Annotated in this window: 50 protein-coding genes and 1 pseudogene (2 of these 51 cut by a window edge); 15 read left to right on the top strand and 36 right to left on the bottom strand. The window is 59.9% G+C overall.

Annotated elements, in window-relative coordinates:
• Both BDB13_RS17270 and BDB13_RS17265 read left to right on the top strand, forming a co-directional pair.
• Positions 1–689: the 3' portion of a hypothetical protein gene (locus BDB13_RS17270; protein ID WP_094272717.1), read on the top strand. Its footprint begins 349 nt before the window's first position; 689 of the gene's 1,038 nt are visible here — the last part of the coding sequence; its start codon lies beyond the left edge, outside the window; the stop codon is at positions 687–689.
• On the top strand, positions 686–1,903 hold the full coding sequence (locus tag BDB13_RS17265; RefSeq protein ID WP_094272716.1) for a hypothetical protein: 1,218 nt from the start codon (positions 686–688) through the stop codon (positions 1,901–1,903). The genes BDB13_RS17270 and BDB13_RS17265 overlap by 4 nt, the downstream gene beginning before the upstream one ends.
• Here BDB13_RS17265 and BDB13_RS17260 read toward each other — a convergent pair.
• Both BDB13_RS17260 and BDB13_RS17255 read right to left on the bottom strand, forming a co-directional pair.
• Positions 1,875–2,555, bottom strand: coding sequence for an anti-sigma factor (locus BDB13_RS17260; RefSeq protein WP_254922846.1), 681 nt, complete (start codon positions 2,553–2,555; stop codon positions 1,875–1,877). The two genes, BDB13_RS17265 and BDB13_RS17260, sit on opposite strands and share 29 nt — an antisense overlap.
• Complete coding sequence (locus BDB13_RS17255; RefSeq protein ID WP_094272714.1) at positions 2,545–3,090, bottom strand: sigma-70 family RNA polymerase sigma factor; 546 nt, start codon at positions 3,088–3,090, stop codon at positions 2,545–2,547. The genes BDB13_RS17260 and BDB13_RS17255 overlap by 11 nt, the downstream gene beginning before the upstream one ends.
• A 210-nt stretch (positions 3,091–3,300) precedes the next feature.
• On the opposite strand from BDB13_RS17255, the gene BDB13_RS17250 reads away from it, so the two are divergent.
• On the top strand, positions 3,301–3,819 hold the full coding sequence (locus tag BDB13_RS17250; protein WP_094272713.1) for a COG4315 family predicted lipoprotein: 519 nt from the start codon (positions 3,301–3,303) through the stop codon (positions 3,817–3,819).
• A gap of 180 nt (positions 3,820–3,999) precedes the next feature.
• On the opposite strand, the gene BDB13_RS17245 is transcribed toward BDB13_RS17250, so the two are convergent.
• The 7 genes from BDB13_RS17245 to BDB13_RS17205 form a co-directional block, all read right to left on the bottom strand.
• Positions 4,000–5,091, bottom strand: a complete 1,092-nt coding sequence (locus tag BDB13_RS17245; protein ID WP_094272712.1) for an ABC transporter substrate-binding protein — start codon at positions 5,089–5,091, stop codon at positions 4,000–4,002.
• 834 nt (positions 5,092–5,925) lie between these two features.
• Positions 5,926–6,681 carry an SDR family NAD(P)-dependent oxidoreductase gene (locus tag BDB13_RS17230; RefSeq protein ID WP_094272709.1) on the bottom strand — a complete coding sequence of 252 codons (756 nt, stop codon included), beginning with the start codon at positions 6,679–6,681 and terminating at the stop codon, positions 5,926–5,928.
• Between the two features lie 21 nt (positions 6,682–6,702).
• Positions 6,703–8,493, bottom strand: coding sequence for a helix-turn-helix domain-containing protein (locus BDB13_RS17225; protein WP_094272708.1), 1,791 nt, complete (start codon positions 8,491–8,493; stop codon positions 6,703–6,705).
• Between the two features lie 42 nt (positions 8,494–8,535).
• Positions 8,536–9,420 carry an ABC transporter permease gene (locus tag BDB13_RS17220; protein WP_094272707.1) on the bottom strand — a complete coding sequence of 295 codons (885 nt, stop codon included), beginning with the start codon at positions 9,418–9,420 and terminating at the stop codon, positions 8,536–8,538.
• Between the two features lie 11 nt (positions 9,421–9,431).
• A complete protein-coding gene (locus BDB13_RS17215; protein ID WP_176459602.1) occupies positions 9,432–10,337 on the bottom strand; it encodes an ABC transporter ATP-binding protein in 906 nt (301 codons plus the stop codon).
• Positions 10,338–10,412: 75 nt separating this feature from the next.
• Complete coding sequence (locus BDB13_RS17210) at positions 10,413–11,384, bottom strand: ABC transporter substrate-binding protein (protein WP_141210646.1); 972 nt, start codon at positions 11,382–11,384, stop codon at positions 10,413–10,415.
• 73 nt (positions 11,385–11,457) lie between these two features.
• Complete coding sequence (locus BDB13_RS17205) at positions 11,458–13,317, bottom strand: helix-turn-helix domain-containing protein (protein ID WP_094272704.1); 1,860 nt, start codon at positions 13,315–13,317, stop codon at positions 11,458–11,460.
• Positions 13,318–14,044: 727 nt separating this feature from the next.
• Here BDB13_RS17205 and ribB point away from each other — a divergent pair.
• Positions 14,045–15,379, top strand: a complete 1,335-nt coding sequence (gene ribB / locus BDB13_RS17200; RefSeq protein WP_441347201.1) for a 3,4-dihydroxy-2-butanone-4-phosphate synthase — start codon at positions 14,045–14,047, stop codon at positions 15,377–15,379.
• A 190-nt stretch (positions 15,380–15,569) separates the two neighbouring features.
• Here ribB and BDB13_RS32965 read toward each other — a convergent pair.
• Positions 15,570–16,193, bottom strand: a pseudogene (locus BDB13_RS32965) (hypothetical protein); the annotation flags it as partial.
• Between the two features lie 49 nt (positions 16,194–16,242).
• On the opposite strand from BDB13_RS32965, the gene BDB13_RS33585 reads away from it, so the two are divergent.
• Together BDB13_RS33585 and BDB13_RS33580 are read left to right on the top strand one after the other, a co-directional pair.
• A complete protein-coding gene (locus tag BDB13_RS33585) occupies positions 16,243–17,127 on the top strand; it encodes a hypothetical protein (protein WP_369597451.1) in 885 nt (294 codons plus the stop codon).
• On the top strand, positions 17,103–17,342 hold the full coding sequence (locus BDB13_RS33580; RefSeq protein WP_369597450.1) for a zinc ribbon domain-containing protein: 240 nt from the start codon (positions 17,103–17,105) through the stop codon (positions 17,340–17,342). The genes BDB13_RS33585 and BDB13_RS33580 overlap by 25 nt, the downstream gene beginning before the upstream one ends.
• A 252-nt stretch (positions 17,343–17,594) precedes the next feature.
• On the opposite strand, the gene BDB13_RS17185 is transcribed toward BDB13_RS33580, so the two are convergent.
• The 9 genes from BDB13_RS17185 to BDB13_RS17150 all read right to left on the bottom strand — a co-directional run bounded on the left by BDB13_RS17185 (position 17,595) and on the right by BDB13_RS17150 (position 24,505).
• On the bottom strand, positions 17,595–18,104 hold the full coding sequence (locus BDB13_RS17185) for a riboflavin kinase (RefSeq protein ID WP_094272702.1): 510 nt from the start codon (positions 18,102–18,104) through the stop codon (positions 17,595–17,597).
• A 38-nt stretch (positions 18,105–18,142) separates the two neighbouring features.
• Positions 18,143–19,714 carry a long-chain-fatty-acid--CoA ligase gene (locus tag BDB13_RS17180; protein ID WP_094272701.1) on the bottom strand — a complete coding sequence of 524 codons (1,572 nt, stop codon included), beginning with the start codon at positions 19,712–19,714 and terminating at the stop codon, positions 18,143–18,145.
• A gap of 39 nt (positions 19,715–19,753) precedes the next feature.
• Entirely contained in the window at positions 19,754–19,930 is a 177-nt protein-coding gene (locus BDB13_RS32120; protein ID WP_176459601.1) for a hypothetical protein, read from the bottom strand.
• A 63-nt stretch (positions 19,931–19,993) separates the two neighbouring features.
• The gene (locus BDB13_RS17175) at positions 19,994–20,524 is read right to left on the bottom strand and encodes a flavin reductase family protein (RefSeq protein ID WP_094272700.1); all 531 of its coding nucleotides are present in this window, start codon (positions 20,522–20,524) and stop codon (positions 19,994–19,996) included.
• Between the two features lie 98 nt (positions 20,525–20,622).
• A complete protein-coding gene (locus BDB13_RS17170) occupies positions 20,623–21,177 on the bottom strand; it encodes a type II 3-dehydroquinate dehydratase (RefSeq protein ID WP_094272699.1) in 555 nt (184 codons plus the stop codon).
• Positions 21,178–21,245: 68 nt separating this feature from the next.
• Positions 21,246–22,184, bottom strand: a complete 939-nt coding sequence (locus tag BDB13_RS17165) for a fumarylacetoacetate hydrolase family protein (protein WP_217902132.1) — start codon at positions 22,182–22,184, stop codon at positions 21,246–21,248.
• 52 nt (positions 22,185–22,236) lie between these two features.
• A complete protein-coding gene (locus BDB13_RS17160) occupies positions 22,237–23,481 on the bottom strand; it encodes an LLM class flavin-dependent oxidoreductase (protein WP_094272698.1) in 1,245 nt (414 codons plus the stop codon).
• Positions 23,482–23,790: 309 nt separating this feature from the next.
• Positions 23,791–24,168 (bottom strand): SHOCT domain-containing protein, encoded by a 378-nt coding sequence (locus tag BDB13_RS17155; RefSeq protein ID WP_094272697.1) that lies wholly within the window; start codon positions 24,166–24,168, stop codon positions 23,791–23,793.
• Between the two features lie 124 nt (positions 24,169–24,292).
• Entirely contained in the window at positions 24,293–24,505 is a 213-nt protein-coding gene (locus BDB13_RS17150; RefSeq protein WP_094272696.1) for a three-helix bundle dimerization domain-containing protein, read from the bottom strand.
• A 168-nt stretch (positions 24,506–24,673) separates the two neighbouring features.
• Between BDB13_RS17150 and ppk2 the strand changes: the two genes are divergently transcribed.
• The 4 genes from ppk2 to BDB13_RS17130 are packed head-to-tail and all read left to right on the top strand — an operon-like array spanning position 24,674 to position 30,368.
• The gene (gene ppk2 / locus BDB13_RS17145) at positions 24,674–25,525 is read left to right on the top strand and encodes a polyphosphate kinase 2 (RefSeq protein WP_094272695.1); all 852 of its coding nucleotides are present in this window, start codon (positions 24,674–24,676) and stop codon (positions 25,523–25,525) included.
• 30 nt (positions 25,526–25,555) lie between these two features.
• Positions 25,556–28,336: a cation-translocating P-type ATPase gene (locus tag BDB13_RS17140; RefSeq protein ID WP_094272694.1), complete on the top strand. Its 2,781-nt coding sequence runs from the start codon at positions 25,556–25,558 to the stop codon at positions 28,334–28,336.
• 49 nt (positions 28,337–28,385) lie between these two features.
• The gene (locus BDB13_RS17135; RefSeq protein ID WP_094272693.1) at positions 28,386–30,092 is read left to right on the top strand and encodes a SulP family inorganic anion transporter; all 1,707 of its coding nucleotides are present in this window, start codon (positions 28,386–28,388) and stop codon (positions 30,090–30,092) included.
• 27 nt (positions 30,093–30,119) lie between these two features.
• On the top strand, positions 30,120–30,368 hold the full coding sequence (locus BDB13_RS17130) for a PLDc N-terminal domain-containing protein (RefSeq protein ID WP_094272692.1): 249 nt from the start codon (positions 30,120–30,122) through the stop codon (positions 30,366–30,368).
• On the opposite strand, the gene BDB13_RS17125 is transcribed toward BDB13_RS17130, so the two are convergent.
• Complete coding sequence (locus BDB13_RS17125; RefSeq protein ID WP_094272691.1) at positions 30,355–30,699, bottom strand: zinc ribbon domain-containing protein YjdM; 345 nt, start codon at positions 30,697–30,699, stop codon at positions 30,355–30,357. The genes BDB13_RS17130 and BDB13_RS17125 overlap by 14 nt on opposite strands.
• 111 nt (positions 30,700–30,810) lie before the next feature.
• On the opposite strand from BDB13_RS17125, the gene BDB13_RS17120 reads away from it, so the two are divergent.
• From BDB13_RS17120 to BDB13_RS17110, 3 genes are read left to right on the top strand one after another with little or no spacing between them, the layout of a single operon-like run.
• Complete coding sequence (locus BDB13_RS17120) at positions 30,811–31,443, top strand: TetR/AcrR family transcriptional regulator (RefSeq protein WP_094272690.1); 633 nt, start codon at positions 30,811–30,813, stop codon at positions 31,441–31,443.
• A 30-nt stretch (positions 31,444–31,473) separates the two neighbouring features.
• The gene (locus tag BDB13_RS17115) at positions 31,474–33,030 is read left to right on the top strand and encodes an MDR family MFS transporter (RefSeq protein WP_094272689.1); all 1,557 of its coding nucleotides are present in this window, start codon (positions 31,474–31,476) and stop codon (positions 33,028–33,030) included.
• A 28-nt stretch (positions 33,031–33,058) separates the two neighbouring features.
• Positions 33,059–33,655: a CHAP domain-containing protein gene (locus BDB13_RS17110; RefSeq protein WP_094272688.1), complete on the top strand. Its 597-nt coding sequence runs from the start codon at positions 33,059–33,061 to the stop codon at positions 33,653–33,655.
• 285 nt (positions 33,656–33,940) lie between these two features.
• Here BDB13_RS17110 and BDB13_RS17105 read toward each other — a convergent pair whose 3' ends face one another.
• The 16 genes from BDB13_RS17105 to helR all read right to left on the bottom strand — a co-directional run bounded on the left by BDB13_RS17105 (position 33,941) and on the right by helR (position 57,061).
• The gene (locus tag BDB13_RS17105; RefSeq protein WP_094272687.1) at positions 33,941–34,588 is read right to left on the bottom strand and encodes a hypothetical protein; all 648 of its coding nucleotides are present in this window, start codon (positions 34,586–34,588) and stop codon (positions 33,941–33,943) included.
• Positions 34,589–35,043: 455 nt separating this feature from the next.
• On the bottom strand, positions 35,044–36,360 hold the full coding sequence (locus BDB13_RS17095; RefSeq protein WP_254922845.1) for a M23 family metallopeptidase: 1,317 nt from the start codon (positions 36,358–36,360) through the stop codon (positions 35,044–35,046).
• 183 nt (positions 36,361–36,543) lie between these two features.
• Positions 36,544–38,145 (bottom strand): alpha/beta fold hydrolase, encoded by a 1,602-nt coding sequence (locus tag BDB13_RS17090; RefSeq protein ID WP_094272685.1) that lies wholly within the window; start codon positions 38,143–38,145, stop codon positions 36,544–36,546.
• Positions 38,146–38,305: 160 nt separating this feature from the next.
• Positions 38,306–39,901, bottom strand: a complete 1,596-nt coding sequence (locus tag BDB13_RS17085; protein ID WP_094272684.1) for an alpha/beta fold hydrolase — start codon at positions 39,899–39,901, stop codon at positions 38,306–38,308.
• 111 nt (positions 39,902–40,012) lie between these two features.
• Positions 40,013–40,522, bottom strand: a complete 510-nt coding sequence (locus BDB13_RS17080; protein WP_094272683.1) for a nitroreductase family deazaflavin-dependent oxidoreductase — start codon at positions 40,520–40,522, stop codon at positions 40,013–40,015.
• A 42-nt stretch (positions 40,523–40,564) separates the two neighbouring features.
• Complete coding sequence (locus BDB13_RS17075; RefSeq protein WP_094272682.1) at positions 40,565–41,053, bottom strand: FBP domain-containing protein; 489 nt, start codon at positions 41,051–41,053, stop codon at positions 40,565–40,567.
• 56 nt (positions 41,054–41,109) lie between these two features.
• Positions 41,110–41,760 (bottom strand): hypothetical protein, encoded by a 651-nt coding sequence (locus tag BDB13_RS17070; protein WP_094272681.1) that lies wholly within the window; start codon positions 41,758–41,760, stop codon positions 41,110–41,112.
• Entirely contained in the window at positions 41,757–42,848 is a 1,092-nt protein-coding gene (gene galE, locus BDB13_RS17065) for a UDP-glucose 4-epimerase GalE (RefSeq protein WP_176459599.1), read from the bottom strand. Before galE ends, BDB13_RS17070 begins: the two co-directional genes overlap by 4 nt.
• Positions 42,845–44,752, bottom strand: a complete 1,908-nt coding sequence (locus BDB13_RS17060; RefSeq protein WP_094272680.1) for a glycosyltransferase family 2 protein — start codon at positions 44,750–44,752, stop codon at positions 42,845–42,847. Before BDB13_RS17060 ends, galE begins: the two co-directional genes overlap by 4 nt.
• 18 nt (positions 44,753–44,770) lie before the next feature.
• Positions 44,771–45,748: a UDP-glucuronic acid decarboxylase family protein gene (locus BDB13_RS17055; RefSeq protein WP_094272679.1), complete on the bottom strand. Its 978-nt coding sequence runs from the start codon at positions 45,746–45,748 to the stop codon at positions 44,771–44,773.
• A gap of 82 nt (positions 45,749–45,830) precedes the next feature.
• Positions 45,831–47,516 carry a hypothetical protein gene (locus BDB13_RS17050; RefSeq protein ID WP_094272678.1) on the bottom strand — a complete coding sequence of 562 codons (1,686 nt, stop codon included), beginning with the start codon at positions 47,514–47,516 and terminating at the stop codon, positions 45,831–45,833.
• Positions 47,513–48,904: a UDP-glucose dehydrogenase family protein gene (locus tag BDB13_RS17045; RefSeq protein ID WP_094272677.1), complete on the bottom strand. Its 1,392-nt coding sequence runs from the start codon at positions 48,902–48,904 to the stop codon at positions 47,513–47,515. Before BDB13_RS17045 ends, BDB13_RS17050 begins: the two co-directional genes overlap by 4 nt.
• A gap of 925 nt (positions 48,905–49,829) precedes the next feature.
• Positions 49,830–52,373 (bottom strand): polynucleotide kinase-phosphatase, encoded by a 2,544-nt coding sequence (locus BDB13_RS17040; RefSeq protein WP_094272676.1) that lies wholly within the window; start codon positions 52,371–52,373, stop codon positions 49,830–49,832.
• Entirely contained in the window at positions 52,370–53,773 is a 1,404-nt protein-coding gene (locus BDB13_RS17035) for a 3' terminal RNA ribose 2'-O-methyltransferase Hen1 (protein WP_094272675.1), read from the bottom strand. The genes BDB13_RS17040 and BDB13_RS17035 overlap by 4 nt, the downstream gene beginning before the upstream one ends.
• A 60-nt stretch (positions 53,774–53,833) precedes the next feature.
• Positions 53,834–54,856, bottom strand: coding sequence for an Rv2578c family radical SAM protein (locus BDB13_RS17030; protein ID WP_094272674.1), 1,023 nt, complete (start codon positions 54,854–54,856; stop codon positions 53,834–53,836).
• 45 nt (positions 54,857–54,901) lie between these two features.
• On the bottom strand, positions 54,902–57,061 hold the full coding sequence (gene helR / locus BDB13_RS17025; protein ID WP_094272673.1) for an RNA polymerase recycling motor ATPase HelR: 2,160 nt from the start codon (positions 57,059–57,061) through the stop codon (positions 54,902–54,904).
• A gap of 143 nt (positions 57,062–57,204) precedes the next feature.
• Here helR and BDB13_RS17020 point away from each other — a divergent pair, with 143 nt between their 5' ends.
• Positions 57,205–57,570: a RidA family protein gene (locus BDB13_RS17020; RefSeq protein ID WP_094272672.1), complete on the top strand. Its 366-nt coding sequence runs from the start codon at positions 57,205–57,207 to the stop codon at positions 57,568–57,570.
• Between the two features lie 44 nt (positions 57,571–57,614).
• Positions 57,615–57,671: the 5' portion of a DUF5995 family protein gene (locus BDB13_RS17015; RefSeq protein WP_094272671.1), read on the top strand. It continues 837 nt past the right edge of the window; 57 of the gene's 894 nt are visible here — the first part of the coding sequence; it begins with the start codon at positions 57,615–57,617; its stop codon lies beyond the right edge, outside the window.

The following is a 57,671-nucleotide window of genomic DNA, read 5'->3' as shown; positions in this document are numbered from 1 at the left end:
GGGTGGGTGAGCGAGCCCCAAAGCCTATCGGTCTCGTCTCGGACATCGAGTTTCTCGGACGCCGATGCTGGTCCGTCACGCTCGCCGCCTGCACTGACAGACGACGCAGACGCCAGGTCGATCAAGAAATCATCGTGGACGCCGAAACCGGCGCCGTCGTGGCACAACATTCGACGGACGGCATCGAAGCTGCCTCGTACATCGATCTCGATGTCACCGACACCCTTGACCCGGATTTGTTCCGCTGGGACGGGCCAGTAGTCACCGACGAGGATTCAAGGCAACTCGCCGGCCGTCCGTCACCGAACAGACAACAACTGGGCGCGGAGTGGTTTCGTGAAAACGTCACTGCCGACCCGATCGAAGTACCTGTCCTCGTCGATCTATCCCCACGTATGGTCGATGTTCACAACGCAGACACCGGAGAGTTCACGGTTTATCTCGGGGACATGACGCACCAAGGACTACCAGCATGGATTACGCGTCGGGTCCGCTCTGAGAAACCGTGGAAAGTCGGTCTGCCGCAGTTCCAAATCTTCTGGTCGACAAGCAAATTCGATTGGACGGCGGTGGTCTCCACCGGCAGGATCGACGAGGACGCCGTGCGTCAACTGCAACAATGGCTCCATCCGCATGAAGCGGTCGCAGGAACGCCACCCATTGCGCCGCACGAGGATTCCGAGCCATGAATCGTGCCGAAAGCCCCCGTCGCACGCTCCGCGTTTTTGTGCCGCGTTGGGTGATCGACGACGGATCCTTTCCGCGGGCGTCGTTGGGCGACACAGTCGATGTGCTGCTCGAATTCGCCGCGACCGGCGAATTCCCTTCGCCTACAGACGAAACTGTTGATGCAATCGCCCGCCCTGCCTACGGTCGGGAGCCTGTTGAGCACCCCGCCGGCACGCTCCGCTGGCTACACCTGGTTCACGGAGACGGTTGGAGCAGCGGGTGGTGGTCGGATCGACCGCGCACCGGATCGGTCCGACTGACGGGCACCTTCGTCGCCGGCCTCGGATTCAGTTTTGCTGTCGACGAGCCAAATCGAGTACGCGGACGTGTGCGTCGACTCCATCTTGTCGAACAACGGTTCAAGCAAGTTGGTCGCACCTCCCACCTCATTGCCAGATCCGAGCAGTTGACCGAAATTAACATCACACCGGGCAAATTCTTTTCTGAGACAATCGATTCCGATGCAGAAGTCTACGTTGCGCCGACCGGCATTCTCGTCGAACTCGACCTCGACGACGTGCCTGGCGAGCCAGAGACTTTCATTCCCGGCGCTGTGACGGCGTGTGATGATGTCGGCTGGGTAATGCATCGGTCCGATCCCATCCTGCTGCGCATCGATACTGCGGTTACGCCGCCGCAGATAGTCGAGTTCGCGATGCCACTCACTATCGAACCGCCGGACGATCTGTGGACTCGACGGGTGCATGGCGACCCACACGGGTGTTGGGTTGTCGGCGATCACGATATCCACCGATGTGACTACGCCGACGACGGAACGGTGACCGTCGAGCGGTACTGCACCGAAGGCGGCACAAGTGTGCTGCACGAAGGCAACGTGTATCTACTCGGCCGCCCAGAAGCCGGCCTGTATTCCAACCGCCGGTACGGCGTAGTTGATCGCCAGGCAGATCACCACCCCCTGCGAGTTCTCGATAATATGTCGCGCAGACTCGAACCTGTCACCGATGCCCCAACTGTGCAAAAAGTACTGGCTCTGGCCGGTCGGGCCGATCGAGCTACCACCACTGATGGAACTCGATGGATGATCGACAGCACCAGAGCCATCGTCGAAAAGCCTGACGGGACAAAGCAACCCATTACTCTGAGCGAGCATGTTGCTGGCATAGTCAGATGGGCACCCCGCCTCACGAGCGAATGGGAGTCCGAAGGATAGGAGTCGGATCGGCGGGAGTGCTGATTCCCAGGGCGGCGGCCTCACTCATCGGTAGTCCGACTGCCAGTTGCATGGACATCTGTTTGTCCCCGCCAGCGACAAAACTTCCGGCTGAAATCCGGCTCCCATCCGGGCGTTCGAGCCACACCGCATATCGCTCGCCTTGCGGTAGACCTGCGAGATCAAGCGTAATACTGGTGCCCCAGTCCCGGTTTTCCAGGATGGCCGTGGCATGGACGTCAGCGGGCTGTTCACTGAACGCGACCGACTGAGTACCTATGTTCTGTTGCGAGTCCGTCGACCATTGCGATGTGACGACAAAAACTCCTCCCAGTGCGACGATCAACACCGCTGCTGCTGCCGCCGCGAGTTTCGCTGTCCGGACAAGGCGATTCCGACGTCGTTCGTGGTCGACTGCGGTGAACACCGTGGTGCGCAGCGCCGGAGGTGGGCCTGCGAGCTGATCGTCGATCCGCTCGGGGTCCGCCTGACTTAAAGCCCCAGCGACGCTACGCAGTTCACGCATTTCGGATCTGCAGTGGAGGCAGCCGTCCAGATGCGCTTGCAGTGCCACGGTCGCGGCCGGGTCGAGTCGACCCAGGGCGTGCATGCCGAGGTGGGTTCGCATCTGCTGGCACTGATCAGTACTCACCGTGCCACCCCATTTCTTCCAATACGAGTTTGAGGGCCTTGAGCCCGTAGTAGACGCGACTGCGGACCGTCCCCTCGGGAATCCCGAGCTGAGCTGCGACATCCGCGGCCGGCCTGTCGCGCAGATGAACCTCGACAAGAACCTGCCGATGCTGCTCGGACAACCGGCGCAAGGCCTCTTCAACTTGCAGACCCACTACCAACTCTTCCAACGGCCGCGAGGCGCTCGGGGTATCGGGCGGCTCGGCACCTGCCATCAGCGGACGACTTGCCCTAGCGCGACTGATGTCGATGACGATGTTGCGGCAGATCGAGAACAGCCAGGTGCGCAGCGACGCCGTCTCCGGCTGAAAGCTGCGCGCTGCCCGCCAGGCACGTAAGAATGTTTCCTGCACTGCTTCCTCGGCGACACCAATATCCCCCAGGGATCTGTGTGCAAACCGGAACAGCTCACCGGCGTGGTCCTCGTAGGCCACACGCAGCGCAGATTCGTCCCCGAGCCCTCCGGAGTGTCGTCGTTGCGGGATCAGCCGCATTCCTTCACCTCCGCACAATCGTGTCTCCAACGCACCGGTGGCGGGCGAAGTTCTTACCTGGGTATACGGATCGGCCCTTCAGATCCTTCATGTCACCGGCACAACGAGCATGTGACATGTCGCACAGTTGCCGAGTGAACGTGTACTGCCCTCACATCCGTATTCCCGGTCAGCTCGTACAACAGCGATCACGAACGGAAGCGAACAACGATGATGAAGCGAACACTACTGACCAAGTGCGTCGGGCTCGGGGCAGCACTGGTGCTGTTGTCAGCGTGCGGAAACGACAACACGGCCGCGCAGAGTGAACAGCCAACCAGTTCGGTACTGCAGGCTTCAGCCACTGCCGTCGACGGCCCCGCCGTGGTGAAACTCGGGGCAACCGCCACCGCGCTCGGCAACGTGGTGACTGACGCGGATGGCTACACGCTGTACTGGTTTACTCAGGACACCCCGACCATCTCCGCATGCATCGACCAGTGCGCCATGGTTTGGCCGCCGACGCTCGGCTCGCCGAAAGCAGCCACCGGGACGGACCTTCCCGGAACACTGGGCGTCGCCACCCGCCCCGACGGCGGGTCGCAGCAAGCTGTGTACGACGGCCACCCGCTGTACCGGTTCGCGAAGGACGACGCGCCAGGTCAGACCAACGGTGAGGGCGTCAAAGGCCAGTGGCATGTCGGGCTGGTGACGCCGTCGCCGACCACACCCACCACCGCCGGCCGGTAAGTCACGATCACGCTCCCGTCCGCAGGGTAAGGACTGCGCGTCCCGGCTCCCCCGCCCTCCCACTGCCGACAGTGGGTTCGGTTCAATTGAACCGAACCCACTGCGGGAGATCGTGTTACGCGCTGGATCCACCTTTCGTGCCGAGTAGGGAATCCAGCTGGCATCAGTTCCGTTGTCCGCCTATGGCGTTGACGTAACCTGCGCCGGGTTCGACAACAAGTCCTCGCACGCGGGGGCCTGACTGGATGTGAGCGCCCCCGTTGAAACCAACCACTGTGTCACGTTTTGAACACTGCTACAGGTGCTGGTAGACCCGAAAAACGGCGCCGTATCCTTCGAGACTGCTGAGATCGTCCCGGGATTGAGAGTCGGCACGTACTTCTTGAAGGTCGCAGCCAATGCGTCTGTGTTCGACGGGTCGCGGATCCACTCGACTGCCTCATCGATGGCTGCCGCAAACTTCTCATACGCCGCCGGCGACTTTTGCAGATTGGGCTCCATGGCCCACATCGCCTCTCCGATCCAGTTCGCGAACACGCCCTCCGTCTTGAGATTGACCAGGTCCTTACCCACCTTGAGAACCTGTGTGGTGTAGGCAGCACCGGTGTCCTCGGCGAACTGAATGTCGATCTGGCCCGCTTCCATCGCACCGCCGCCGGCCTCGCCACCGCCGATCGGCACCATGGACACATCCTGCTCGGTCAAGCCTGCCTCCTTGAGAACACTGAGCGCCACCGTATAGCTCTCTGTGCCAACACCCCCCACAATGCCGACACGCTTGCCCTTGGCACATTGGATCGGCTTCGGGTACGGCTTGCCCGCTTCGCGACAACCGTCGATAACATCGTTCGAGGCAAGCATGGAATAGATCGAATGTGGGTACGTCACCGCGACCATCTTGATCGGCAACCCACCGGCTCGCGCAGTCTCGACGCCTGTCAAACCGTTGACAATCGCGTCGACGCTGTTGGAAGCCAATGCGGACACCATCGTCGGGCCGGTATTGATCGTCTTCAGGGTGACATTCAGTCCGTGCTTGCTGAACATTCCCTGGTCCTCAGCCACCCACGCGGGAAGGCTGACGAATACCGGAAATACGCCGACCGAAAAATCTTCCGAGGCCCCTGCCTCGCCATTCGAGTTCTGCGGTGTCTCGGATGCGGTTCCGCAAGCTGCTGCAGAGAGTAGGAGAACGCTGGAAACACTGATCGCAGCAGCCCTCCTTGCCCACGTACGGTTCGAGGGGAAACATTTGTTCCAAATATTCTGCACGGTCTTCCTTTCTCGTTACTACCGAATCGATCTCAACTGAGCCGCACGGTCAAATCCGAGACGGAGAGCTCCGGATAATCGGCGTCACGTACCTACTTGTCCACCCCGGGCGAAAATGCACGGCTCGCCGCCATATTCAGGGAAGTGGAAAGTGAGTTAGGTTGAAACACAAGAGATGTCGTCTCCCGACAGATTTAGTACCGCCTGCCGGGTCGAGAGATTCGATGCGCTAGATCTGAACCTGGCGCAAAGCTACCTCCTTTCTCTGTGATCGGACGACGGCTCGGGTGAATCTCGACGTGCAACGCTGATCGCGCCGGACTGCTTGTGAGCCCGCGGCTTTAGTTGCTCAGATCACAGTAGCCGCCGCCAATTCTGGCCCTGTGTCGCACTTTTGGGACGCTTCACCTGCAGAAACCTTCAGAATCGCCGATTCCCGTGCGAACGCTGTTCAAGGAATCAGGATTGCCGGCCGGGATCTCGGCGGCTGTCACGTTGCGGATGCGCAACCCGGTTCGAACGCGCCTCTGCCCTACGAAATCTTCTGCGGGACTCGGATTTGCGAAAACTCGATGGTGCCCGTCCAGCATCAAAGTCGTTGACGCCCGGGATTATTCGAGATGACCCTTAAAAGAACGGCGTGTTCAAGTAGTCGAAATTGATTCGACACCCAGGCAGTTGCAACCGAATCCCCATGTCGGCGCCCCTGCCCGCACCCTCGATGAGAACTACTTTCCCGTCAAGCCGCCCCGGTCGGTCCGGTTCCTTTCCGCAACTTTCACCCTCGATGATCTCGCCAATCCCCCACTGTCCGAATGCATCCCCCACGTATCGTCAGACGGAATTCCATCCCCCGTCAACCACCGTCTCCGTGCCTGTGACATACGAAGATTCGTCGCTGGCCAGAAAGAGCACAACGTTGGCGACCTCCTGGACCTCACCAACCCGCTTCATCGGAATTGCATCCACCTGCGTGGCCCGAAATACCGGATCGCTCGAGGTGCCTCGCGTTGTCCTCATCGGCGGCAACATACCCGGCGCTACGGCATTGACTCTGATTCCGTCCGCGGCGTAGTGCACAGCGCCAGTTGTCGTCATCGACTTCACGGCTGCCTTCGAAGCCCCGTAACCGATGTGGACGCCGCGTAGACCGATACTGGCCGAGATCGAGGACAGGTTGACAATCGATCCACCCCCTGAATGTCTCATGGCGGCGCTCCCGTGTTTGATCCCGAGGAACACACTTCTGGCATTGACCGACATCAGTCTGTCGAAGTAGTCGGTACTAGTCAGACCGGTGTCGCACGAGCCGCTGATCCCGGCATTGTTGACAAGCACGTCGAGTCGGCCGAAGTGCGAGAGGACCTCCTCGATCGCTGTGCGCCACGATGCCTCATCGGTGACGTCAAGGTGCAGGTAGTGGGCGCGCCCGCCGGCACTGTGGATCTCCTCCACAGTGTCTGCACCGGTCACGTCATCGATATCCGCGACGACAACCATCGCACCTTCGCATGCGAAGGTTGCCGCGGTCGCTCTCCCCACCCCATTCGAGGCCCCCGTGATCAGGGCAACTTTGTCACGAAGACGCATACTTCTGACCTCCCCTTCGAGCTACGCGATGCCGAGATGGGTCAACCGACGATAAAAGGTCGATCGAGACAACTCGAGCTGCTTGGCTGCTGCAACTTTGTTACCACCGTTCGCCAATAGCACCGCAGAGATTGCGTCACGCTCCACGCGCTCGAGCGGTGAGAGGCGCCGAGCAGTGGATTGGATCCGCAATTGCAGAGGCAGTTCAGCCCGTGAAATCGGGCGGTCTCCTGCGATGGTGCTAGCACGCAACAGCACGCGTTTTAGCTGTTCGACGTTTCCCGGCAACGACCGTTCCTGGATCGCGTGAAGCGCACCGTCGTCGATGATCGTGCCGATTTCCTCGATCCCGATCCCATAAATTTCGGCGACAAGGGCGGGGATCTCCTGGGCGATCTCAGATACCGATGGCACTCTCAAATGAGCATCGAAAGTCGGCTCGAGCCATTGGGGCAACTCACCTTCCGCTGGAGCAAGACGGTATGTGCCGACAAGGACGGTCACGCGCCGTGCAATGTCATTCAGAGCTCTCTTCAGGATCGGGAAATTGTCATGCTCCTCGGATATCTCCTCCAGATGACGGACGATCAAGCAGTCCCCGACCGCATGGGACGGGATCAAGAATCCATCCAGAAGTTCGGTCGCTTCGCAGGTGACAACTGTGAATCCGAGCGCATCGAGCGCGCGACGCGCGACCGTGTATTTCCCGACCTGCTGGGCTCCGTAGACGAGACAGGATGGTGCTTTCGCCAGAATTCGCTCGGCCTCGCTGCGAACCCCGCCAAGCCAACTGCGCTCAGTTGACATGTCTCCCAGGCCCGTTGCGGTGAGGTCCGCTGGGTTGGGCGCCGCGCGTTGTTCGCGCGCGTCACCTTCGCCGGCAAGCTGGACGAGGCCACCAATCAGTTCCTTGCCCGAGATTACCGGGCGCACTGTGAGCCGCATTCCTTGTGGTGTCTGGATCTCACGGATATCAGGGCTGGGGAGTCCGCCGTCAATTGAGGCCTTCTGGACAATTCCCCACAGATCGGCATGACTCAGGTGGGTGTCTCGGTCTGAGGCCTCCACGTTGGAGAGACGCACTCGTGAGTTAATAGCGATCATCGGTCTGCGTCGCCCGCGCCTCTCCACCTGGAGGTAGGAGTCGAATAGCTCGCGGTCGGCACGACTGTGCCCCATCATGAGCGCCGTGCCGATATCCCGTGCGGCTTGGGTTACCAGCGGCGATACCAACCCGAGAGGCACGGTTATGTCACAGCCGACCGAAATCGCGCCGAGAACAACTCCTGTTCCAGGGTGGATGATCGGCGCCCCCGCCCCGGACAGCATGTCGAGGGCTTCGTTGTAATGCTCAGGGCCCCAAACTCTTACGGTTCGTTTTTCTTCCATAACTGTAGCGAGGACGCTTGTGCCGACAAATTCTTCTTCGACGATGGAACCGATTTCACAAATTCCACCCAAGAGCTCGTCAAACATGTCTGATTTCGCCCAGCGACCGACGATCTGGCCATTCCGGTTGAGCAGGTGGACGAATACCTGAGCATCTATGGAATCGTCGAGAAATTCACTGATCACCGGCCGGCCGGCGAGAAGCAACGAACTGTCAAGATCAACGCTGGGCCCCCGGAACAACTCCAGCGGCGCGGACGGCGATACGCCGGCACGGAACGACCGCTGCCATGAGCGCAAAATTTCGGGCCTGACCATGCCGCTCGGATCCCCGCCCTGAAATAGGGTCTCTCGCGCTTTTCGCAGCTGCATTAGAGACTCCCGTTGGCTGGACGAAAGTCCCCGTTCATTGATCTTCATCATTCGGCACCTCCGTTATCGAGCCCAGCTCTGATCCTGAATCTGTCATCTCTGCCAGCGGAGCAGCCACCGCTCGGCTGCGGACATCAGACCGTTGAATATCAACGCGAAGACAACGACCACTACCAGAGTTGCGAATACTCCCGCAGGTTGAAAACTCTGCGAGTCAAGCGCGATCTTGCGTCCCCAGCCATTGTCAGCGGCCAGCATTTCACCGAAAATCGCGGCGAGGAGTGCATAGACGGCGCCGAGCTTGAGTCCGGAAAACAGCGACGGTACCGATGCCGGCAAGACGATATTGAGGAAAATTCCACGCTCAGTGGAGCCGATTGCCCGGCCCATCATGATGAAGTCCGGATCGATTGTCCTGATGCCGGACTCGGTCGCCACCATCACGATAAAGAAGACCACGCTTGCCACAAGGTAGACCTTGGATTCAGGACCGATACCGAACCACAAAATGAACATCGGTGCGAGTGCAACTCGCGGAAGTGAATTGAGTGCGGTGAGAAACGGCATGCTCACGGAACGGAACAGTGCGTACCGACCGAGCAAGAGCCCCACGGGAATACCCAGCACCGCACCCAAACCGAATCCGAGCAATGTCTCGCTGATTGTCGTCACACTGTCGAGAAATATCTCCGAACCCGACAGGTATTCCACCAACTGATCCCAGATCGCACTGGGCTTCGAATAGAACACCTCCCTGGCCCAGCCTGCTCGGACGGCGATCTCCCAGAATGCGAGGAATCCGCCGAACACAATCAGCTGGATCGTGAGAATCGTAATGTTGCGTCGAGACAGCAGTTTCGTCAAAGTGGGGCTGACGGACCGCTGCCGCCGCCGTTTTTCAACAGCCGGCTGTACTTGCTCCACAGCACTGACCGGAGCCAACTGCTGAGCTTTGTCCTGGGTCGATGATGTTGTCATGTCGTCTGGTCTCAAATCTGTGCGATGTCGAGTTGGGCGATCTCTTTGCGAAGCAGTTCCCACACGCCGTGCGTTATCTCGCGAAAGCGGGAGTCGTACCGGATCTCGGCAGCGTCCCGAGGACGTGGAAGGTCGACCTCGATGTCCGCGATTACCTGACCTGGGCGATGCGACAGCATGACTACTCGATCAGCCATCGCGACTGCTTCCTCGATGTCATGTGTAACCATCACCACGGTGCGTTGTGACTTCTGCCAGATTTCTATGAACGCGTTCTCCAGGAGCAGCTTGGTTTGCTGGTCAAGTGCCGAGAAGGGCTCGTCGAGCAGAAGCAATTCCGGTTCTGTCGCAAGTGTTCGAGCGATCGCCACCCGTTGGCGCATACCTTGCGAGAGTTGAGACCGGTAGCTGCTTTCGAATCCGCTCAAGCCGACCATCTCCAAGAAATGCCGAGCTTTTTCCAACCGCTCGGCTTTACGAACCCCTCGGACTTCGAGCCCGTAGGCGACGTTGGCCTCCGCAGTTCGCCACGGGAGCAGCGAGTCACGCGCCGAGATATATCCGACGTCGCGTCGGGGCTTCGCGACACTGGTGCCGCGGACCTCGATAACCCCTTCCTGCAATGGGGTCAAGCCGGCCACAAGGTTCAACAAAGTTGTCTTTCCGCAGCCGCTGGGACCAACGATCGCAATGAACTGGCGCTCGGCGATATCGAGAGAGACGTGGTCGATGGCCAGGGTTGGCTCGGCACCTCGTCGTTGGAAATGGTGGGTTACGCCTTGCACAGAGATCGCCGGGACGCCCGGGGCAATACGCTCATCATTGGTTGTCCCACGTGTTGAGGTGTGCAACTTCGTTCGTTTGTGATCATCGGCGGCATCGACAGGTGCCGACACCAATTCTTGATAACTGGTCACGTCTGTTCTCCGATCCGGTCTAGGTGAGGTTCTTCGGCGCATCAATCGTCGGAAGGCCAGCGCTCGAGAGCGCTGTTACGAGAACGTCGCGGTCTTCCACTCGATGTCGCGGCAGGTGGTCGGACCTTTGCCTTCGGCAATCTGATTTGTCTTGGTCAGCCACTTGGTAATTGTTTCGATGCTGCTGCACGTCGCGGTTGTCCCGAAACTGTTCGTGCTGGATGCGAGCACACCATCGATTGTCTGGTCGCTGATATTGGGCGCGTTCTTCTTGAAGACAGCCCGCGCCTCCGCCACGTTCGCCGGGTCCTTGATCCACGCGATTGCGTCACCAACAGCGTCAGCAAACTGTTGATACTTCTCGGGAGACTGCTGCAATTGCGGCTCCAATGCCCAGGCTCCATTACCGAACCAGTCAGCGAACGGCCCGTCGTGCTTGAGATCCACGAGTGGCGATCCAACGTTGATCACCTCGGTTGCGTACGTTGCGGCGGTGTCCTCGGCGAACATGATGTCGATCTGACCCTGCTGCATTGAGCTGCCCAATGCTTCTCCCCCACCCGCAGGCACCCACGAAGCGTCAGTTTCCTCGAGGCCGGCCTCTTCAAGAATGGTGATGCCCGCGATGTGGCTCTCAGTCCCTAATGAACCGACACCGATCCGCTTACCTTTCGCACAAAGAATAGGCTTCGGATAAGGGTCGTTTACGTAAGGACACGAATCGATAACCTGCTTCGACGCGATCATGTGATAGATCGATGAAGGAATTGTCGGGGTTATCAGATTTATCGGCTGTCCAGTCGCGCGAGCAGAAAGAGCGATTGTGGCACCGTTGAGCATAACATCGATGCTGTTGGAATTGAGCGCCGAAATAAGTGTCGGACCCGAAAGGATCGTCTTTACATCGACGTCTAGTCCGTGCTGCTCGAATATCCCCTGTTCCTGGGCTACCCAAACCGGCATGCTTACGTATAGCGGAAATACACCCACAGTGAACTTGTTCGAAGAATCATTTCCCGGAATCCCGCATGCTGACAGGCCAGTCACGAGTATCCCGCACACACCGAATGCAAAAGCTCGCAACAATCGACGACTGAACGTAGACGGTTGACGAGAAAGGCTATTTGCCACTACTGCTCCATTCTTTGAGGATAATATCCCCGTTACCCGAAGCCAACCTCGGGAGTTGTTCACGGTCCACCCGCTGGACGAGACGGTTGATCGACAGGGCAAGTTCCAAGCGCAACAGAATTTTTGGTTCGCTCAAACTGGACAGCCCCAGAATTCGGCTGATGCTCTTCAACCGATAGTTGACCGAGTTGTGATGGAGGTGAAGACGTTTGGCAGTCTCCCCGGTACTGCAGTCGGAATCCATATACATGCACAGCGTCTCGACCAGATCGGTTCCGCGACGCTCGTCGTAGTCACGCAGAGGCCCCAACATCTGGTCCGCGAACTGAACCAAATCCCGTGGCTGCTTCACATCGAGCAGAAGACGGAAGAATCCGAACTGCTCGACGGTCACGGTGCGCGCTGGTTCCGCAGATTCGCCCACCAGATCGAGCAACGCCACTGCGTGTCGGTAGGAGTCACGGTGACCCTCGACCGTGTCGCTGGCGTCCGCAACCGCGACACTCACGGTGCCGCCACCCGTATGGGCACTGACCTCGCGGCGCAGTACCTCGCCAAAGTCTCCGGCCGCCTGGACCGGACCGTCTTCGAGGAGCACGACGAGCTGTCGGTCGAATTCGGCGACCAGATGTGCCCCCGGCGAACGCCGGACCAATTCCTCTACGACAGCGAGTAACGAGCGTCTGATCGGGGAGGGATCATGAGACGACGATGCTCCCGGTGACGGATTGGCGATGCGACCGACAACCAAGCGGTTTCTGGCAGTCATTTCGATCCCCCACTTGTTGCGGGCGTGCGCTGCCAGCGCAAGATTCCCTTCGCGCGGACCCGCGAGCAGTTCCTCGACCAGATCGACACGTAGTCGCGCTTCGGCATCGAGCGCCACCCAACTGCGCATGAGCATCATTGCGACGAGCGCGGGAGCGGCATGGAGCATGCCGGCCACTTCCGGACGCACCGTGACATCGGTTTCGGCGCAACGGATTGACAATGTCGCCACCACCTCGTTGTCGAGCACGACGCTCCGCCGCATGTGCTGGTCGCCGGCGCCCTTCAGCTCCCCCGCCAATGTCCGTCCGAACACGTCGGATACGTGAAAACTGGCACCAGTCATCTCAGTGAGGCGGGCAAATAACCGCTCGAGTCCTGCTTCTTTGATCACCAGGCCGTGTAGTTCGTCAAGGTTGACCTGAGTCGCCCTCAGGGAGTGGCACTTGGACTGTAAGGCGTCGATCTGTCGTCGGTGAGCCGCAGCTTCGGCATACAGCTCGCCGCTGGCTACATGAGTGTCGAGCAACAGACTGACCAAACTTGCAAAGTTCTCGAGAAGGAGGACTGTCGCGTCATCAAAGCAGTCCGCGTCAGTGCAATAGACGTTGACGATGTATCGAACATTGTGCGCGATCAGCAGCGGGAGAGAAACCATCGATCCAATGCCTTCACGCAAAGCTGTGCGCCCCAGGACAATAGGAAGATGCGCTTCCAACCCGGTAGCCACGACAGGACGTCGCGAACGGAAGGCGCGACTGGTAGGCCCTTCGCCGCGATCACCTGCGGTAGTCAACAACGGGTGTTTCATGATCGTATCGACGTAAGAGTCCGATATCCCATGAGCGGTCACAACCTCCAACGACTTCGTCATACTGTTGGGCTGCATCACGATCGCCATCATGTGTCCAGTCGTCTGCGCGATCTTCGCAGCAGCCAGCTGCAGTATCTCGTCGATTGCTGCACCATTGTTCACGGCCGCCGCAAGTTCCGTCATTGCTCGGACTGCCGAACCGACAGCAACGATCCCCGAGCATTGAGCTCGCCGGCCTGTCACCGCGGTCTCGGCGACAACAGTCATCAAAACTTGCCCCTCTGAAAGGTGGAGCAAGATGAGGAAGTATCAGCAATAGAACCGGAAAAACCATGCGACGCAGCGACATGCATGTGTGTACTCAATTCGTTCAGGCCGACTTTCGATCGCTCGTTGACGGCTGAAACCGGGTCACTGACGGACATGGACACCTCCTACATCTTCATCATGTTCAGCAGCCGTGAGGTGGACTGCAATTCCTGCTCAACGTTAGGCACGTCACGTTATCCGCCGTGGACGGAGCTGAAGTGTCCCAATATTGGGACATCGCGCACAAGTTGACCGCAAAGGTTCTCGACGCCGCGCGACCGCGAACGTCCGAGCACCATGCCCGGCGGCCCAGATGACACGTGGGACTCCCGTTTCCTTCACCTGTCCAGCAGTCGAAATCCGGGCATAGACGCTGGTCGTCGCCATTTGAGAATGTTCAGAAGCCCGAAACGGCGCGATTTTAGCGCGCACACAAAACCATTGCCGCAGAGGACCTTCCGCCGTCGAACGAATCAAGATCACCGTTCGGTATGGTCTGCCGACCGGCGCGCAAAGCCGGCGGCCCGTAGCGATCGCGGTATTCGTATTTCGAGATTCGTGCGTGACAGGTCCCCGGCAATCCACCCCACCAACCAACCTCGAATCGGGTCCACATAAGAACGCCCCGGACACAGTCGCCCTGACAAATCTGTGTCAATTTCGGGACAGTCGGAACGCTGCAAGCATGGATAGCATTGCGGCAAAACAGATCCCGCACCAACGGAAGGCGCGATCCATCGCGCAGAATTCAAGGAGAACGAACATGGCCGTGATGGATCCCGACTCGTTTCAGCAGGTCAAGCTAGCAATTGCCGATATTGCGGCCGGAAAACCGGTAGTGGTGGTCGATGACGAAGATCGAGAGAACGAAGGCGATCTGATCTTCGCCGCGGACAAGGCGACCCCGGAACTTCTCGCATTCATGGTTCGCCACACCTCGGGCTTCGTGTGCGTATCGCTTCAAGAAGAAGACTGCCAACGCTTGAACCTGCCGCCGATGTGTCAGGTAAACGAAGATGCACGAGGAACCGCCTACGCGGTGACGGTTGATGCAGTTGGCGTCGGCACCGGCATCTCCGCAACCGACCGCGCCAGAACCATTCGTCTTTTGGCTGATCCTGCCGCAGGCGCATCCGACTTCACACGGCCGGGTCACGTCGTACCGCTACGGGCCAGAGCCGGTGGAGTGCTCACCCGCGCCGGCCACACTGAAGCTTCGGTTGACCTCGCAATTCTCGCCGGCCTCGCACCAGTCGGAGTCTTGTGCGAAATCGTCTCTCGCCTCGACGAGACCAGCATGGCCCGCCGTGACGAACTGGAATATTTCGCCCGTGCGCACGACCTGACACTGATTTCCGTAGCCGATCTGATCGAATATCGTCAGTTTTCCGAGCGCCAAATCGACCGAAGGGTCGAAGCGCGAATGCCCTTCGCTTGCGGCACATTCCGTGCACTCGGCTACAGCAGTCAACTCGACGACCGGGAGCATGTCGCACTGATAGACGGCGATATCGGTGATGGCGAGGACGTCTTGGTCCACGTGCATTTCGAGTGCCTGACTTGCGACGTGTTCGGCTCGCTTCGCTGCGATTGCGGTTCTCAGTTGCAGACCTCACTGGAAGTCGTCGCAGCCGAAGGTCGCGGCGTAGTGCTGTACGTGCGTGGGCACAGAGGCCGAGGGGCGGCACTGCTCAACAAGCTTCAGGCCCTCAACCTGGAGGATCACGGCGCATACGCCTTCGATGGTGGCGCCACGCCGACGCGTCCGGTCAACGTTCCCGACTATGTTGTTGCGGCTCAAATTCTGCGTGAGATCGGAGTGGTGTCGTTGCGCCTCCTGACCGACAATCCCGGCGAGTGGGCAGAGTTCGAACGGCACGGATTGAGGGTCACCGGACTCGCACCGTCAGCCGAGCCTCCCCATCCGCAAAACGTGCTGCGCGTAGATACTGCAAGGAACCGAATGAATCAACGACAGTCCCGAAGCATCGACTTGAACAGTCACTCGCGCCTGGCCTAGAACGGGCAGGACATCCTCGACGCATACCGGATCACCGGCTTCGCCGGACCGACGATCCGCTCGCAATATGTTGGACACCAAGGAAATTGACGACGCAGAATGCAGGCATCACAACCACGCAATGACCGCGCTCGCCGGCAGTCGTCGAAAGTCAGTCGTCGACTACGAACGTACAGCGTCGACCCGAATCTCATACTCTACCCGTATCAACTTGCAGCGCTGCGGGTTTGACCGTGCCGCACACCGACGCTTGAGGCGCCGGAACAATTCTTATCTGATTCACCCCAGCGGCGGTTTCGCCGCGGGAACACTACGGCGGACACAGCGATGCCGCGGCCTGCTCGGTGTAGGACTGCTCGGTATAGGACTGCTCTTGTCGCGGCACTGGCGCATCGGCGCATGTCGACAGCCGGATCTCCGGATTCTGACCGAGTTCCCGAACAGCTTTCCTAACCCCAACAATGCGTGTTTGGCCAGGTTCACGCCCGCCACATGATCACGATTGCCGCCGAGCTTGCACTGCGCACCCCGGCGGTAACCGCCGGGGCGGGAGAGCTTTTCATTGCAGCCTGGGCACAACGCCGAGAACCGTGATCTTCGCGGCCACCTGCGTCACATGGGGTGGCTTTGCGATGCAGGCATTGACCCTTCGATTTGCAGCCGGGCCAGTTTGATCCGGAGGTTCCGGTCGTCGTAGGTCCGGCCTCGGCAGTCGGAAAACCAACCCGTCCGGGCTTTCCGTGGCGATGGCGGCGGCACCGAGCATGGACGGCGACCAATCCACTCCCACCGCAGCAACTCCCGACGTCAGGTCAGGGAGTATTGGATCTAGGTCAACAGTTGAGAGCCTCCGGCGGCATTTCGTGGACGAGAACCTCGTTGTCGACGCCGGCGGCGATCGTCAGGTAAAACGTGGATTCTCCGTCTATCTGAACGTAGGAGTTCATAAGGCATACCGGCGGAAACCTGGCCCTGTAGGGCTGGGAGGAAGCCGCTCTGGATTGCGCAGTAAACCTGGCGTGCGGGTGTGGCTGGTCCGGGCTGGTGCCCTGTTCACGAGACGCGGATACAACTGCGGCTGTGGTGGATTCGGATACTTGTCGTACCCCAATGCAATGATCTGTCGTATCGGGTTGTGGGGTCCGGTGCAAACATTTGGGGCGGTGGTGGTGAAAGTGAAGCGGATCGTGATGATCAAACTCGCCGTCACCGACGAGCAAGCTGCCGCGTTGAAGCAGACGCTGCTCACCTGCAACCGAGCTGCCGACTTCGTGTCCGATGTCGCCCAAAACTCTTCTGATCGTCGGGCGTTCACGTTGCACCATTCGGTGTACACGCAGGTCAAGTTGCTCGGGTTGTCGGCGCAGCCTGCGGTCCGCGTGATCAAGAAAGTTGCCGACGCGTACACCACCCGTGCGGCGAATCTTAAGGCCGGAAACTACGGCCGACGCGGAACTAAACGGTATGCGGGAGTCGCAGATTCAGCTGTTCGTTTCCGATCACTGGCGGCGCAACCATTCGACGATCGGTGCTTGTCGTGGCAACTCGACTCGTCGACAGTGTCGATCTGGACGGTCTCGGGCCGAATGAAGGGTGTGCCGTTCGTGTGCGCACCCTGGCAGCGGAAACTTCTCGCCGACCGCAAAGGCGAATCCGATCTAGTCTTTCGCGACGTAGCTGGGCATACGCCCAGTTGCGCAACTTCGTCGAGTACAAGGCGGAAATGGCGGGAGTACCGGTGGCGGTGATCAACCCGCGCAACACGTCCCGCACCTGCTCGCAGTGCGGGTTTTGTGATGCGAAGAATCGCCGCAGTCAAGCTAGGTTCGTGTGTCGAGAGTGTGGGTGGACCGCGCACGCGGACCACAATGCTGCCCGCAATGTTGCTGCGCTCGGGCATGAAAAGTATTGGGCCGCCTCAGTCAACCGGCCTATAGCAGCCACCGCTCTAGCATCCAGCTAGATCGTTGAGCAGCAAACCTGGTCCTTTAGGGCCGGGTAGTTGATGGTCATCCCGGGTTGGCAAAAGTCCGTCAGCGCAAACGGAAGACGCAGTGATGGCGGTTCCGGCGTTGGCTCTGGGATCGGTTGCTCGGAGAAATCGACGTCCCACACCATAGCGCCGTCGTCAGCGACTTCTGGCGGCCTCCCGATCCAACCGGATCCGTGGTGGACGCACGGCCCCAGCAGTTGACGGTGCACCTCGCGAAGGTACTTACTTCACATGGACCCTGGCATATCTGACATCGGATTCGAGCGCATCCACCAGATCTTCTTTTGTGGCGAAAGTTGTCTGCGCGCGAATCCACAGGTCAAGGTGGACACGAATTTCCTCGCCGTAGAGGTCTTCAGCGAAGTCGATAAGGTGCGCCTCGAGGAGCCTGGGACCATCTCCTCCGTAGAAGGTTCTCCGCCGGCCGATTGATATTGCAGCAGGGATTGAACGCCCGTCGCGCAGTACGCATCGACCCGCCCAGACTCCGTCGGCCAGAACCTCGTCGCAAGGAATGCCGGCAGACCATTCGTCGAGTTCGAGGTTGGCCGTGGGGAAACCCAGGGTTCGGCCGCGCTGGTCACCATGGACAACGCGTCCGCAGACGTCCGGAAAATTAACGCGACCCGTCTCACCGACCAGTGGTTGCACCGCGGCGAGCGTTGGCTCTGGGATCGGGAGATTCGACTCGCGGCGCTCGGAAATCGTCACTGGTGCGCTGTCATCACTCATATTATTTTCCCCTTTTCGAGAAGAAGTTGGCCACTTGATTAGTTCGATCCCGCCGCAACTTTCGAGTTGAGTTCACGCTTGAGGATCTTGCCGGTTGCAGTCATCGGAAGCGTGGTTACGAATTCGATCGAGCGTGGATACTTGTAACTCGCAATCTGTACCTTGCACCAGTCGATCAGCACTGTTTCGGTGATCTGTGAGCCACGATGAAGAATGACGAACGCTTTGATCTCTTCCCCGTTTCGATCATCCGGCACCCCGACAACTGCGGCGAGCGAGACGTCCGGATGGGTCATCAGCACTTCCTCGATTTCGCGAGGGTAGACGTTGAATCCACCGCGAACAATAACATCCTTGGCCCGGTCGACAATGTAGTAGAAGCCGTCCGCGTCGCACCGGGCAATATCGCCCGTTCGGAACCAACCGTCACGCATCACTTCGGCGGTCGCCTCGGGTCGATTCAAGTATCCCTTCATGACGTTGTGTCCACGCAAGGCAAGTTCGCCGACGCCGTCCTGCCCGACGACATTCCCGTCCATGTCGACGAGCTTTGCCTCGATGCCCCACACAGGCACCCCGATCGAGCCGGGTCGGGGGTCCCGTTCGGGATCGCTGAACAATGCCAACGGCGACGTTTCCGACAACCCGTAGCCTTCAAGGATCTGCACCCCGAAGCGTCGTTCGAATTGGGTGAGGATCTCCACCGGTAGCGCTGCGCCTCCGGATATCGCGCACCGAAGCTTACGAGCGATGCGATCGACATCAACGGTGTCGTCAAGGGCGCCCAACAGAGCCCAGTACATCGTCGGTACACCGGCGAAGAATGTGATCTGCTCCTTGATCATGAGGTCAAGTGCTACTTCGGCGTCGAAGCGAGGCATCAGCACGAGTGTCGCACCGACTGATAGGCCGGCATTCATCGTCACCGTTTGGCCGAAGGAATGGAACAGCGGAAGAGTGAGCAGATAAGTGTCCGTCCGCACCGGGTTGCTGTCGAAAAGTCGGCTAGCCGTCAGTGCGTTGAGCACCATGTTCGCATGAGTAAGTTCAGCGCCCTTGGGTCGTCCTGTGGTACCGCTCGTGTAGAGAATTACTGCGGTGTCGGTGGATTCGCGAACGACTGTATTGAACGTGTTCGGCTTGCCATCGAGAGCGAACGACAAAGTATCGGTGCCATGGTCAGTCGCCTTCACGGTCGGGTCCGCTGCGATGACCACCATCTCGCGACATCCGCTGGCACCGTCAAATCCAGCTTGTCCGTATTCACCCATGGGAAGCTCGTCTGTTCCTTCGAAGCAGAAGAAGAGAGTCGCACCTGAATCTTCGAGGTGGTAAGTAATTTCGCCAGGCTTGAGCAGGATGTTCAGCGGGACGACTACTGCGCCGGCCTTCAGAATGCCGTAGTAGATGGCAGGAAACTGCGGGAGGTTGGGGCACGAGAGTGCAACTCTGTCGCCCGATTTGATACCTCTGTCGACCAGCAGGTTGGCGATCTGGTCGGCCTGTTCGTTGAGTTCGGCATAGGTCAGCCTTTCAGTACCGCAGACCAGCGCTACCCGATCCGGGTAGCGGCGGGCGGAGTCCTCTAGGAACACAACAAGATTGAGCATGTGAATCTTTGTCCTTTCGGCGCGACCGGCACGGGTGACTCAAGACAGGGTCGCAGCTGTAGCGGCACGGATCCGCTCGTCGATATTGTCGGGCGCGCGGACGCACGAATCGAGCCCGTTTTCGGTCACATCGATGGCGGCAAGATTAGTGATGATGCGATATTCGACGGCTTTGCCGACGAGTTGCAATGTGCATCTGGTGACGATCGTCGACACCCCAGCCTGAAAGCTGCAAGAATAGATCCAAAAATACTGCGTTACAGTAGCTTTGGAAGACGACTACATCGACTGGCGACCAGTAGCCTGCGGATCGGCATCACGGGCCGAGAAGGATCCATAGCCGCCTCGAAAGAATAACAACGGAGATGCCGCCGCGGCATTCACGTCGAGGTCGTGCACCCTACCCACCACAATGTCATGGTCTCCAGCGTCATGGATGTCATGGACCGTGCAATCGATGTAGGCGACTGCCCCTGAAAGAACCGGCATTCCGGTCGCGGACGGACGCCACGCGATCCCGTCGAACTTCCTTTCCTTGCTCGTTGCCACTGCTCGACAGACGTCCTCCTGGTCTGCACCTAATACGTTGATGCAGAAGAGATCCCCTGATTCGCGTAACGCTTTCCACGAACTCGACTTCTTGTCCGGCACGTAGGCCACGAGCGGCGGCTCCAACGACACTGAGGTAAAGGATCCCACTGCCATACCGAGTGGTGCGCCGTCGGCGGCAATGGCCGTCACGACTACGACGCCGGTGGGATACTGCCCGAGAACCTTGCGGAAATGAGCACCGTCGATTTCGACTGTCATTACTGTCTCCTAGATTCTTCACGGTGATCCCACCGGCGCCACCCGGAAGCTGTTGAAGGCGTACCAGCTACTGCGTCATAACCAAGCGAGCGTTCCGTTCAGCAAATTTGGCCGACGGAGAGTTCATTGCCGATGTCAGGATCGTCGAGCACCCACACGAGACCCAGGAGCGCAGTTGTGTAACTGTACTGTTGGAACCCGATAACCTCACCGCGTGCTGCCGTAGTGAAAACGAATCGCCGCTCGTCTCCGAGTGGAGCCATTGCCTTGCCGGCGACGACGTTACGGAAGTGAACCTCGATGTAGGGCTTGTTGCTGTCGGCCAACGCCCACTTCGTCGGCTCGCCGGTGAAGGTCAACCCGGCAGGGTTGATCAGGAATCCATCCACAGTCGGTGCTGTCTCGTGGATCCACTCGACGATATCGCCTTCATGGTTCGAAACGATGGGCACGATCTCGACATTGATACTTTCGCCGAACGACCTGACGAACTCCTGCAGTTCCTGGATCGATGCGCCGCCGTAGACGCTGCGGTCGCGGTTATGCATGTTGGACATGTTCGGCCCGTCGATGACACCGATTCGGTAGCGCTGATCACCGGTTCGGATCGAAGACCAGCGGCTGGGCTCGTAAGCTGCCGATGCGTTGCTCATTGTGTTTCCTCATCTCTCGCTTGTGTATTCGAGTTCGTTTCGGAGTTCATCGGGTCTGACGCCGAAGATCACAGAATCTCACTCGACGGCTCAGTGTTCCATAGCGGGAATGCGACGTCAGAGTCGCAGATCTCCGCATTGATCACCCCGATGCCGGCAACATCGAGGCATACCCGGTCTCCCGGTACAAGGAATGGATACGCGTCAGTTCCATGCAATCCGGAGAGTTCTAGAAGGCAGCCACTCCCTACCGTGCCGCTACCGATAATGTCCCCGGGAAGGACAGTTGTGTTGCGAGAAGCAGTCGCAATCATCTCGGCGAAACTCCAGTGCAGATCGCTGAGATTCCCTTCGCTACAGAGCCTTCCGTTGACTTCTGCCGTCATTCGAAGGTTGTGCCGGCCCGCACTCATCGAGTCCGCGAGCTCATCCGGTGTGACAAGGAAGCCACTCAAGCTGGTGGCGAAGTCTTTACTCTTGGATGGCCCCATCGTCAACGGGATCTCTTGGCGTTGAAAATCTCGAGCACTCCAATCGCACAGCACAACGTATCCGGCGATGTGATCCTCTGCCTGCTCCGGTGTCAGATCCGACCCTGAACGACTAACGACAGCAGCAACTTCCAGCTCGTAGTCGAGAGCGACGGTGCCCGGTGGTCGCTTCACTGGGTCGTTCGGACCCAGCATGGCAGCCGGATTGGAAAAGTAGAACGCCGGCTCTCGGTACCAAACCTGCGGGACGTCGAGAGACATCGCCTTCGCAGAATTCTGCAGGTGCGTTTCGAAGGACATGAAGTCCCGGAAGGTTGGAGGCCGGGGAATGGGCGGGGCCAATGCAACATCCCTCATCCCCACGACCTCCGCAGGGTTATGCAGCGCGGACCTACCCGCTTCCGACAATGCGTCACGTTCCAGAAGACCGAGAAGAGTGACTCCTGCCTCGAGTCCGTAGATGCAATCGCCGCCCGCATCAAGCACTCCCGTGCGTAAACCGGTGCGCCCGGTCAATCTGTACGTGCACCACTTCATCGTCGCAACCCCAACCTTCCTGGACTTTCTCTCAGTAGTCCGTCAACTCGTCCAGCGCCGGCTTGATCTTGGTCATGAACATCTCCAGCTGCTTGATGACCTCTTCCTTGGGCTGCTGCGCGAAGTGCGACGGAATCACGAGGTACTCAGCGGGAAGCCGCTTCCACTGCTCGACGAACTGATCTCGCACCTGGTCGATCGAACCAGCGACCCACATTCCGCAATTCATCACCGAGTCGACGGGGTCACCGTCGATCTTCATCGGCGTGGTGCCGGTGTAGAGGTCACGGAAGATGTCCAAGTCGTACTTGACGATGTTTTCCCTGGCTTCAGCCTCCGTTTCGGCAACCTGCAACCAGCGGCACAATGCCTGATTCTGGCCGAGAGCATAGGTCAGGCCGGCATCGGCAGCTGCATCGACATAGGCTTGGCCGAACCGCTCAGCCGTGTCGATCTTCGAGAAGTACGACGGAATGAAACCCCTTGGTCCGCAGAAGGTCACGGTCTCGAGGCTTGCATTGCTCGCCACGAATACCGGCGGATGCGGCTTTGTGTACGGGCTCGGCACTACGCTGACGCGCCGGATCCGGTTGTCATCATCCAGCTCGCCGGGAGCCCCGAGCTCTCGAGTAGCCGACATCCCCCATTCGATGCCTTCGGCATACGGGAACGGCACCTGCCACGTGCCGTCCTTGCGCTCCACACTGTCCTGGGTCCACGAGTCGATAACGAGCTGAACGTTCCCTTCGAACAGTCGTCGATTGCTCGAATCGTCCGAGAATTGCGCCTTCTTCTCCTCGTCGGTCATCGCTGCGAGCTGCTCATCGGTCAAGCCTGTCGGCGATTTGGTCGCCTTACTTCCGTAGTGCTGACCAATGATGTTCGTCCACCGTTGCTGGTAGCCACGGGAGAATCCGGCGAATGTCCGGCCCTCTGTCAAATGGTCGATGATGGCGATGTCTTCGGCCACCCGGAACGGATTGTGAGTCGTCATCGTGTAGCCGATCTGACCGACCCGAATCTTGTTGGTAAAGCTCGCCCAATACGCATTGAGGAGACCTGGGTTCGGCCCAACCTCGTAGCCCTCGGAGTGGAAGTGGTGCTCGATGCCGGACACGCCCCACAAACCGAGCTCCTCGGCAGCGAGGACAACTTCCGTCATATCTCGAACTGCCTGCTGGTAAAGGCTGGAGTCACGGCCGAGCGGCGCCTTGGCGATTCGTTCCTCTTGCGTTGCGGGGAGCTGGGGGTAGAGCTGGAGGATGACTTTGACCATGTTGATCAGATTCCCTTCGAATTTTGTCGAATGCGACGTTTGCTTTCGAAGAGAAATCTAGATCCGATGCGGCAGCGACTCTTTGGGTAGCGACATAGAGATTTCGCCCTGTGTCTGGTCGCACTCACAACGAACGTGTCGTGATCTGAACTGACCTGCCCCAACGAGACAAAGCACCCCCGTTGCTGATCGGGCACGTGCCGAGAGAATCAGGACGCGCAGCGAAGCCGCTGGATACCTTCGGGTACCAGCGGCTTCGTCGTTTTCGAGAACACGGTTCGAGTGATCGAGCACATCCCGCGCCGAGCTCTACATCAACGTCTTCATCTTGAGCGCGTTGAACTCGTCTTCGTTGATCGCACCGGAATCGAGCAGTGCCTTGGCATCCGAAATATGGTCGGCCGGAGACTTTCCCGCGACGTTCCGAACGTAATCTTCCTGCGCGTGCATCTGTTGCTTGGCCACGGCCATCGACCGCCGAGCCATACCGTCGCCGCGGGCAACGACGTAGATCATCGCCGACAGGAAGGGAATGACAAAGAGGAAAACGATCCACATTGCCTTGATCCAACCGGAGGTGTCGTGATCTCTGAACAAGTCGGTAATGATCGAGAACAACACGCTCAAATAGGCGACAAAGGCGAAACAGACGAAGATAAACCAGAAAAACTCCCAAAAACCTTCCATGTCAATGCTCCGTACACTCGCTGATCACGGTCGTTTTCAGTATGCGCTGACAACAATGGTCGCGGCTAGGGGTCTGCCTCAGCAAAGGATCGGGTACGGCCGAGATGCGTTATCGCCGTGATCATCACGAGGCACTCTCCGACATCCAGTCAGCAATGTCGCGTCGGGCCGCCTTTTCTACGAGGAGTGGCACAAAATCACGTATTCGCCCGCCGGCCAAGCGCCTGTAAACAATCCGCACGTCTTGTTCGATTTCTGTCGGTGAGACGGCCGGATATCGAGCGATCAGGCGCGAGATTATGCGTTCGACCTGGAGTAACTCGTCGTCGGCGGTCATCAACTAATCGTCTGCCTGAACATCGGTCACGGTCAAGAGTCGAAACAGATTCGAATACAACACGATTAGGTTGCGACGAACTGCGGAGTAGGTTGACCGGCCACTGGGCATGCTGCAACGAGAAGACCTACGCACAACTATCCGGGCACGGGACGCCGAGGAGCGACAGTGGGCAAGAACTCGAAGCACCGCGAACGAGAGAATTCCGAACTCGAGATGTCCCGGCCTGACCCTGTCGTGCCCTCCGAGCCCATGAAGTACAAGGAATATCGCCACGATCTCAAACCGATCCAAGCCGAACTCGTCGCACTGCAGGAATGGGTCAAGGCATCTGGCGCGAAAGTCTGCATCGTGTTCGAGGGCCGCGATACGGCCGGCAAGGGTGGAGTGATCAAAGCGATCACCGAACGAGTGAGCCCTCGGGTATTCCGAGTAGTCGCGCTACCCGCCCCGACTCCGCGCGAGCGAACGCAGATGTACGTGCAGCGGTACATTCCGCATCTACCGGCAGGCGGGGAGATCGTCATCTTCGACCGCAGTTGGTACAACCGCGCCGGAGTCGAACGGGTAATGGGATTTTGCACCGACGAGCAAGCCCGTCAGTTCCTCCAACTTATCCCGACGGTCGAACGCGCGATCGTGGAATCCGGCGTCATCCTGCTGAAATACTGGCTCGAAGTGAGCGAGGAGCAGCAGATGCTGCGTCTGCAAAGCCGGATCGACGACCCCCGGAAAATCTGGAAACTCTCCGATCTCGATCTGAAGTCGTACAGCCGTTGGTACGACTATTCACGGGCGCGTGACGAGATGTTCCGCTTCACCGATACCGGTTGGGCGCCCTGGTTTGTCGCGTTGACTGACGACAAGAAACGCGGACGGCTCAACATCATCAGCCACATATTGAGCCAGATCCCGTACGAACCGTTGGAACGCCCCGATGTCTCTCTGCCGAAGCGGCAGAAACCCCAAGGCTACGAGACGCCGCCGCAACCGCTGCACTGGATTCCGACACCCTACTGACGGTTCCACACCGGGAAAGGTCGTGCGGTCATGAGCCACACGGAACCCGCGCCGCGCGACCGGGCGCCCACCCCCCATTCTGAGTCGAAGGAATGGTTTGCCCGCAGCACAGAGTCCGTGCTGTCCGACTTGGGCTCAGATCCGGCGGCCGGTCTGACCGCCGGTGAAGTGGAGGAACGCCGCCGTCGATACGGGTCCAACACAATCGCTTCGGCGCCTACGCCTTCGATGTGGTCGATCGCGCTGGCGCAGTTGAAGGATCCGATGAACCTGATGCTGGTTGTGGTGGCGGTGGTCAGCATCGCCATCGGTGAGATCCCGACGGCGATCGTGGTCGCGGTCCTCGTTGTGCTCAACGTGGTGCTCGGTACGAGGCAAGAGGTGAAGGCGCGCGCCAGTGTGGACGCATTGGCGAAAATGCAGACGCCACAAGCACGCGTGATTCGTGGCGGGATACTGACCCAGCTCGATGCCACCGAACTCGTGCCCGGCGACGTCGTCGAACTCGAGGCCGGCGATATCGTCGCCGCCGACGGCAGGCTCCTTGCCTCAACCACCTTGGAGACGCAAGAAGCCGCACTGACTGGCGAAAGTGCACCGGTCCCGAAGGACCCAGAGACACTCGCCACCACCGACGTTGCTTTGGGCGACCGCAGCAACATGGTCTTCCAGAACACCTCGGTCACTCGCGGTACCGCCACCATGGTGGTCACGGAAACGGGGATGCAGACCCAGATCGGCCAGATCGCGTCGATGCTGTCAGCGGTTGCACCCGGAAAATCACCGCTGCAGCGCGAACTCGATACGCTCACAAAGATTCTCGGAATTATCGCCTGGACGGCGGTGACCATCATCGTGATCATCGGAGTGATTCGCGGGCAGGACCTGACGACGCTTCTCCTACTGGGAATTGCGATGGGTGTCTCTGCGATCCCGACAGGCTTGCCGACATTCGTCCAAGCCATGCTGGCTTACGGCGCACGGCAGTTGGCCGACGCGAAAGCCGTCGTGAAGAACCTGACCGATGTCGAGACGCTAGGTGCGACGAGCGCGATCAACTCCGATAAGACCGGCACACTGACGATGAATCAGATGACGGTTCGGTCGCTGTACGTCCACGGCCGGTGGTACACGGTCGAGGGCGAGGGTTACGCCAAGACCGGGAGAATCACCCAGGTTGCCGGCGAGGCACCGCCGGACTTCACGCTGCTCGCCTACGGATTGTGCCTCGACAGCGATGCCACGGTCTCCGACGCCGGAGATGTAGTCGGTGATCCGACCGAGGCTGCGCTCGTTGTGCTCGCGGCCAAGATCGGCGTCGACGCCCCACTCACGAGGCGCACGTACCCGCGCGTTGCGACGGTGCCGTTCGACTCCGCGTACAAGTTCATGGCGACGTTTCATCACCTCCAGGTCGACGGCGGCACGCAATTCGTGGAACTGGTCAAGGGTGGCCCCGACGTGCTTCTGGCCCGGTGCGGGAGTGCGTTCTTGCCCGGCCGTCGACCCGTGCCGATCGACGAAGTCCGCGAGGAACTGACAGCAGCCAACCTGGCCATGTCCGAGAAAGGGCTTCGGGTCCTGGCTTTCGCCGTCAAACGACTCGACGGGCAGGAAGATGCCGTGAAGGCCGACCCCATTTCCTTTGTCGACGACCTCACGTTCGTCGGTATGGCCGGCATCATCGATCCCCTTCGTCCGGAGGCCGTCGAATCGGTGCGCACCGCCCACACCGCCGGCATTCACGTCCGCATGATCACCGGCGACCATGCAATCACGGCTTCCGCGATCGGCGCCGAGCTCGGACTGGGCCCGGGTGCGATCGGAGGCGCCGAACTCCAGGACCTGACCGACGAAGACCTGGAAGCTGCGCTCCCGAATCTGCACGTCTTCGGCCGAGTCACACCGCAGGACAAACTGCGATTGGTCGGCGTCATGCAGAAGAGTGGCGCGGTGGTCGCGATGACCGGCGATGCCGTCAACGACGCCGCAGCGTTGAAGAAAGCCGACATCGGCGTCGCCATGGGTTCGGGCAGCGAGGTCACCAAACAAGCGGGCAAGATGGTACTCACCGACGACAACTTCGGAACTCTGATCACCGCAATCAGCTTGGGCCGCAACATCTACGGCAAGATCGTTTCCTACATCCGCTATCAGATGTCGAAACTGTTCTCACTGGTTTTCCTGTTCCTCGCCGCAAGCATCTTCAACATCAACGAAGGGGTGGCGCTCACCCCACTGATGGTGCTCTTCCAGCATTTTTTCATCACCCTGTTCCCCGTCGCCGTGATCATGCTCGACCCACCCGCGCCGGATCTGATGAACAAGCCTCCCCGCGACCCGAAAATGCCGATCGCCAACCGCGGCGCGCTCGTCCAGTGGCTGGCGTACGGCGTCCTCCAGTTCGCCGTCACGCTTGCCGCGATGCTTCTCGCCCCTGGCGCCATGAGTACCACCGAGGGGAACGTCCCCATGACCACAGCATTTGTCGTCCTGTCCTTCGGGTCCATCCTCGGCGGACTCGCCATGCGCCGCGATCCGGAATCCGGTCTGATCCCACCAGTGCTCGGCGCCCTCAAAATCCTGACGATCCCGACCGTCGTCACGGTTTTCGCAGTCGAAGCGGGCTTCTTCCAAGATCTCCTCATGACGACCTCGTTGACGGGCGGCCAGTGGCTAACCTGTCTCGGGTGGTCGCTGATCGTCCCGATCGTCGTCGAAGCAGACAAAGCGCTACGACGCCGTCGCCTCACACAGCCTCCGACGCCGATCCCCGCCACCACTGCGGTCGACCCCCAACGCGCACGCTGATCGACGTACTTTCGAGCTTTGCTACCGCGAGAGGGAGGATACTCAAGAAATGTCCTGGACTGAGAGTCTCGGCCGACTACCCGGGATCGCAACTGCCCGCGGGTACCGTCGTGAATGGCTCCGGACAGACATCACTGCCGGCTTCGTCCTCACGGCCCTACTGATCCCAGCGGGCATGGGCTACGCCGAAGCTGCCGGGCTTCCCGCGTACGCCGGACTCTACGCAACCATCGTGCCACTCCTGGCCTATGCGGTGGTGGGACCGTCGAAAATCCTTGTGTTGGGTCCGGATTCATCGTTGGCACCACTCATCGCCGCCGCGGTTCTGCCGCTGGCCATAGTCGGTGATTCCGAAAACGCACTTGCACTCGCCGGCGTCCTGGCCATCCTCGTCGGCCTCATCCTCCTGATCGGCGGGTTCCTGCATCTCGGTTTCGTGACCGAACTGCTCTCCAAGCCGATCCGACTCGGGTATCTCAATGCCATTGCTCTGGTTGTCGTTGTCGGCCAACTCCCCAAACTCCTGGGGTTCTCGGTCGACGCGTCCGGCCTACTCGACGAATTGGGCGAGATCGGAAAATCCGTAGCGAACGGTGGCATCGACCCCGTCGCCGCTGCCGTCGGAATCGGCTCGCTCGCCGTCATCATTGCGTTCCGGCTCTGGGTCCCCGTCGTTCCCGGTGTCCTGGTGGCTGTCGTCGGGGCAATCATTCTGTCTGCAGCGGCCGGTCTCACCGATCAGATCGGAATGGTGGGTGCGCTACCCGAAGGTCTACCGCTGCCGTCGGTCGGCGGCGTTACCTGGCAGGACGTCGGAAACCTGATCGGTCCCGCAGCCGGTATCGCTCTGATCGCGTTTGCCGACACCGGCGTACTCTCGCGCACCTTCGCAGCCCGACACGGCGAGGACGTCAACGGCAGCACCGAGATGAAGGCCATCGGTGTCGCCAATGTGGCCGGCGGATTGTTCGGTGGATTCCCGATCTCGGCAAGCGGATCACGAACGCCGGTAGCCGAACAGAGCGGTGCCCATACACAATTGGCGGGCGTCGTCGGCGCACTGGCCGTATTGGTGTTCATACTCGTTGCCCCCGGACTCACCGCGTATCTGCCTGATGCAACTCTCGCGGCCGTCGTCATCGTCGCGGCAAGCGCGCTGATCGACATCGGCGGCATGGTCCGGATGTGGCACATGAGCACCGTCGAGTTCGGACTCGCTGTCGCCGCGTTTCTCGGAGTTGCACTCGTCGGAGTTCTGCAGGGAATTCTGGTCGCGATCGGGCTCTCGTTGGCAGCGGTGATCGCCCAGGTGTGGCAGCCGCACCGAACTGAACTCGTGGAAACGGGTGACCCGCTGGGATTCCACGACATTCAAAGGCACCCGAACGGGCGTCGCATCCCCGGCTTGGTGCTGGTGCGTTTCGACGCTCCACTCTTTTTTGCAAACGGCGAAATCTTCGACGAGTACGTGCGCTCGGTTGTCGACAAGGCTCCGGCCCCCGTCGAATGGGTCGTCATCGCGTCCGAGCCGATCACCGGCCTCGACACCACTGCCGTCGACGAACTCGTCGATCTGGACACCTTCCTCGAAGGCCGAGGAATCCGGCTGGCCTTCGCGGAACTGAAGGGTCCGATAAAGGACAGGCTGATCAAATTCGGCGTGGGCGAGCGGTTCGATTCGACGCACTTCTTCCCCACCGTCGATGCTGCCGTGAACGCCTTCAAGGGTCGCAACGACGTTCCGGACGACAGCTGACCGGACATCAGGACGGGAGAACGACGCATGGATTCTTTTTGGACCGTATTCTGGCTTGGCGCCATCAGTCTGGCGCTGCTCTCGTACCTTGTGCTGCTGTTCGAGATCAGCGCCGACCTTTTCCGTGACCACGAGGAGTCAGGCTGGAACCGGGCGCTCTGGGTGTGCTTCCTGCTCTTGGTTCCGTTTGTGTCCGGCCTGGTCTACGTGATTCTGAAAAGCGACGGTATGGCCGAACGGTCCCGAATCGCCGAAGGCCGCGTCAGACCTTCTTGACGACGCTCGACTTGAGTTGCATCGGGCCGATTCCGTCGACTTTGCAATCGATGTCGTGGTCACCAATTCCCTGAACCAGACGGATGTTTCGCACCTTGGTTCCGGATTTGATGCCGGTAGGACTGCCCTTCACCTTGAGCGTTTTGATGACTGTAACGGTGTCACCGTCAGCCAGGATGTTGCCGACTGCATCCTTGATGACACCGTCTTCTTCGGCAACTGCTTCTGCCGGCGCCCATTCGTGCGCGCATTCGGGGCAGACCATGAGTGCACCCATTTCGTAGGTGAATTCGCTGGAACATTCGGGGCACGGAGGTAAGGTGTCTTCCACTCGATCACCATAGCCGCTTTCTCCGATAGCCAATTTTTGCAAGTCATAACCCACACTTTGAACAGGTTTTGCACTTAGTGAAAGTTTGCAGTCTATGCAATTATTGACGGTATGGGCACCGAAAATCTGGGTCTGCGTGAGCGCAAACGAATTGCAACCCGAGCATTGATCGAGCGCACCGCTGTCCAACTCGTACTCGATCTCGGTTACGACGCAGTGACCGTGGAACGCATCTGTGAAGCCTGCGAACTATCGACTCGGACGTTCTTCAACTACTTCCCGACAAAGGACGCGGCAATCGGCGGAATCGCAATCGAGGTTCCCCCCACCGCAGTAATCTCCGAACTCCTCGCTGCACATCGAGGCGACCCACTCCGCGGAGCGCTCGCGGTCTTCGCCGAGGCGATGAAGATCATGGACGAACGACCAGACCTCCTCGTCCATCGAAAACAACTGTTCGTGCGGCACCCAACCTTGCTCCAACAGCATCTTGCGACGTTCCACGAACTCGAAGACACGCTTACCAGAATGCTCACGCACGAACTGCTCGAACGTCCGGACAGTCATCGACTACCCACTGACACTGACGCAGTCGATGAAGCTACCGCCACGGTTATCATCGCCGGCGCAGCAATGCGATACGTCTTCCGGGCCTGGCAGAACGGCGAAAGAGACCGTCCACGATCAGAACTCGTGGATCCGGCACTGACGTTGATGTCCCAGATTCTCCGATCCGACCGCTAGCACTACTACCGATTTCGACTAAGGAACTTCATGTCCACTCAAGAGGTTGCGCCCGACGCAGACGAACTGGAAACCGCGTCGGATAAACGCTCGATCATCCTGGTCTTTGCCGGGTTGATGATCACGATGCTCCTGGCGTCCCTCGACCAGATGATTTTCAGTACCGCATTGCCCACCATCGTGGGCGAATTGAACGGTGTCAATCACATGGTGTGGATCACGACGGGATACATCCTCGCGTCGACGATCATGATGCCTGTGTACGGGAAGCTAGGCGACCTCATCGGCCGCAAAGGCCTGTTCATCGGGGCTATCTGCATTTTCATCGTCGGCTCGATTATCGGCGGACTGTCCCACGACATGACCACCCTCATCGCCGGGCGCGCGGTACAAGGCCTCGGCGGCGGCGGTTTGATTCTGCTGGCGCAGGCGATCATCGCCGACGTCGTGCCTGCCAGGCAGCGCGGCCGGTACATGGGTGCGATGGGCGGCGTTTTTGCGATCGCAGCAGTCGCCGGCCCGCTACTGGGTGGCTGGTTCACCGAGGGAGTCGGCTGGCGCTGGGCCTTCTGGATCAACGTGCCACTCGGTTTGCTCGCGATAGCCAGCGCGATGGCATTCCTCCACTTGCCCAAGCCCAAGCTCGGCAAGCCGAGCATCGACTATCCCGGCATGATCCTCGTCGCGACTTCTGCCACCTGCCTCATCCTGTTCACTACCTGGGGCGGCAACACCTACGCCTGGGGCTCAGCCGTCATCATCGGACTTGTCATCGGCTGCATTGTTTCCGCAGTCGCGTTTGTGTTCGTCGAACGCCGCGCAACCGAACCAGTCATTCCCATGCACCTGTTCTCGGAGCGCAATTTTGTCCTCACCACCGTCGCGGGGCTTGTCATCGGCATCGCGATGTTCGGTGCGCTGGCTTACCTGCCCACCTACATTCAGATGGTGACCGGCAAGAACGCCACCGAAGCCGGCCTGATGATGATTCCCATGATGGCAGGAATGCTGGTCGCCTCTACCGCCTCCGGACAGATCATCAGCAAGACCGGGCGATACAAAATGTTTCCGATCCTCGGCACGTCGATCGTCGCCGTGGCATTGGTTTTGCTCTCGAGGCTGACACCGTCGACGCCACTGATCGTCTTCGGCATTTACATCACAATCCTCGGCGTGGGAATCGGACTCGTCATGCAGATTTTGATTCTGATAGTCCAGAACACCTTCCCCGCAGCCGAAGTCGGAACTGCGACTGCGTCGAACAACTTCTTCCGTCAGATCGGCGCTTCCCTGGGTAGTGCGCTTGTCGGCAGCCTGTTCGCATCCCGTCTGACCGATATTCTGACCGAGCGATTGCCTGCCGCCGGCGGAGCTGTCAGCGACAATGAGAATTCGTTGACACCCGCAATCCTCTGGAAGCTACCGGCCCAGATCCGCGAGATCATCGTCGGTGCATACAACGACGCCTTGGCACCGATCTTCATGTACATCGTGCCCCTCGTAATCGTCGCAGTCATCCTGCTGACCTTCATCAAGGAAAAGCCCCTCGCCACTACGATCGATCGATCTGCTCCACCCCTCGAGTGAAACTCGAGTAGTCCGCTATCGTGTCGTTATGCCAAATGAACAGAATCCGACCAGATCCAAGCTCGTGGGTCTGGTCGGATTCTGCGTAATACTGGCACTCCTGATCGCCGGCGGACTCTGGTGGGTCAACCACGACGGCGACGCTCTGGCGGGCGATAAGCTCAACTCCTTCCCCACTGTTAACCACAGCGAATTAAGTTCCGCACAAAGCGAATTGGTGACCAGCCTGAAACAGGAATGGGAATCCGGCGACCCGGGCACCAAATACGCCGAGGGCGTCGAAGAGTCTTGGTGTGCAGACTTTGTCAGCTGGAACATGAACCAGATCGGTGCGCCGTTTTTCAACCCGAACTCGAGTTCCTGGCGAATCCCCGGCGTCTACACGCTGCAGGAGTACTACGAATCAGTCGAACGCTTCGTGCCGTACGGCCAGGACTATCAACCCAAGGTCGGGGACACGATCTTGTACAGCGGCGCCAGTCCCTACGGCCAGCATGTGAATATCGTGCTGGCCAATGACTCCGGCACCCTCACCACCATCGGTGGCAACGAGAACAATTCGGTGATGATCCACCGCATCGATCCGGCCGAAGTCACTGGAATCGTCGGTTTCGGCACGTTCTGAAGCCGACCCTCCCCGTCTGTGCTGAGGGATCTTGCGTTGCTTGGACGTGAGGTTAGATCGTCACTTTTGCGCAAGGTTTCGTCAGAAACCTGATTCAGAAATTCGGAAAATTCTATGTTTCCGTCGGCGTCCGACCTTAATTTCACATGAACCACGATGCAGCTCAGAGTGATTGACAATGAGCTGAGGGCAAAAGCAGGGACGACGCCATCACGACGACGACGCCCCCACTCTTCACATCACCGAATCTCAGGCGCACTCATTCCAGACCCTCACACCGGCGTCTCACGAGCCGGTTGACCCACTGAAGATCGAGCCCAGCCAACTGCTCGAGCCGATCGAGCCGAGGGAACCGGTGTCGGGCGGCGGGTTACAACCGGTCACCGTGACCGTGTGCCATGCCCGGTCCCCCAGCCACTCAGGCAACTCGTCAGAGGTCTGCCCATTGTTCCCGGGCGGGCCGAGCACTATGCGGTACTCCACTGTGTGGGTGTCCGCGTCAGGGTTGGGCAGCGCAGGGTTCCAGCCGGCGATGATGTTCTCGAGGTCCTGAGTGTAAGTCGCCGAGACAGCGGGGAGGCCGGAGAGCATCGTGCGGTTCTCGGGCGTGTTCACCGGCACCTCGTCCGGCCAGGTCGGCGACAACGCCTTGCTCGCCATGTTCGGGGTACCGGTGCGGAAGACCTCGAATCCCACGCCGATATCGCGCCCAGCCTCGCCGTCGATACGCCAGTCGATCGTGAAGGTCGTAACGTTGGTGTGGTTCTCGATGGTGAAATCTGCCTTGCAGCCGCCTCGGTCCGTGGCCCAGAAGTTCACCTGCGCATTCCGCTGACCGTTATCCGGTGGGGCCGCACCGGAGACAGTCGACAACGCCATTACCGATACGCCGGCCGCCGCCAGCGTCACCGCGGTCCGCACAGATTTATTCATGTGGTTCCTTCTCGGTCACGTCCCACCCAGGCGCGGGAGTTGCCCAGAACGGTAGCTGGACATATGCCGCCGTAGTGCGGAAAACAGGAATCCAATCGTCACTGTTTACGCAGGTTAACGAGTTATGGTCGTGTCAGGAACCTGTCCGCAGCCGGATTGAGCGTGATCACCGGCGGTAATTCAGCAAACATCAGGGTGCTGCCGGAAAGTCGATGACGCTCAACCACAGGGGAAGTTGATTCTCACGCTCGCCGGCGTCCGGCCCATCGTTCACAGTGATGCGAAGACCGTCGTCGGTAATGGTCCCCTCTTCGTTGGCGGTTCCGACGAGCGAGGATCGACTGTCGATGTCGGGGATGCGTTCGGTTCGGTGGAATCGGCCGAGGACGAGCAGCCCGCCAGAAGTGCAACGGCCGCAACAAGAACGAGCCGAGCTTTACGCATTGCCGGTCTCCTCATTTGGGAAAGTTGATGACATCCAGATTGAGCGGAAGCTGATCGGTTCGCTCACCGGCATTCGGCCCCTTGACGAGGGTGTCCGTGTCCGTCGAACCAACGAATGTGAAACCGTCGATTTCGTAGGGCACGTTGTCGCCGGACAATGGTGTCGGGGCCCGCGAGATATGAAAGTGCAAGTGAACCTCGGTGGTGTTGCCCGAGTTTCCCAGATTTCCGATAACCTGACCGCGAGAAACCTTGTCGCCCAGCTTCACTGAGGCTGATCCGGGAATCATGTGCGCGTAGAAGGCGTAATTGCCCTCACCGATGTCGATGATTACATAGTTGCCACCGAGCTGATCGAACGTGAGGTTGCTGTTTACCTGGTGCGGCGGCTCGTCCTGCTTGTCCGACACGACGGCCACAACCGTGCCGTCGGCTACCGCCAACAGCGGTGCGTCGTAGGCAAAGTAGTCCTCGTTCTTCGAGCCGTCACCCCTGCTGGAACTCAGCCCGGGGTTATTCGCATCGATCCGCATCCAATCGATGGCATATCGCTCGGTGCCGTTTATCCGTCCACCGACCGCCATCATCGCCCCGCGGTGCGAGGTGATCACGCAACACCCATTGGCTGCGACCCACCCGTCTCCGGCGAGCGGCGGGCCGATGATCACCGGCGAGCCTGTCCCAGTCGTGACGCCTCCACCGATCTGAGTCACGGTGTCCGGATACCTCGCCGCAAGTCCGGAATTCGGTATGACGAACTCGCCGTACGTGGTGACCAAGCGGTGGGTCACCTCAGCCGGAACGTCGGCGCGGGTGTCATAGACGTCGTCGAGTACCAGCACAACCGGGCGCCCGACGGGAATGTCGGTAACCGGCGCCGCCTCGAAGTTCGCCAACAGGAACGTGCGAGCCAGCACCTCGTCCTTGTCCAGGCTCGCCACTACCTTGCCGTCCGGTCCACCGGCCAGCGTGTCCAGCGTCGTGATTGTCGCGGGCCGCGGCGAGACGTTGAGCACCGATATTTCGTAGGCGACGTGGACCTTGCCGTCGGTACCGGTGACGGGAATCGGATCCGGTCCCAGTGTCGTGATGACAAGGGGCGCCATCACATCAACATCAAGGGGGTAGCCCGGTGGAATACCGCCGCGCGGGTCAGTCGCCGTAGTCGGTGAGGTATTCGATCCAGCTGAATCGACAGTCGCCGAGCACCCCACGAGTAAGACGGCACAGGTGACGACGATCAAGGGAGTTCTGCGCATCGACGTATCCATTTCGATCGGCACTTCCATGGCGCCCGTGAATTCAGCCTGTGCATGTCGATTAGTCACAGCGAACTTGCGAGCAGGATTCTTCCTGTTACATCGATCAGACTGAGTCGAGCCTATGCACGAAATGCCGGCTTTGTTGCGAATTCGTCCGCACTCGTCGGTGATCGAGAAACTTGGCCGTTCGGTCCTGAATTTTTCACCCTCCGCTTCACCCTCGGCCAGGGAACTTGGCTACGCTCGCCGTCAGCCGGGCCAGGCCAGCGAGGTCGAGAACGGCGGAATCACGACAGTGTCGAGGCATTGCGGTCGGTACGACGCCGACGGGTCGTCCAGGAATCCAGTGACGGCCGCCGGACCGCAATCGGACTGTGTGAACACGCCGTGCCCCGACTCCGGGAAGGTCAACGCGATGGCATTCGGGAGCGTCGCCTTGGCGATATCGGCGTTGCCGGGAGGAGTCACGCCGTCGAGGCCGCCGCTCAACAACAGCACCGGAACGGTGCTGTTGGCAGGCTGCGCGACCTTGTCCGGCACTGCCCCAACGTTCCACGCCGCGCAGTCCCCCACCAGCCAGGGCAACCGCGGGGTAAGGCTCAGGACCGCGTCCGGGAACTGGGGTAGCGCGTTCTTCGCGGCACCGAACGTGGCCTCGGCACTGGTGTGCGCGACGGCTTCGCCGCAGATCACCCCGTAAAACAGTCCCGACCCGACGATCGAGACCGGTGCGGGTTGTGCCCCCGTCGCGAGCAACTGCGCGGCGGGAGTGACATCGCCGCGGCCGGCGGCCGTAATGATCGCCGGCATATCGACAAGTCCGTTGACCGCCATCGCGGCCGAGTTCACGAGCGACGCGAGTTTGTAGCCGTCAACCATCACGTCGACCGGCGACCCATCCCCCGCTGTCACCGAGACCATCCGCGGGTGCGCATCGAGGTCGGTCACGGCCGTAGCCAGCGTCCCGACCAGGTCCGGGAGCATTGCCTGGCAGGCGGGCTGCGCGTCGCAGGCAGCCTCGAGTGCGTCGAATCCTTTGGCCGCGTTCGGCCACATCGTGTCTGCGAGGTTCATCTGCGGCGCCACCACCGAATCCGCCACAACGGCGCGGATACCGTCCGGGTAGTCGCGCAGGTACTGCAGTGCGAGGTCACTGCCGTACGACACCCCGTACACGTCCCACTCCGAGAGACCCAGTGCCAACCGCAACGAGGCAACATCAGCAGCATTCTCGAGCGAATTGAAGGCATGCAGGTCAATTCCCTCGCCCCGTAATTGCGAACTACAGGCTGCAACGGCAGCGTTACTCGCAGCCTTCGTCCCGGGGTCGGAATACGGCTTGGCCAGTGCGCCTTGCATGAAGACATCCACTTGAGGGCACGGCAAGAAGGGCGTCGCACGCAGTGTGGCGCGCTGATCGAAGTAGATCACGTCGCGGTCCTTGTTGAGGTCCAGGCCGCTGTAAGTAACCAGTGCGTCGACCAGCCCGCTCTCTCCGGGTCCGCCGGCCAGCATCAGTAAGGGAGGCATCGCAGCGGTCGGGTTCTGTACCCGCTGGCGCGCCACGGGAATGGTGACGACGGCACCATCAGGCTGCTCACGATTCTGTGGGACAGTCAGTGTGCCGCAGGTGAAGTCGGCACCAAATGACGGAAGAGTCATGCCGGGAATCAATGGATCAGGGCAGAGGTTCGCTGCGTAGCTGACGTTTCCCAGCAGCAACGGTGCGGACGGATCGGTCACCTCGGTCTCACTCGGAGTGCCAGTGCAGCCGGCGAGGACAAAAAGCATGGCGGCGGCGACCAGCGCGCAACGGCGATGCCAACGTCCGGTGCGATATGAATTCGTCATGGCGAACTCCAGAGCGGACCTGTGCCGAGCGCATTGGCCAAATTACCTGAGCCTATGCACGAAAAGACCGTTATGTTCCGAATTCTCCGATGTCTAGAATTTCGATTCCATCCCAGCCACCACTGGGCCGGCTCGCCGAGTACTCGAATGGCGCTCAGTACTACCCCGATCCGACCAGTGATGTCGAGAACGGCGGAATCACGACAGTGTCGAGGCATTGCGGTCGGTACGACGCCGACGGGTCGTCCAGGAATCCGGTAACTGCCGCCGGACCGCAATCGGACTGGGTGAGCACGCCGTGCCCCGACTCCGGGAAGGTCAACGCGACGGAATTCGGGAGGGTGGCCTTGGCGATATCGGCGTTGCCGGGTGGAGTTACGCCGTCGAGGCCGCCGCTCAACAACAGCACCGGGACGGTGCTGTTGGCAGGCTGCACGACAAGGTCCGGCACTGCGTCGACATTCCACGCCGCGCAGTCCCCCACCAGCCAAGGCAGCTGCGGGGTAAGGCTCAGGACCGCGTCCGGGAACTGGGGTAGCGAGTTCTTCGCGGCACCGAACATGGCCTCGGCACTGGTATGTGCGACGGCTTCGCCGCAGAACACCCCGTACGTCAGTCCCGACCCGACGAGCGGGACAGTCGAGGGTTGAGCACTCCCAAGCAACTGCGCTGCAGGAGTGACATCGCCGCTGCCGGCTGCCGCAATGATCGCCGGCATATCGACAAGTCCGTTGGTGGCCAACGATGCCGAGTTCACGAGCGACGCGAGTTTGTAGCCGTCAACCATCACGTCGACCGGCGACCCATCCCCCGCTGTCACCGAAACCACCTGCGGGTGCGCATCGAGGTCGGTCACGGTCGTAGCCAGCGTCCCGGTCAAGTCCGGGAGCATGGCCTGGCAGGCGGGCTGCGCGTCGCAGGCAGCCTCGAGTGCGTCGAATCCCCGGGCCGCGTTGGGCCACAACGTGTCTGCGAGGTTCATCTGCGGCGGCACCACAGAATCCGCCACAACAGCGCGGATACCGTCCGGGAAGTCGCGCAGGTACTGCAGCGCGAGGTCACTGCCGTACGACACGCCGTACACATCCCACTCCGGGATCTCCAGCGCCAGCCGCAAGGAGGCAAGGTCAGCAGCATTCTCGAGCGAATTGAAAACATCCAGGTCAACACCCTGAGCACGAAATTGCTCACTACAGGCTGCGACGGCAGCGGTACCCGCAGCCTCCGTCGCAGGGTCGGTGTAGGGCTTGTCCAGCAAGCTCTGCATCACTGCGTCCACCTGCGGGCACGCCACGAAAGGCGTCGCCCGCAGTGTGCCGCGCTGATCGATGTAGATCACGTCGCGGTCCTTGTTGAGGTCCAGGCCGCTGTACGAGATCAGCCCGTCGAGCAGTCCGCTACCTCCTGGCCCGCCGGACAGCATCAGCAAAGGAGGCATCTCCGACTGTGGATTCTGAGCGCGCTGGCGCGCCACCGGGATAGTGATGGTCGCACCCCCGGGCTGACTACGGTTCTGCGGGACAATCAGTGTGCCGCAAGTGAAGTCGTCACCGAACGGCGGCAGAGGAGCACCCGGAATCAATGGATCGAGGCAGGGGTTCGCGGCGTAAGTGAAATCTCCCAACGGTAATGGCCCGGCCGGGTCGGCCGACTCAGTCTCACTCGGACTGGCACTGCACCCGGCGAGGACAAGAAGTATTGCGGCGACCAGTCCGCTGCGCCAATGCCCGCGGCCGGTCCGATAAAGATTCGTCATGGCGAACTCCAAAGCGGACCTGTGCCGAGCGCATTGGCCCAATTTCTTGAGCCTATGTACGAAAAGGCCGTTTTGTTCTAAATTCTCCGATATTGAGCCCAATAATCAGGACTACCGTCGATCGAGAGCGAATACCCGAAGATCTCGTGTGGTGCGGCTTGTGTACTCCTCGTAGGTGCGGGTGTATTCGACGAACTTGTCGAAGATGCGCTCCCGCTCACCACCAGTCAGCATTGTTGCTCTAACAGGAATTTCGATTCCGCCCATCAACACCGAGGCATCGTGGTTGTCCAACAGATTCCACGACCACGCGGGGTGGTGTCGTTGCCCGAAGTTGCTACCGACCAAATACAGGCGATCGTCTTCACACATGTACGTGAGCGGAGTGGTACGCGGTTGCCCCGTTTTCCGGCCGGTAGTTGTCAACAACAGCAGTGGCACACCGATGGGACCGAAAATCGTCAATCGACCGTTGCTTCGATTGAGCAGTTTTCGGTCGATCGGCGTCATTTTCCGGATATACCAGGAGCCGAACCGCGACGATGCAAAAGCGTCCAGCGGCTTCTTGAGCAACGGCCGATCGTGTCCCCACCGGACATCGGGAAACGCGTCACTGGCCATACCTGATTGTCTCGCCGACGCACTGACAAGTACAGGACTCGATCAGGAGCCCAACATCGCCACAAACGCACCGATGTTCGTGACAACTCGCTCTGCCTTTTCTTCCGACGTCAGATTTTCCTGGTAGCGGTTGCCGGCAGACGGCCGCCGCTTGTTGCGCGCGTACAGCGGACAGGCCAGGTCAGTGCACATGTACGTACCGATGGTGTCGCCGCGCCGGCCGGCCTCACCGATCTTGGCTGCGGTCAGCAACGAGACTCCCCCACTGCCGTGCGTCGTCAAGCAGATGGTGCACATCTGAGCGCGACCCGATTTCCCGGTTTGGTAGCGGAGCGCAATACCGACCAACTCGTCGCCCTGCGGAATCACCAGATACCCACGCCCTGGCATTGTCGGGTCGTTCCAGCCGAAGAAGTCCAAATCTTCCCACGGTCGCCGATCCAAATCCCGCGGCACCGGAAGCCGCTTCGCTTCACCTTTCGAACAGTTGACGAAAGACCCGCGAATATCGCGTTCGGTGAGCGGCAACACGGTAGAACTCCGTTTCGGCTGGTGAATCAGTGCACCTCGACGCTACGCGGCGATCCTTACCTCGTGCAACGTGTTTTCCGATCAGGTCTACGGGCAGTCTCGAGGTCCACCAATAGGAAGCTCTCGCGGTGCAGCCCGTTCACCCGGTCCGTCAGCTGGTACGACGCGAGTGTGTCTGGCGGGTGCGCTAATTCGTAGACCCGTTCCGTCCCGGACACGAACTGCCGTGACGCCCATCCCCAATTCGATCCGTGTGGCAGACGGGCATTCGGCAACATATCCGACGCTATCGACACCAGTCGCAGACGTCGTATCACTCCGACAGTGATCGCGTCGGAGTCGAAATCCGCCCACATTTGCCTTGCTGCCACATTCTTGCGTGGAGTTCCCGCAACAAGGGTCAGCGCGCCAGAGACTGCGATCTGCGCCGGAACCGGAAGATCCGCATTGAACATGAATTGCAGGGCGCCGGCACGACCGATCGAAGGTTGCGCCAGCACATCAGCTTTCGGGCCTGCTGTCAATCGCCGCATCAGCAGCTTCGAACTCGCACGCACGTCGGCGGTCTGTGACCACTTCGGCTCCAGCGCAGCCCACCTTCGCGGACTGGCGGAATTCCAGGCCAGCCCCCAGTGGACCGTCTCACCCAGCTTGGGCGGGACGAACCACCGAAGGTGCAGCCCGTCGATCACTACGGGAGTTCTCATGCCTCGACAGTATCAATTCCTACCGCTCGACGACCTTCTGCTGCAACAACATCCGGAGATACCCCTGCCGTGTACCCATTCGGGTTGAGAGTCTGAAAATTCCACGCATCCCGGCACATAGCGTCCAGGTCAAACCTCGTACGCCAACCCCACGCCACCTCCACCTTGCGAGGATCCCCCACCAACACCGCAACATCACCCATCCGACGCTCACAAATCACAGACGCAATCTCCCGCCCACTAGCCTGTGCAAACGCATCACACAACTGCAACACCGACGTCCCCACCCCGGTACCGAGATTGAACACCTGCATTCCCGGCACATCATCGACATGCTCAACCGCCGCAACATGACCGTCCGCCACATCAACGACATGAATGTAATCGCGCACAGCAGTCCCATCAGACGTCGGATAATCATCACCGAACACATTCAGCGCCGGCAACCTCCCCGCCGCAACCTGCATCAAATACGGCATCACGTTATGCAACGGCCCCTTCGGCGCCTCACCGAGCACACCACTGCGATGAGCACCGATCGGATTGAAATACCGAAGCGCAGTCGCCCGCATCTCCGGGTGATACCGAGTCGCCTGCTCGATCAACTGCTCACACGTCCACTTCGACCACGCATACGGATTGGTCGGCCCGGGCACATCGGATTCGGACAGCGGCTTCGGTAGTGCGTCACCGTAAATCGAACACGACGACGAGAACACCAACCGATGCACCCCATACTCATGCATCACCCGCAAAAGGCTTGTCGTGCAACCGATATTGACATCGAAATAATCCAGAGGAATCTGCGTCGACTCCCCCACCGCCTTCTTCGCCGCAAAATGGATGACAACATCGATGTCGTGGCGAGCGAAAACATCCGACAACCCCGGCCGATCACGCAGGTCGAGTTCGTAGAAAGTCGGTGTGGTGCCGGTCAGCGTCTCCACGCGCACAAGCGCTTCCGGTGAACTGTTCGAAAAATCGTCGATCACGATCACCTCGTGACCACTCTCGATCAGCGCCACACAAGTGTGACTTCCGATGAATCCGCTTCCGCCAGTGACCAGCACCGTCCGTCGCAGTGTCATAACCCGAGCTCCTTCATCAAATATCCGGGATAAGCCGCCAGAGCCAGAAACAGCGGCATCGAAACAATCATCCACGCACACAACGGCTTCCACACTGTGAGCAGAGCGACACCAAAGGGGAGCGCAACCGTTTTCGCGCCCTCTTTGGCATGCAAGATCGGCGCTGCACAGGCAACGATGTTGTAGCAGAGTGCCGCGATCAGACACAAGCCGATATAGCCGACCGCTCCCGTTCTGCCTATCCCGATGATTGCCGCCCCGGACAGCACGACCGAGATCACAAGGTACGGAACGACGAGTCCCACCGGCATCGGCGCTAGTTCACCCGTGCCCTTGGGCGTCACTTTGAAGACCACAGGCCGCGGAACGATTTGTTGAATGCACGCCGCCATCAAGCCCCAAGCGATGATAGGAAACCCCGCGAGTGCGTAGAGGAATGCTTCCCAACTGAACAGTGACGCGTTCTTCGGTCGCAGGAGATGCTTCCAGCGAAGCATCACCGTGATCACGAACAAGAAAAGAGACGGAATGAACCAGTGCGCAAGGAAATCGAGATAGTTCACGCGCACCCAGGGAACACCCGTGACAGCCGCGATGGGAGGCAGCATGAGGCCCACCGTAGTGGTGAAGACGAGGAGCGGGTAGTAGCTCAGTGCGAACACAAACCTGATTCTCAGCGACCAGGGAAGCCTGACGACGGTGCGTGGGACGAGAGTAAGAAGGACCACTGCGAGGCTCCGCGACCACTGGAATTCCTGGGTCAACATCGCACCGAAGGTGGCCGGACCTTCACCATGTGCTTCGGCATCGATGGCAAATGCGCCGCTCCAACCGGCGGTGTTGAGGAGGTACGTCGTAGAGAAGTCCTCGGCGAGTTCCGGCCCGATACCACCGATCGATCGCACCGCGGCCGTACGCACGGCGTAGTGCGAACCAATGCAAAGGGGCGAAAGACCATGATTGTGCCCGAGCTGAAAGGGTCCGTGAAAGGTTGACTCACGATACAGACGCCCACGCGCAGACCATGATTGATCAGCATTCGAATCACACAGACTAGGGGCACTGACATACCCGATTGCCGGATCAGCGAAAGGCCGAACCATCTCGGCGAGATACGTCACGGCCGGAACATGATCCGCATCGAGTTGAGATACGACGTCGTAGGAGTCATATCCGACCGTGTCGTAGAAGAACGCGAGATTGCCTTCCTTGCACTTGGTCCGGCGCGGCCACGTATCGCGGTGGTAATCGGATCGACCGTTGCGGGTACTGACCGAGACACCGTGCTGCTCGCACCAGGCTGATATTTCGGCAGAGGGCGCTTCGTCGCAAAGCCAGACGTCATAGGCATACGGGAACTGTTGAGCGAGCATCGCTTCGAGCGTCTCGCGAACCATAGCCCACGGCTCAGAAGGTGCCTTGGTCACCACAAGAGCGACCCTCAGTTCCGGAATTGGCAATTTCGGATTGACTTTGCGTAGGCGATTCGCTGCGATCAGAACATAGCAAGGGCGCAAACAAATGTAGGACAACAGTGCACTGTTGACTATTAGACCGAACCACCCGAGGCGGTGCTCTGGCGCAAGCCACCACCACCAGAAGAAGGCTACGCCCACCAGCCAACCCACGGTCAGAAGCCCGATCATCGCGCGAGTTTCTGTGGACAACGCGTGCACAAAAGTGCTGCTGGCGCTTTTGCGTCGCACTGGTCGGTGGTGCGCGAAAACCGGGCCGGATGGAGGCGCCGCGACCACCTCACCGTCGGAGAGTTCGAACAGCGCCTCGGCTACTCCGTCGGCCACCGGCCGGACTCCGCCAGAGTCTGCGCCTCGGCGGGCGCGATGCTTGACAGTCGATCGACCTGCCGTCTTTGCCAATGTTCTGCCGTCCGTATTCGAGTTCACGCCCTGCTGTCCTGTCGATCAGGGGGCGGTGGTATCAGCAAAGAGCCCTGCCGCAGCCTCGACCTCGGAGCGATTTTGGGCGAACCAGTCGATGGTTTGTTTGATGCCGGTCTCTACCGGCACTGCCGGAGCCCAGTTCAATCGGTCGAACGCGCGTCCGATCGACGGTCTCCGCCGGGTGGGATCGTCGACAGGCAAAGGACGCCGAGTAATCGCCGACTTCGACCCCGAAAACTTCACAACAAGCTCAGCAAGTTCAAGCACCGTCAACTCTTCCGGATTTCCGAAATTGACAGGACCAGGCTCCGACGAATCGATCATCGAAACGAAGCCACGCACAAGATCATCGACATAACAGAAACTCCGCGTCTGCTGCCCGTCACCGAACACCGTGAGCGCTTCACCCAACAACGCCTGGACAATGAACGTCGACACAGCTCGGCCGTCGTCAGCCCGCATCCGCGGTCCGAATGTGTTGAAAATACGCATGATTCCAACATTCAACCCCCGCGACGCACCATACGAAGTGGCCAGTGCCTCAGCGAATCGTTTCGCCTCGTCATAGACACTCCGTGGTCCCACCGGGTTCACATTTCCCCAATAGTCCTCGGTCTGAGGATGAACCAACGGATCACCGTAGACCTCACTGGTCGACGCCAGAACAAATCTCGCCTGGTGCCCGAGCGCAAATTCGAGAGCGCTCAATGTTCCCTGACTACCCGTGGTGAGGGTTTCGAGGGGTCGACGAAGATAGTCCGGCGGCGAGGCCGGACTCGCGAGATGCGCGACGGCGTCGAAGTGTCCGTCGACATCGATTGCCGTGCGCACGTCGGCTTCAACGAAACGGAACCGATCACTCCCGAGGAGGTGCTCGATATTCGCTCGACGTCCGGAGGAGAGATTGTCGAGACAGACGACCTCGTCTCCGCGCGAGAGGAGAAACTCACTCAGATGCGATCCCAGAAAACCCGCACCGCCTGTGATCAAGATACGCATGATGCTCCTTGAATATTCTTCCGAGAGATCCTCGGAACTAAATTCACTATTCGAAATTGGCACTCGATTTCAGTGCCACGCATCAGGTGTCGGCAAACTGGCCGGCTCCGTTGTCGATTCGATTCGGGTTCAACGGAACGCCGAAGTAGTCACGAGTCGCCGGATCGATACCTGGAAGGAGAACTCCGGATCCGATCATCGGCGAGCCCGGACGCAGCTGAAACCCGGATGCGCTCGTGATCTGATCAGCTGTCGTGACCGCACTCGGTGAAGCCGAGTCTACAAGTTCCGGATCGGCGTCCGATCCGACGGCCTCCTCCGAGGAGGTCTCCTGACCAGTCGCGTTGCGCCATCCGTTCAGACTCTCGAAGTCCATACCCTCCCACAGGATCGTGGGCTGATCGGTGGATCCGAAGTAGTTGTTGCCGTAGAACGTCACACCATTTTCTGTGCTGTTCACGGAAACCACGACCGGTCCGCCATCGAGGGACAGAAAGATGTTGTTACGCAACACCACACTGTCGAGAGCGTCACCGATTCGGACCACCGGCGGCAGGGCTCCATCCGCCGCCGCTCCCATGACAACTGTGTTCTGGTAGATCTGGCCACCGACGATGCCGCCCGGTTGATCCCCGCCGGCAAGTCCGCCGAGAACCGTGATCCCGCCGTGGAATTCACCGCGCCGACTGTCGTTGCTGCTGATGTTGAAACGCACCACGTTCCGGGCATGCGCTCGATTCGAAGCAACACCGTAGAGCAGCAAGCCCGAACCGTCATTGTCGTATGAAAGATTATACTGGAGAACAGAATCCGAGACATTGAGATCCAAACCGAAACCGCCACCGTCAGCACCGCTCGTACGATTTCCGTACGAGAGACTGTTCTCGATAATTATGCGGGTCGAATTGTACGTCCAGATTCCGATGGGACCTTCATCCGCCGCGGACAGCGCACCGTTTCCGTACGCGGTTGACCGGTCGATCCGCCCAGTCTCGACACTTCCCAACACAATTCCGCTACCAGTATTCACAACTGCCGCGGGGTCTCCGGTGTTCCGATAGGCCGAAACTCCCGATACGTTGACATTGCTGTTCGCGTACACGGGCGCATCAGCGTCAAATTCAGGACCGTAGACGGTCAGTCCCGCAATCCTGTTGTCGTGCAATGAACTGTCACGCACCGAGACATTCTCGAATCCCAAAGCCTGTGGAGCAGAGCCGATTGCGATTCCATTCTTGCAGCCACTGACTTCGACACTCTCGATCACGATCCCGGCGAGCCGCTTGCGCTCCGGCAGGTCGTTGTACACATCGATTCCGTCGACGGACAAACTATCCGGTCCGCCCACCACGAGAAGGTCACGAACGGTCACGCCGCCGGTGTTGTAGATATCCACAGCAGGCTCGTTCGACACATCGAGAACTGCCCGACCGGTCCCGTACGACGCGATCACCACAGGCTGTTCCGGATCCCCGGCGTCATCGGCACCCAGACCCAGTTGGCCGGTGAAATGTTCACCACCAGCGAGTAGGACCTGATCACCCGGACGCAACTGCTGAGCTGTCACGCGATCGAGAGTCCGCCAGGCACGTGAGGGCGATCGCCCATCCGCCCGGTCATCACCCGACCCACTCACATAGAAAGTTCGCGATTCACTGAGCAATGATGTCCCCCGCGCTACGAACACGACACCCGCCGCCGCCCCCAACCCCACCAGAAGCAGGACGACCGCCGGCACGACAACACTTCGCCGAAGTCGACCAGTCATGCACCCACCGCGAACTCCCTGTCGGAGACTCTCGCCGGCACGCCGATTTCGGTCACCGTCAATTCCGGCCTTCCGATTCCGCGATACGTCCAGCCGGCCTTCTGCCACGGCGCCGGATCAAGGCAGTTGCGCCCGTCGACGAGCACCTTGCAACGGACCACCGTATCGAGATCGCGCGGATGCAGTTTTCGGAACTCTGCCCATTCGGTAAGTACCAGAACGGCATCGGCACCTTCACAGGCATCCCCGAGAGTTGAGGCGTAGCTCAATCCCGGGAATTGCAGACGAGCATTCCCCATCGCCATGGGGTCGTACACGACAACGTCCGCGCCGTGACGCTGAAGTTGGTTCGCGATATCGAGGGCCGGTGAGTCTCGCACGTCGTCTGAGTCCGGTTTGAATGCCGCACCCAGAACCGCCACCCGCGCCCCCGGCAGCGATCCGCACACTTCCCGTGTGACATCGATTGCGTGACTTCGGGATCGGGTATTGATGTCATCCACAGCCATCAAGATGGCCGACGCTCCCTTGGCACCCAACTCGTCGGCACGGGCGCTGAATGCCCGGATATCCTTCGGTAGGCACCCGCCACCGAATCCGACACCGGCACGAAGAAATTCACGACCGATACGCGGGTCATATCCGAGTGCCTCGGCCAGCATCGATACGTCACCGGCCGTGTGGTCACACACTTCCGCCATCGCGTTGATGAACGAAATCTTGGTGGCCAAGAATGCATTCGCTGCTACCTTGACCAATTCGGAGGTCGCGAAGTCGGTCACCAGGAACGGCACCCCGTCATCGAGCAGGGGCGCAAACACCTCACGAGCCACTGTTTCTGCACGGCTGGGATGCGCACTGTCGACACCGAGCACAAGCCGATCGGGTTTCAGGGTGTCATGGACAGCGAATCCTTCACGGAGAAACTCCGGATTCCAGGCGAGTTCGACGGTTTCTCCCGCCGGCGCCAGTTCACGAACGCGCGCTGCCAGGCGCTTCGCCGTTCCGACAGGCACCGTGGATTTACCGAACAGGACAGCCGGCTTCGTCAGCAATGGTGCCAAAGATTCGATCACTGCATCGACATGAGACAGGTCTGCGGCAAGACTGTCCGACCGCTGCGGCGTCCCGACCGCGATGAAGTGCACCTGAGCGAATTGTGCAGCCTCGCTGTAGGAAGTAGTGAATCGCAGCCTGCCCGCGGCAAGGTTTCGCTGAAGTAGTTCTCCCAAGCCTGGCTCGTAGAACGGCAGTTCTCCAGACCGGAGCATATCGATCTTCTTCATGTCGACATCGACGCCGACAACGTGATGGCCTAGTTCTGCCATGCACAGCGCATGTGTCGCACCCAAATATCCCAGCCCGAAGACGGCAATACGAACACTCATGAGACATCCCCCGAATTTTCCCCGCCATCAGCGGTAATACCGATGCGCGAACGCGACCGTCGGTCGAAATCGGCGACAACCGAACGGGAACGTCGAATTTCGCTGAACTGCAGAAGTTTTCAGCCATCCATCTGACACACAAACCTGTCGACAACAGGTAGCGCAGCACGCCCCCACGAGACATGTATGCACTACACACAATCGAGCAATAATTCAGTTCTAAACTAGCTGAATGATTGCGAGGGTGACGTTACGTCGCTCAATTTGAAAAAGCCAACACCCAGACAGTCGAACCCGCCCGGATCTTGCATCTCTGCAGATCAATGGACGGTTGTCCAACTCTTTGTCGATCGGATCAGTTTTGCCGTACAACCAGCATATTCACAATTAACTCTCAGCATCACGAACCCGAGAGGTCCGGCCCGCTATTGATAAATTGTGACCTTCGTCCCATTTCGGACGCCGCGTCCGGTTACTGTTCCAACACAAGAGCAATCAGGGAGCCTTCCCGAAGTCAGTTCACCGCTAACAGTTCTCCGGAAAAGACCAGTACAGGCAGTATTGAGGGTAGATCTGATGACCAATCGTGCCGGCAAAAACCAGAGCACGATTCCACGGGCCGGTAGTGCCGAAGGTCCCCTCGCGATTCGTCACAATCATCACAATTGTCACTCGTCGACTCGGGCGCCACATCGCGGGCACCCAACGGCCCGCGATGGTTAACTCTCGATAAATTTCTAGTTACCGAGATATGCAGACCGTCGAAGAATGCGGCGTGAACAAGAAACTCGAACGAATAGGGATCCGAAGTACCTCGCCAACCAGGGTGAAATCAGGGGTGAAATCAGGGGTGAGATTCAACCATATGATTGCTGTAGATGCACTCGAGGAATAGGGTCAATCCGAGCTCCGTAGCCGTCCCCAGTCACAGCCTCGGGTCGACTGGCTCCGATTCGAGTGCCAACACCGCAAAAACTGCCTGATGTGCGCGCCACAACGGATCACGATCGACGAGCCTCGAGACGGCTTCCATTCCAAGGGCATACTCACGCAGAGCCATGGACTGTTTGTGCCCGAGGTTGCGGTTACGCAAACGTGCGAGCGTCGACGGCTCCAGATAGTCGGCTCCGTAGATCAACCGCAGATAGTGCCGTCCACGAACTTTGATGCCAGGTTGGACTCGTGCGTTGTACCCTCGCGGTCCGTGAATCTGATTCGCAAGTGGTTTCACCACCATCCCCTCACCGCCCCCGTCCGTGAGCGAATCCCACCACTTCGTCGCCTGGGACACAGATTCTTCCGAATCGAGTTCGACAACGACGCGACGCGTAGTGGCAAATCGATTCGGATCCACCGCAACCAATCGATCCGCAACAGCGAGGTGCCATTCGTGATCGCGTTCGCCGTACCCCTGCCCTTCCGTGGCCAGGATTTGGAACGGCGCGACGCGAACACCATCCAACCCATCGGTGGGCCACACGTACTGCCGGTACGCCTCGCTGAATCGCTCGATGCTGGTCGCTCTGACCGACGTCAGTTCCGAAAGCTCCGACACATCCAACCCTCGGGATGCTGCCTGCGACAACACACCTGCCCGGGCACTGAGGTCAGTCCGGCCTGCCGCTCCCACAGCCGCATACTGATCACGCAGCAGCCCCTCAGCTTTGACGTTCCAGGGCAGCAGCTCACAATCGAGCAGCACCCAGTCCGTTCGCAGCTCTTCCCAGACTCCGGCCGCCGTAAGCGCCGCAGCGATATCATCCAGCAGTTGCTGGGTCAGGTCGTCGTCGAAGAACTGACGGCCCGTTCGGGTATGCACCATTCCGGTGAGTGAATCCGGTGCGTCGAATCGTTCACGCGCAACGGAGGCGTCACGGCACACGAGCACAACAGCGCGTGATCCCATGTGCTTCTCTTCGCAGATCACCGTCTTGATCCCGGCATTTCTGTACGCCTCGAATGCCGTCGACGGATGTTCCAGGTAGTCATCGAGCTGCGATGTCGCACAGGGCGCCATCGTGGGCGGTAGGTATCGCAACCACTGCGGTGCGACAGCAAATCGGCTCATCACTTCCAATGCACCGGCCGCGTATTCGGGGCGAACGGAGACGCGTCCCCGCAAAGCAGTCTCGACGCCGGTGGTATCGAGCACGTCCGCCAGATCCAGAACATCCGGCGCGCGGGTCGGCGGCGCCAACGGCACAACCGGCTGGTACCAGACCTGTTCAGCCGGAACCGATACGAGCTCACGCTCCGGGTATCGCAGAGCAGTCAACGCTCCACCGAACACGCATCCCGTGTCGAGGCACGCGGTGTTGTTCACCCACTCCACCTGATGGACCGGCGTGTGCCCGTAGAGGACTACGGCCGATCCGCGGTAGTCGTCAGCCCACGGATATCGCACCGGCAGCCCGAACTCGTCTGTCTCGCCAGTGGTATCGCCGTACAGCGCGAAGCTCCGCACCCGGCCCGACGCACGATTGTGGTAGTCCTCTTTCAATCCGGCATGCGCGACCACAAGCTTTCCGTCGTCGAGAACCAGGTGCGCAACCAGGCCGTCGCAGAAATCCACGACATCTCGCCGGAAATCCGCCGGCTCCGCTGCAAGTTGCTCGAGAGTCTCGGCCAGACCGTGACTTGTCGTCACCTTCTTACCGCGCAAGGCTTTCACTAGTTTGTTTTCATGGTTTCCTGGCACTGCAAGCGCGTGGCCGGCGTCAACCATCCCCATCACAAGGCGAAGTACGCCCACCGAGTCAGGCCCACGATCCACATAGTCGCCGAGAAAGAGCGCCGTCCTTCCCTGAGGCGGCACAGCATCTTTCGGTGCTCCGTCGGCACTGTAGTCAATCGTGTACCCGAGCTTTGTCAGGAGTGATTCCAACTCGCTTCGGCAACCGTGGATATCACCGATGACGTCGAACGGACCGTTGTTCGTTCGCAGATCGCTGCGCAGTGGCCGACGCACGAACTCGGCCTCGGAGATCGCGCCCTCCCCATTGAGAACGTGGACGGTGCGGAAACCCTCCTTGCCGAGTCCTCGGAGCGAGCGATTCAGCTGCTGGTGCTGACGACGGATGACGTCGCTCCCGAACGCGCGATCGGGGCGAGCTTCGTTGCGCGCGGAGCACACCGATTCCGGAACATCGAGCACTATCGCAACCGGAAGAACGTCGTGGTCGCGTGCAAGCGTGATGAGCCGCTTGCGGGCGGCAGGCTGAACGTTGGTGGCGTCGACAACCGTGAACCGGCCACGACGCAATCGCTTGGCGGCAACCAGTTCGAGCACCTCGAAAGCATCGGACGTTGCGTCCTGCGAATTCGGATCATCACTGACCCAGGCCCGAAACTGGTCGCTCGAGAGTGTCTCGTGCGGTCCGAAGTGATGCGCGGCAAACGTCGACTTCCCCGAGCCACTGACGCCGATCAGCACAACCAGGGCGAGGTCGGGTATCTCGTAAATCGTCATGACTCGCGTGCCTCCTTCGTAAAGATCGCCATCTGCGTCGGGCCGCCCAAGGCGAGATCAACTGATCCGACAAAACTGAAGTGCACCGAATATCCATGGGCCGTAGCGACGTCGGCGGCCCACTCCTCGAATTGCGCTCGCGAGAACTCGAACCGGTGATCCGGGTGGCGGAACTCCCCCTCGCCCAGTCCCGGATACAGCGCGTTGTAATCAGAGTTCGGCGTCGTCAGCAGTACTACCTGCGGGGCTGCGTCAGCGAAGACCGATCGCACCAATGCCGGCAGGCGCGTGGCATCAACGTGCTCGACCACCTCCATGAGAACTGCGGCATCAAATCCTTTGAGCCGCGAGTCGCGGTAGGTCGCCGACGACTGCATCAGCGACACACGTTCACGCTGAAAATCGGATAGTTCCGCGAGTTTCAACCGGCGATCTGCGCGGGCAAGTTCGCGAGCACTCACGTCGACACCCACCAGTCGATCGAACTGACCATGCGGCATGAGTGCTTCGATGAGCTTGCCCTCACCGCATCCGATGTCAATGACGCGTCGAACGTGCAACTGGCGCAACGCTTCGACGACGGCTTCGGTACGCAAACGAGCCAGCGGCGGTTCCGGACGCGGCAGCTCGTCCACAGGTTCCGCCGCGTCGGGAACAAGCCGGTCGACGACGGACTCCACCAAATCACGTTGACGTGCCAGGTAGCGGGACATGATCAATGACGCCTCGGGATGCGTCGCCAACCATTCGCCGGCGACACGTACGAGTTTGTCGGCCTCGTCGGATCCCACCCAGTAATGCTTGACGTCGTCGAGAACCGGCAGCAAAACGTACAGGTGCCGGAGGGCGCTCTGCACCGTATGTTCCCCGGTCAGCGTGAGCGATACAAAGTTGGAGTCGCCCCAGTCCGGCAGATGCGGATCGAGCGGTACCGGAATCGCCGTCACGTCCCACCCGAGAGGTTCGAACAATCGACGCGGCAAATCGACGTCACCACCCACCGGAACTACCGGGATCGAAACCGTCAGCGCCAGTTCGGCATCCACGAGTTCAGGATGGGAATTGCACGTCCCCGCCAACGCGGTCCGAAAAAGTTTCGACAGCGCCACCGCGAGGATGGACGACGCCGCATACGGTCGGTCATTGACGTATTGCCCCAGCGCAAAGCTGTCGTTGCCTTTTCCTCGCCGAGACCTGCTGTGCACCAATTCGATTGGGTCCACGTCGACGATCAGGGCAACCGTCGTCTCCTCCGGACCGGCATTCGGATACAACACCGTGGCTTTCCCGACGGACAAAGCGAAAGTCTGCACCTTGTCGGGGTGCTTGTGCAGGAGAAAACTCAACGCAGTGGCATCGGGGAACCGCGGGGTTGGCGTGGACGTCAAGGTGAGCAGCACCAGGCGACTGTATCCCGCGACCGGGAACCCACGCCTCCGAATTACCGTGGTCCGTCGCCTTTAGAACAAGGTCAGCGCAGCCCCGGCACCGACAAGTTCACGTTCGATACGCGGCGCCGGGGCAACGCGATGGCTGGATTGCCCGCCTAATCCGTGACGTTCCACCAACGGATCTACACGCTTCTTCAACCACTGCTTGTACTCCGGCGTGACGTAGGCACCCCGACCGTACAGTTCACGGTATCGACGAATCAACGCGGGATGTTCCTGAGCGAGCCAGGTCAGGAACCACCCGCGAGTACTCCCCCGCAGGTGCATCGGAAAGACCGTCACCCCGGTAGCACCGGCCTCGGCAAGTGCGGCAAAAAGTCCGTCGAGGTGCTCGTTGGAATCCGTGAGAAACGGGATAACCGGCGCGACCATCACGTTGCAGGAGAATCCGGCGTCGGTGATTGCTCTGATCATCTCCAGGCGAGCCCGCGGCGAAGGCGTGCCAGGTTCGATCTCCTTCTGCAAGACGGGATCGTTGATTGCCAGCGAGACTCCGATTCCGACGTCGACCTGCGTGGCAGCCATTTTCAGCAGCGGAAGATCCCGCCGCAGCAGTGTTCCCTTGGTGAGGATCGAGAACGGTGTACCGGATTCGGTCAACGCACGAATGATGCCGGGCATCAACCGGTAACGCCCCTCCGCACGCTGATACGGATCGGTATTGGTTCCCAATGCAACCGGCTCCTGCTTCCACGACTTTCGCGCCAGTTCCTTGCGGAGGACCGCAGCGATATTGGTCTTGACCACTACCTGCGAATCAAAATCATGACCGGCATCGAGGTCGAGGTATTCGTGGCTGGGCCTGGCAAAACAATAGCGGCACGCATGGGAACAGCCACGAAAAGCGTTGACGGTGAAGCTGAATGGAAGAGTGGATTCCTCAGGTAACTTGTTGAGGGCACTCTTGCACAGCACTTCGTGGAACGTGATGCCCTCGAACTCCGGGGTCTGGACCGAACGCACCAAACCAGCGCGCTCGAGCCCAGGCAACGCCCCGTCGTCCGCATCCAGCGATTGACCCGACCACCTCATAGCCCAAGTCGAACACTTGTTCTAGGATATGTCAATCGCTCGAGTTCAAGCGGTTGTCAGGATGACAAGCTGCTGAGTCGCTCGGGTCATCGCCACATAACGATCGACTGCCCCTTCGATACCTGTGCCGAACGAATTCGGGTCGATGAGTACTACCAGGTCGAACTCGAGTCCCTTCGCGAGTTCCGGGGTCAACGACCGGACACGAGACGTCCCGACGCGGAAATCTCCCGCGCCGATGAGGCAGGCAATCCCTTCCGAATTCGCGGCAAGCCACGAATCGAGGATCGAACCCAATTCCGAAACAGAACCATGGACGACGGGGACGCCACTGCTCCGGACCGAGGTCGGGACGTTGGCGTCCGGAAGCACGGCTCGGATAACCGGCTCGGCTTCTGCCATAACCTCTTCCGGTGTCCGGTAGTTGATGTTCAGGGAAGCCAGGTTGATCCGGTCGAGCCCGACCCGCTCGAGCCGTTCCTTCCACGACTCCCTGAACCCGTGCCGAGCCTGTGCTCGATCGCCGACGATGGTGAAACTTCGGGACGGACAGCGGAGCAGCAACATCTGCCACTCCGCGTCGGTCAACTCCTGCGCTTCGTCCACGACGATGTGCGCAAACGGGCCGGCAAGGCGATCTGGGTCGGCGTCAGGCAGTGAAGCTTCGTCGACCAGCATCTCCTGCAAGTCCTGCTGCCGCAGCTGCGTCATCAAACCTTCACCGTCGCTGTAGACGTCCGACGCGATCAAATCGTCGATAACGCTGGACCGCTGCTCACGCTCAGCAGCAACAGCAGCGATCCGCCGACGGTGACGTCGCGACGCCTCCGGGTCCCCGAGCCGCTGCCGCGCTGCGTCCAGAAGCGGAAGATCGGACACGGTCCACCGCTCGGTACCGACGCGTTGCAACTTCCGAACGTCCTCCGCACTGAGCCAGGGAGCACACGAGCGTAAGTAAGCGGGAACCGACCACAGGTCGCCGACGAGGTCGGCTGCTTCGATGAGCGTCCACGCATTCTCGAGCACTTTACGTAGCTCATCATTGCGCTGCAACGATTTTCGGAGTTGAGCAGTCGGAGCTGCCCGGCACTTGTCCGTCAGAATCGTGAGCAACAGCTCCCAAATCTGTTCGCGCGCTTCGTTGTGCGGTGTACCTGGTTCCGGGGCTCCGAACGCCTCGGCCCAGTCATCGGCACTCAGCCGGATATCCGCCCAGTCGGTCTCGACCGTCATTCCCACGGTCGGCGGCTGCTCGTAGAACCTGACGGCCGTCTCGATCGCCTTCACCATGTCCGCGGACGACTTCAGTCTGGCCACCTCCGGGTCCTTCTCCATCAGGGCGCAAGCGCCCTCGTCGACAAGGTCACGCACAGTGCACAGCTGCACACTGTCCTCACCGAGGCTGGGTAGAACGTCCGCGACGTAGGCGAGATAAGGCTCGTGCGGACCGACGAACAGCACGCCGTGACGCAGTCGCGCGTCGGAATACAGCAGGTACGCAGCGCGGTGCAACGCAACGACGGTCTTGCCCGTGCCCGGACCACCGTCGACGACGAGCGCACCACGCGAGCCTTCGCGGATGATGGCGTCCTGGTCGGATGCGATGGTCCCGAGCACATCTCGCATTCGTGGTGACCGGCTACTGCCCAGGCTGGCGATGAATGCCGACTGGTCGTCGAGCGCCGCCGATTCCTCGAACCCGATCAGTCCCTCGGCGGTGAACACCTCATCCCAGTAATCGCTGATCCGTGCCCCGCTCGATTGCCCCAAGCTCCAGCGGTATCGGCGACGGCGCGCCAGACCCATCGGATTGGCGTGGGTCGCCCCGAAGAAGGGCTCGGCCGCCGGCGAGCGCCAGTCGACCAGCAGTGGATTTCCCGCACGGTCGAGGAGGCCTTGACGCCCGATGTACACAGGTTCGGGGCTGTCCGCGCTCACGATGTGCCCGAGGCACAGGTCGAGACCGAATCGGCGAAGGGTGCGCAGCTGGGCGCTGAGCTGATGGACCATCAGGTCGCGCTCCATGACTTCCTGGCCCAAGCGTCGAGGAGCCTTGCGTTCGGTATCGATACGTTCGGACAGGTCGGCAATGGCCCGCTCGAGGTTCTCGGCGATGGCCGAGAAGTGCTGCTCGTCGCGGGCGATCAGAACCGGATCAGCCTTGCGCGCGAGTTGATCGGGAAGGTCGAACACACTGTTCATCATCAACTGCCATTTCCTTGGATTGCGGCCTAGGTCAGCCATTCTGCGGCACCACCCCGGCCTTGCCGCAAGTCCACCAGTGGGCTATAAATTGAAAGTGGAAAGGGTTGCTAGCTCGCCCTTCCCGGTCTGGCAGAATCTGGACTATGTCGAACAGAATCAACATCTCGTCCGGTTCCGAATGGGAACCCAAGATCGGTTACTCGCGCGCTGTCCGCATCGGCAACCAGGTCGCAGTATCCGGCACAACCGCCCCGGGCGAAACCCTCGAGGACCAGACTCGTGCGGCTCTCCAAACAATCAAGTCAGCGCTCGAAGAAGCGGGCGCGACTCTCGGCGATGTCATCCGCACCCGCATGTACCTGCGCGATATGTCGCAGTGGGAGCAGGCTGCACTCGCTCACGGCGAGGTCTTCGGCGATATCCGTCCGGCCACCACGATTCTCGAGGTCAGCTCGCTGATCGATCCCGCTCTGCTCATCGAGATCGAAGCCGACGCAGTCCTGAGCTGATCGTTCACCCAGCACCGCCGAGTGAACGAGCCTAGTGTGAGCGGATGAATTCGAGTCGGTTCACACCTCTGGCGATCGCACTCGGCATCTCGATCACTCTC

This window comes from Rhodococcus sp. OK302 (assembly GCF_002245895.1).
Classification (GTDB): Bacteria; Actinomycetota; Actinomycetes; order Mycobacteriales; family Mycobacteriaceae; genus Rhodococcus_F.
Note: the sequence above shows the minus strand (reverse complement) of the source record. Positions and strands in the feature narration are given on the sequence as shown.

What these genes read in the sequence shown, in the direction of transcription:
- BDB13_RS17265 (WP_094272716.1), top strand. Translation starts at nt 686, where the DNA reads ATGAATCGTGCCGAAAGCCCCCGTCGCACGCTCCGCGTTTTTGTGCCG.
- BDB13_RS17255 (WP_094272714.1), bottom strand. Translation starts at nt 3,090, where the DNA reads ATGCGGCTGATCCCGCAACGACGACACTCCGGAGGGCTCGGGGACGAA.
- BDB13_RS17250 (WP_094272713.1), top strand. Translation starts at nt 3,301, where the DNA reads ATGATGAAGCGAACACTACTGACCAAGTGCGTCGGGCTCGGGGCAGCA.
- BDB13_RS17230 (WP_094272709.1), bottom strand. Translation starts at nt 6,681, where the DNA reads ATGCGTCTTCGTGACAAAGTTGCCCTGATCACGGGGGCCTCGAATGGG.
- BDB13_RS17225 (WP_094272708.1), bottom strand. Translation starts at nt 8,493, where the DNA reads ATGATGAAGATCAATGAACGGGGACTTTCGTCCAGCCAACGGGAGTCT.
- BDB13_RS17220 (WP_094272707.1), bottom strand. Translation starts at nt 9,420, where the DNA reads ATGACAACATCATCGACCCAGGACAAAGCTCAGCAGTTGGCTCCGGTC.
- BDB13_RS17205 (WP_094272704.1), bottom strand. Translation starts at nt 13,317, where the DNA reads ATGACTGTTGTCGCCGAGACCGCGGTGACAGGCCGGCGAGCTCAATGC.
- ribB (WP_441347201.1), top strand. Translation starts at nt 14,045, where the DNA reads ATGGATAGCATTGCGGCAAAACAGATCCCGCACCAACGGAAGGCGCGA.
- BDB13_RS33580 (WP_369597450.1), top strand. Translation starts at nt 17,103, where the DNA reads ATGGCGGGAGTACCGGTGGCGGTGATCAACCCGCGCAACACGTCCCGC.
- BDB13_RS17185 (WP_094272702.1), bottom strand. Translation starts at nt 18,104, where the DNA reads ATGAGTGATGACAGCGCACCAGTGACGATTTCCGAGCGCCGCGAGTCG.
- BDB13_RS17180 (WP_094272701.1), bottom strand. Translation starts at nt 19,714, where the DNA reads ATGCTCAATCTTGTTGTGTTCCTAGAGGACTCCGCCCGCCGCTACCCG.
- BDB13_RS17175 (WP_094272700.1), bottom strand. Translation starts at nt 20,524, where the DNA reads ATGACAGTCGAAATCGACGGTGCTCATTTCCGCAAGGTTCTCGGGCAG.
- BDB13_RS17170 (WP_094272699.1), bottom strand. Translation starts at nt 21,177, where the DNA reads ATGAGCAACGCATCGGCAGCTTACGAGCCCAGCCGCTGGTCTTCGATC.
- BDB13_RS17160 (WP_094272698.1), bottom strand. Translation starts at nt 23,481, where the DNA reads ATGGTCAAAGTCATCCTCCAGCTCTACCCCCAGCTCCCCGCAACGCAA.
- BDB13_RS17155 (WP_094272697.1), bottom strand. Translation starts at nt 24,168, where the DNA reads ATGGAAGGTTTTTGGGAGTTTTTCTGGTTTATCTTCGTCTGTTTCGCC.
- BDB13_RS17150 (WP_094272696.1), bottom strand. Translation starts at nt 24,505, where the DNA reads ATGACCGCCGACGACGAGTTACTCCAGGTCGAACGCATAATCTCGCGC.
- BDB13_RS17140 (WP_094272694.1), top strand. Translation starts at nt 25,556, where the DNA reads ATGAGCCACACGGAACCCGCGCCGCGCGACCGGGCGCCCACCCCCCAT.
- BDB13_RS17135 (WP_094272693.1), top strand. Translation starts at nt 28,386, where the DNA reads ATGTCCTGGACTGAGAGTCTCGGCCGACTACCCGGGATCGCAACTGCC.
- BDB13_RS17130 (WP_094272692.1), top strand. Translation starts at nt 30,120, where the DNA reads ATGGATTCTTTTTGGACCGTATTCTGGCTTGGCGCCATCAGTCTGGCG.
- BDB13_RS17120 (WP_094272690.1), top strand. Translation starts at nt 30,811, where the DNA reads ATGGGCACCGAAAATCTGGGTCTGCGTGAGCGCAAACGAATTGCAACC.
- BDB13_RS17115 (WP_094272689.1), top strand. Translation starts at nt 31,474, where the DNA reads ATGTCCACTCAAGAGGTTGCGCCCGACGCAGACGAACTGGAAACCGCG.
- BDB13_RS17110 (WP_094272688.1), top strand. Translation starts at nt 33,059, where the DNA reads ATGCCAAATGAACAGAATCCGACCAGATCCAAGCTCGTGGGTCTGGTC.
- BDB13_RS17105 (WP_094272687.1), bottom strand. Translation starts at nt 34,588, where the DNA reads ATGAATAAATCTGTGCGGACCGCGGTGACGCTGGCGGCGGCCGGCGTA.
- BDB13_RS17090 (WP_094272685.1), bottom strand. Translation starts at nt 38,145, where the DNA reads ATGACGAATTCATATCGCACCGGACGTTGGCATCGCCGTTGCGCGCTG.
- BDB13_RS17085 (WP_094272684.1), bottom strand. Translation starts at nt 39,901, where the DNA reads ATGACGAATCTTTATCGGACCGGCCGCGGGCATTGGCGCAGCGGACTG.
- BDB13_RS17080 (WP_094272683.1), bottom strand. Translation starts at nt 40,522, where the DNA reads ATGGCCAGTGACGCGTTTCCCGATGTCCGGTGGGGACACGATCGGCCG.
- BDB13_RS17070 (WP_094272681.1), bottom strand. Translation starts at nt 41,760, where the DNA reads ATGAGAACTCCCGTAGTGATCGACGGGCTGCACCTTCGGTGGTTCGTC.
- galE (WP_176459599.1), bottom strand. Translation starts at nt 42,848, where the DNA reads ATGACACTGCGACGGACGGTGCTGGTCACTGGCGGAAGCGGATTCATC.
- BDB13_RS17055 (WP_094272679.1), bottom strand. Translation starts at nt 45,748, where the DNA reads ATGCGTATCTTGATCACAGGCGGTGCGGGTTTTCTGGGATCGCATCTG.
- BDB13_RS17050 (WP_094272678.1), bottom strand. Translation starts at nt 47,516, where the DNA reads ATGACTGGTCGACTTCGGCGAAGTGTTGTCGTGCCGGCGGTCGTCCTG.
- BDB13_RS17045 (WP_094272677.1), bottom strand. Translation starts at nt 48,904, where the DNA reads ATGAGTGTTCGTATTGCCGTCTTCGGGCTGGGATATTTGGGTGCGACA.
- BDB13_RS17040 (WP_094272676.1), bottom strand. Translation starts at nt 52,373, where the DNA reads ATGACGATTTACGAGATACCCGACCTCGCCCTGGTTGTGCTGATCGGC.
- BDB13_RS17030 (WP_094272674.1), bottom strand. Translation starts at nt 54,856, where the DNA reads ATGAGGTGGTCGGGTCAATCGCTGGATGCGGACGACGGGGCGTTGCCT.
- helR (WP_094272673.1), bottom strand. Translation starts at nt 57,061, where the DNA reads ATGATGAACAGTGTGTTCGACCTTCCCGATCAACTCGCGCGCAAGGCT.
- BDB13_RS17020 (WP_094272672.1), top strand. Translation starts at nt 57,205, where the DNA reads ATGTCGAACAGAATCAACATCTCGTCCGGTTCCGAATGGGAACCCAAG.